The organism is Candidatus Methylomirabilota bacterium (assembly GCA_035315345.1).
GTDB lineage: Bacteria > Methylomirabilota > Methylomirabilia > Rokubacteriales > CSP1-6 > CAMLFJ01.
Map to the genome: position 1 here is coordinate 1 of DATFYA010000082.1, position 57,671 is coordinate 57,671.

Annotated in this window: 51 protein-coding genes and 1 pseudogene (1 of these 52 running past the window's edge); 29 read left to right on the top strand and 23 right to left on the bottom strand. The window is 66.8% G+C overall.

The genetic code is table 11. From position 1 onward, the window contains the following. From VKN16_09925 to VKN16_09960, 8 genes are all read left to right on the top strand, one after another. Positions 1–279 (top strand): hypothetical protein (locus VKN16_09925; protein HME94520.1); only part of this gene is annotated, 279 nt, incomplete at its 5' end. 7 nt (positions 280–286) lie between these two features. After that, positions 287–1,204: a sugar ABC transporter permease gene (locus tag VKN16_09930; GenBank protein HME94521.1), complete on the top strand. Its 918-nt coding sequence runs from the start codon at positions 287–289 to the stop codon at positions 1,202–1,204. Continuing rightward, positions 1,201–2,091 carry a carbohydrate ABC transporter permease gene (locus VKN16_09935; GenBank protein ID HME94522.1) on the top strand — a complete coding sequence of 297 codons (891 nt, stop codon included), beginning with the start codon at positions 1,201–1,203 and terminating at the stop codon, positions 2,089–2,091. The genes VKN16_09930 and VKN16_09935 overlap by 4 nt, the downstream gene beginning before the upstream one ends. A 2-nt stretch (positions 2,092–2,093) precedes the next feature. Continuing rightward, entirely contained in the window at positions 2,094–3,113 is a 1,020-nt protein-coding gene (locus VKN16_09940; GenBank protein ID HME94523.1) for a Gfo/Idh/MocA family oxidoreductase, read from the top strand. Between the two features lie 2 nt (positions 3,114–3,115). Beyond that, the gene (locus VKN16_09945) at positions 3,116–3,334 is read left to right on the top strand and encodes a hypothetical protein (GenBank protein HME94524.1); all 219 of its coding nucleotides are present in this window, start codon (positions 3,116–3,118) and stop codon (positions 3,332–3,334) included. Positions 3,335–3,429: 95 nt separating this feature from the next. After that, a complete protein-coding gene (locus VKN16_09950; protein HME94525.1) occupies positions 3,430–5,034 on the top strand; it encodes an ABC transporter substrate-binding protein in 1,605 nt (534 codons plus the stop codon). Positions 5,035–5,046: 12 nt separating this feature from the next. Continuing rightward, positions 5,047–5,994, top strand: coding sequence for an ABC transporter permease (locus VKN16_09955; GenBank protein ID HME94526.1), 948 nt, complete (start codon positions 5,047–5,049; stop codon positions 5,992–5,994). Next, positions 5,960–6,898, top strand: a complete 939-nt coding sequence (locus VKN16_09960) for an ABC transporter permease (protein HME94527.1) — start codon at positions 5,960–5,962, stop codon at positions 6,896–6,898. Before VKN16_09955 ends, VKN16_09960 begins: the two co-directional genes overlap by 35 nt. A gap of 64 nt (positions 6,899–6,962) precedes the next feature. Here the strand turns inward: VKN16_09960 and VKN16_09965 are convergent, their stop codons facing one another. The 6 genes from VKN16_09965 to VKN16_09990 all read right to left on the bottom strand — a co-directional run bounded on the left by VKN16_09965 (position 6,963) and on the right by VKN16_09990 (position 12,826). Then, positions 6,963–7,217 carry a type II toxin-antitoxin system VapC family toxin gene (locus tag VKN16_09965; protein ID HME94528.1) on the bottom strand — a complete coding sequence of 85 codons (255 nt, stop codon included), beginning with the start codon at positions 7,215–7,217 and terminating at the stop codon, positions 6,963–6,965. Beyond that, on the bottom strand, positions 7,214–7,465 hold the full coding sequence (locus tag VKN16_09970) for a type II toxin-antitoxin system VapB family antitoxin (protein HME94529.1): 252 nt from the start codon (positions 7,463–7,465) through the stop codon (positions 7,214–7,216). Before VKN16_09970 ends, VKN16_09965 begins: the two co-directional genes overlap by 4 nt. 174 nt (positions 7,466–7,639) lie before the next feature. Beyond that, entirely contained in the window at positions 7,640–8,323 is a 684-nt protein-coding gene (locus tag VKN16_09975; GenBank protein HME94530.1) for a HAMP domain-containing sensor histidine kinase, read from the bottom strand. 41 nt (positions 8,324–8,364) lie between these two features. Beyond that, on the bottom strand, positions 8,365–9,354 hold the full coding sequence (locus tag VKN16_09980) for an ABC transporter substrate-binding protein (GenBank protein HME94531.1): 990 nt from the start codon (positions 9,352–9,354) through the stop codon (positions 8,365–8,367). Then, on the bottom strand, positions 9,354–10,334 hold the full coding sequence (locus VKN16_09985) for an ABC transporter substrate-binding protein (GenBank protein ID HME94532.1): 981 nt from the start codon (positions 10,332–10,334) through the stop codon (positions 9,354–9,356). The genes VKN16_09980 and VKN16_09985 overlap by 1 nt, the downstream gene beginning before the upstream one ends. A 1,214-nt stretch (positions 10,335–11,548) precedes the next feature. Further along, positions 11,549–12,826, bottom strand: a complete 1,278-nt coding sequence (locus VKN16_09990) for a polysaccharide pyruvyl transferase family protein (GenBank protein ID HME94533.1) — start codon at positions 12,824–12,826, stop codon at positions 11,549–11,551. Between the two features lie 529 nt (positions 12,827–13,355). Here VKN16_09990 and VKN16_09995 point away from each other — a divergent pair. Next, entirely contained in the window at positions 13,356–16,400 is a 3,045-nt protein-coding gene (locus VKN16_09995) for an AAA family ATPase (GenBank protein HME94534.1), read from the top strand. On the opposite strand, the gene VKN16_10000 is transcribed toward VKN16_09995, so the two are convergent. After that, complete coding sequence (locus VKN16_10000) at positions 16,375–16,626, bottom strand: DUF4242 domain-containing protein (protein HME94535.1); 252 nt, start codon at positions 16,624–16,626, stop codon at positions 16,375–16,377. The two genes, VKN16_09995 and VKN16_10000, sit on opposite strands and share 26 nt — an antisense overlap. 114 nt (positions 16,627–16,740) lie before the next feature. On the opposite strand from VKN16_10000, the gene VKN16_10005 reads away from it, so the two are divergent. The 6 genes and pseudogenes from VKN16_10005 to VKN16_10030 all read left to right on the top strand — a co-directional run bounded on the left by VKN16_10005 (position 16,741) and on the right by VKN16_10030 (position 22,379). Further along, positions 16,741–17,682, top strand: a complete 942-nt coding sequence (locus VKN16_10005) for a hypothetical protein (GenBank protein HME94536.1) — start codon at positions 16,741–16,743, stop codon at positions 17,680–17,682. Positions 17,683–17,719: 37 nt separating this feature from the next. Continuing rightward, positions 17,720–18,625 carry a ferritin-like domain-containing protein gene (locus tag VKN16_10010; GenBank protein ID HME94537.1) on the top strand — a complete coding sequence of 302 codons (906 nt, stop codon included), beginning with the start codon at positions 17,720–17,722 and terminating at the stop codon, positions 18,623–18,625. 49 nt (positions 18,626–18,674) lie between these two features. After that, positions 18,675–19,093: pseudogene (locus VKN16_10015) on the top strand (FAD binding domain-containing protein). Between the two features lie 180 nt (positions 19,094–19,273). Further along, positions 19,274–19,543, top strand: coding sequence for a hypothetical protein (locus tag VKN16_10020; protein HME94538.1), 270 nt, complete (start codon positions 19,274–19,276; stop codon positions 19,541–19,543). Continuing rightward, positions 19,540–20,067: a (2Fe-2S)-binding protein gene (locus tag VKN16_10025; GenBank protein ID HME94539.1), complete on the top strand. Its 528-nt coding sequence runs from the start codon at positions 19,540–19,542 to the stop codon at positions 20,065–20,067. Before VKN16_10020 ends, VKN16_10025 begins: the two co-directional genes overlap by 4 nt. After that, entirely contained in the window at positions 20,064–22,379 is a 2,316-nt protein-coding gene (locus VKN16_10030; GenBank protein HME94540.1) for a xanthine dehydrogenase family protein molybdopterin-binding subunit, read from the top strand. The genes VKN16_10025 and VKN16_10030 overlap by 4 nt, the downstream gene beginning before the upstream one ends. Positions 22,380–22,438: 59 nt before the next feature. On the opposite strand, the gene VKN16_10035 is transcribed toward VKN16_10030, so the two are convergent. Both VKN16_10035 and VKN16_10040 read right to left on the bottom strand, forming a co-directional pair. Further along, positions 22,439–23,248, bottom strand: coding sequence for a response regulator transcription factor (locus VKN16_10035; GenBank protein ID HME94541.1), 810 nt, complete (start codon positions 23,246–23,248; stop codon positions 22,439–22,441). A gap of 211 nt (positions 23,249–23,459) precedes the next feature. Further along, on the bottom strand, positions 23,460–24,332 hold the full coding sequence (locus VKN16_10040; protein ID HME94542.1) for an SLBB domain-containing protein: 873 nt from the start codon (positions 24,330–24,332) through the stop codon (positions 23,460–23,462). 672 nt (positions 24,333–25,004) lie between these two features. On the opposite strand from VKN16_10040, the gene VKN16_10045 reads away from it, so the two are divergent. The 12 genes from VKN16_10045 to asnB (VKN16_10100) all read left to right on the top strand — a co-directional run bounded on the left by VKN16_10045 (position 25,005) and on the right by asnB (VKN16_10100) (position 42,580). Beyond that, positions 25,005–27,263: a polysaccharide biosynthesis tyrosine autokinase gene (locus VKN16_10045; GenBank protein HME94543.1), complete on the top strand. Its 2,259-nt coding sequence runs from the start codon at positions 25,005–25,007 to the stop codon at positions 27,261–27,263. 15 nt (positions 27,264–27,278) lie between these two features. Further along, positions 27,279–29,207 carry a nucleoside-diphosphate sugar epimerase/dehydratase gene (locus VKN16_10050; GenBank protein HME94544.1) on the top strand — a complete coding sequence of 643 codons (1,929 nt, stop codon included), beginning with the start codon at positions 27,279–27,281 and terminating at the stop codon, positions 29,205–29,207. Continuing rightward, a complete protein-coding gene (locus tag VKN16_10055) occupies positions 29,207–29,851 on the top strand; it encodes a sugar transferase (protein ID HME94545.1) in 645 nt (214 codons plus the stop codon). The genes VKN16_10050 and VKN16_10055 overlap by 1 nt, the downstream gene beginning before the upstream one ends. 119 nt (positions 29,852–29,970) lie before the next feature. Next, on the top strand, positions 29,971–31,170 hold the full coding sequence (locus VKN16_10060) for a lipopolysaccharide biosynthesis protein (protein ID HME94546.1): 1,200 nt from the start codon (positions 29,971–29,973) through the stop codon (positions 31,168–31,170). Continuing rightward, positions 31,167–32,279 carry a DegT/DnrJ/EryC1/StrS family aminotransferase gene (locus tag VKN16_10065; GenBank protein ID HME94547.1) on the top strand — a complete coding sequence of 371 codons (1,113 nt, stop codon included), beginning with the start codon at positions 31,167–31,169 and terminating at the stop codon, positions 32,277–32,279. Before VKN16_10060 ends, VKN16_10065 begins: the two co-directional genes overlap by 4 nt. Then, on the top strand, positions 32,276–33,772 hold the full coding sequence (locus tag VKN16_10070) for a hypothetical protein (GenBank protein ID HME94548.1): 1,497 nt from the start codon (positions 32,276–32,278) through the stop codon (positions 33,770–33,772). Before VKN16_10065 ends, VKN16_10070 begins: the two co-directional genes overlap by 4 nt. A 21-nt stretch (positions 33,773–33,793) precedes the next feature. After that, the gene (asnB, locus tag VKN16_10075; GenBank protein HME94549.1) at positions 33,794–35,689 is read left to right on the top strand and encodes an asparagine synthase (glutamine-hydrolyzing); all 1,896 of its coding nucleotides are present in this window, start codon (positions 33,794–33,796) and stop codon (positions 35,687–35,689) included. Continuing rightward, positions 35,686–36,900: a glycosyltransferase family 4 protein gene (locus VKN16_10080; GenBank protein ID HME94550.1), complete on the top strand. Its 1,215-nt coding sequence runs from the start codon at positions 35,686–35,688 to the stop codon at positions 36,898–36,900. Before asnB (VKN16_10075) ends, VKN16_10080 begins: the two co-directional genes overlap by 4 nt. Continuing rightward, entirely contained in the window at positions 36,897–38,078 is a 1,182-nt protein-coding gene (locus VKN16_10085; GenBank protein HME94551.1) for a glycosyltransferase family 4 protein, read from the top strand. The genes VKN16_10080 and VKN16_10085 overlap by 4 nt, the downstream gene beginning before the upstream one ends. A gap of 4 nt (positions 38,079–38,082) precedes the next feature. Continuing rightward, positions 38,083–39,459, top strand: coding sequence for a hypothetical protein (locus tag VKN16_10090; protein HME94552.1), 1,377 nt, complete (start codon positions 38,083–38,085; stop codon positions 39,457–39,459). Between the two features lie 20 nt (positions 39,460–39,479). Beyond that, complete coding sequence (locus VKN16_10095) at positions 39,480–40,679, top strand: glycosyltransferase family 4 protein (protein ID HME94553.1); 1,200 nt, start codon at positions 39,480–39,482, stop codon at positions 40,677–40,679. Between the two features lie 2 nt (positions 40,680–40,681). Then, positions 40,682–42,580 carry an asparagine synthase (glutamine-hydrolyzing) gene (gene asnB, locus VKN16_10100; protein HME94554.1) on the top strand — a complete coding sequence of 633 codons (1,899 nt, stop codon included), beginning with the start codon at positions 40,682–40,684 and terminating at the stop codon, positions 42,578–42,580. A 488-nt stretch (positions 42,581–43,068) separates the two neighbouring features. On the opposite strand, the gene VKN16_10105 is transcribed toward asnB (VKN16_10100), so the two are convergent. The 5 genes from VKN16_10105 to VKN16_10125 form a co-directional block, all read right to left on the bottom strand. Then, positions 43,069–43,323 carry an acyl carrier protein gene (locus VKN16_10105; GenBank protein HME94555.1) on the bottom strand — a complete coding sequence of 85 codons (255 nt, stop codon included), beginning with the start codon at positions 43,321–43,323 and terminating at the stop codon, positions 43,069–43,071. Between the two features lie 69 nt (positions 43,324–43,392). Next, the gene (locus VKN16_10110) at positions 43,393–44,199 is read right to left on the bottom strand and encodes a class I SAM-dependent methyltransferase (protein ID HME94556.1); all 807 of its coding nucleotides are present in this window, start codon (positions 44,197–44,199) and stop codon (positions 43,393–43,395) included. A gap of 72 nt (positions 44,200–44,271) precedes the next feature. Beyond that, positions 44,272–45,888: an amino acid adenylation domain-containing protein gene (locus VKN16_10115; protein ID HME94557.1), complete on the bottom strand. Its 1,617-nt coding sequence runs from the start codon at positions 45,886–45,888 to the stop codon at positions 44,272–44,274. Between the two features lie 84 nt (positions 45,889–45,972). After that, positions 45,973–47,001, bottom strand: a complete 1,029-nt coding sequence (locus VKN16_10120) for an LLM class flavin-dependent oxidoreductase (protein ID HME94558.1) — start codon at positions 46,999–47,001, stop codon at positions 45,973–45,975. Between the two features lie 167 nt (positions 47,002–47,168). Further along, the gene (locus VKN16_10125; GenBank protein HME94559.1) at positions 47,169–47,852 is read right to left on the bottom strand and encodes a NeuD/PglB/VioB family sugar acetyltransferase; all 684 of its coding nucleotides are present in this window, start codon (positions 47,850–47,852) and stop codon (positions 47,169–47,171) included. 407 nt (positions 47,853–48,259) lie between these two features. Here VKN16_10125 and VKN16_10130 point away from each other — a divergent pair, with 407 nt between their 5' ends. Both VKN16_10130 and VKN16_10135 read left to right on the top strand, forming a co-directional pair. Continuing rightward, a complete protein-coding gene (locus VKN16_10130; protein ID HME94560.1) occupies positions 48,260–49,291 on the top strand; it encodes a GNAT family N-acetyltransferase in 1,032 nt (343 codons plus the stop codon). 204 nt (positions 49,292–49,495) lie between these two features. After that, a complete protein-coding gene (locus VKN16_10135; GenBank protein ID HME94561.1) occupies positions 49,496–49,711 on the top strand; it encodes a hypothetical protein in 216 nt (71 codons plus the stop codon). A 90-nt stretch (positions 49,712–49,801) separates the two neighbouring features. On the opposite strand, the gene VKN16_10140 is transcribed toward VKN16_10135, so the two are convergent. From VKN16_10140 to VKN16_10180, 9 genes are all read right to left on the bottom strand, one after another. Further along, positions 49,802–50,110, bottom strand: a complete 309-nt coding sequence (locus tag VKN16_10140) for a hypothetical protein (GenBank protein ID HME94562.1) — start codon at positions 50,108–50,110, stop codon at positions 49,802–49,804. Positions 50,111–50,149: 39 nt separating this feature from the next. After that, positions 50,150–50,665: a hypothetical protein gene (locus tag VKN16_10145; protein ID HME94563.1), complete on the bottom strand. Its 516-nt coding sequence runs from the start codon at positions 50,663–50,665 to the stop codon at positions 50,150–50,152. Between the two features lie 822 nt (positions 50,666–51,487). Next, a complete protein-coding gene (locus VKN16_10150; GenBank protein ID HME94564.1) occupies positions 51,488–52,087 on the bottom strand; it encodes an alpha/beta hydrolase in 600 nt (199 codons plus the stop codon). A 288-nt stretch (positions 52,088–52,375) separates the two neighbouring features. Next, positions 52,376–52,969, bottom strand: a complete 594-nt coding sequence (locus tag VKN16_10155) for an ATP-dependent Clp protease proteolytic subunit (protein HME94565.1) — start codon at positions 52,967–52,969, stop codon at positions 52,376–52,378. 33 nt (positions 52,970–53,002) lie between these two features. Next, the gene (locus tag VKN16_10160) at positions 53,003–54,367 is read right to left on the bottom strand and encodes an adenylate/guanylate cyclase domain-containing protein (protein ID HME94566.1); all 1,365 of its coding nucleotides are present in this window, start codon (positions 54,365–54,367) and stop codon (positions 53,003–53,005) included. A 128-nt stretch (positions 54,368–54,495) separates the two neighbouring features. Continuing rightward, a complete protein-coding gene (locus tag VKN16_10165) occupies positions 54,496–55,656 on the bottom strand; it encodes a metallophosphoesterase (GenBank protein HME94567.1) in 1,161 nt (386 codons plus the stop codon). A 64-nt stretch (positions 55,657–55,720) separates the two neighbouring features. Further along, positions 55,721–55,975: a hypothetical protein gene (locus tag VKN16_10170; protein ID HME94568.1), complete on the bottom strand. Its 255-nt coding sequence runs from the start codon at positions 55,973–55,975 to the stop codon at positions 55,721–55,723. A gap of 61 nt (positions 55,976–56,036) precedes the next feature. Further along, positions 56,037–57,341, bottom strand: coding sequence for an LLM class flavin-dependent oxidoreductase (locus VKN16_10175; protein ID HME94569.1), 1,305 nt, complete (start codon positions 57,339–57,341; stop codon positions 56,037–56,039). Between the two features lie 17 nt (positions 57,342–57,358). Then, positions 57,359–57,671 carry the final stretch of an amidohydrolase family protein gene (locus VKN16_10180; protein ID HME94570.1) on the bottom strand. It continues 1,226 nt past the right edge of the window, so 313 of the gene's 1,539 nt are visible here — the last part of the coding sequence; its start codon lies off the right edge, out of view — the gene reads right to left on this strand; it ends in the stop codon at positions 57,359–57,361.

Consider the following 57,671-nt stretch of genomic DNA (forward strand, 5'->3'; position numbering starts at 1 on the left):
GCCACCGACGCCATGCTCGGCAGCGGCTACCAGTCGGTCATGGAGAGCGATCTCCTCAAGAAGGGCTGGGCGAAGTGGGGCGACGTGCCGACGATCCTCGACGTCTGGAAGCGCGCGTCCAACTTCTCCGACGTGGTGCCCGCGGTCTCCCAGAAGTGGTATCCGCGCTGGAGCGACGCCATGAACGTCGAGCTGACCGCGTGCCTGCAGGGCAAGATCACCGCCGACCAGGCGTGCGACAACATGGTCGCCGCCGTCGCGAAGGCCAAGAGCGCCTGACCTCGCGGTGAGCCCGGCAACCGCGCTCCGGCGCGGCGAGCTGTCGGCGGGACGGCTGGCGGCGCTGATGAACGCGCCGTCGATCCTGTGCCTGGCGCTGGTGCTGGCCTACCCGATCGGCTACGCGGGCTACCTGTCCCTGCACGAGGTGAGCCTGCGCCAGTTGCGCACGGGCGAGTTCCCGTTCGCCGGCCTGGCCAACTTCGCGCGGCTCGTCCGGGACGAGCTCTTCTGGCTCTCGCTCCGGCACACGCTGGTCTTCGTCGCCGCCTCGGTGGCCCTCGAGGTGGTGATCGCCCTCGTCATCGCGCTGATCGTGAACGAGGAGCGGGTGTGGCTCTCGCGGGTGACCCGCGTGCTGATCCTGGTCCCCTGGGCGGTGCCGCCGATCGTCAACGGACTGCTCTGGTCGTTCATCCTCAACGCCCAGTACGGCTATCTCAACCGCGTGCTGTCGGCGCTCGGGCTCATCGACGGCTACGTGAACTGGCTGGGCAACCCGACGCTCGCGATGGCCGCGGTGATCGCCGCGTACGTGTGGCGCACGACCCCGTTCAACATCCTCCTCTACCACGCGGCGCTCCAGGGCATCCCGCGCGAGCTGTACGAGGCGGCGGAGGTGGACGGCGCCTCGGGCTGGTCGGCGTTCTGGAGCCTCACCCTGCCCCTGCTGCGCCCGATCCTCGCGGTGACGCTGGTGCTGCGCACCACCTTCGCCTTCATGGTGTTCGACGAGATCCTGGCCATCACCCAGGGCGGCCCGGGCAACGACACGTGGGTGGCGGCCTGGTACACCTACAAGATGGCGTTCCAGCCGCCCTTCAACGTCGGCCTCGGGGCCGCCTCCGCGTGGGGGCTCACGCTGATCATCGGCGCCGTCGCGCTCCTGTACGTGCGCTTCGTCTACCGGCGGGTGGAGTGGTGAGCCGCCGTCTGCCGTGGCCGCGGCGCGCGGCGCTCTGGCTCGCGAACGTCCTGGCGATCGCGTTCCTGATCGCGCCGCTGGCGCCCCTCGTCCTGTCGGCCGTCCAGTCGGAGAAGACCCTGCAGGGCGACACGCGGGCGCTCCTGCCGCGCGAGTACACCGCGGCCAACTTCCGGCTCATCCTCTCCGCCGGCGCCGAGCGGGGGCCGATCTTCCAGCAGGTGTCGTACCTGCCCAAGTCGGTCGAGCGCTTCCCGACCGCGTTCCTCAACAGCCTCATCGTCGGCGTCGCGGTCACGCTCATCGCGCTCGTCCTGGCCAGCCTCTCGGCCTACACCATCGCCCGGCTCCGGGTGCGCTGGACGCGGGCGCTGCTCCAGATGAGCGCGCTGAGCCGGATGGTGCCGCTCATCGTCCTGATGGTCCCGCTGTACGTGCTGTTCCGGACCTACGGGCTCCTGAACTCGCTCGCCGGCGTGATCCTCGCCGAGGTCGGCTTCCTGATCCCGTACGCCATCATGATCCTGGTGCCGTACTTCGCGTCCTTCCCGGGGGAGCTGGAGGACGCGGCCCGGATCGATGGCTGCACGCGCTTCACCGCGTTCCTCCGGATGATCCTGCCGCTCTCGACCCCGGGCCTGGCCGCCTGCGCGGTGATCCTGTTCATCATCTCCTGGCACGAGCTGCTGATCCCCCTGATCGTGGTCAGCCGGCCGGAGGCCATGACCGTGCCGGTGATCCTGGCCGGGCTCGTCTCCGACTACTTCGTGTTCTTCACCCTCATGATGGCGATCTGCCTGCTCGGCCTCCTGCCCACGCTGGCGCTGGTGCTGCTCCTGCAGAAGTACGTGGTGCGCGGGCTGGTCTCGGGCGCGGTGAAAGGCTAAGCATGCGCTTCGGGCTGATCGGCTACGGGCTGTGGGGCCGGCACCACGCGACTGCCATCCGCAAGGCGCCCGGCGCGATCCTGGCCGCCATCGCCTGCCGGAGCGAGGCGACGGCCGCGCTGGCGCGGCGGGACTTCCCCGACGTGCCGGTGCACCTGGACTACCGCGAGCTGCTCGCGCGCCCCGACGTGGACGTGGCCGACCTGGTGGTGCCCAACCACCTGCACGAGGAGATCGGCGTCGCCGCCCTCGACCAGGGCAAGGACGTGCTGCTCGAGAAGCCGATGGCGGCCACCGCGGAGCAGTGCGATCGGCTCCTCACGGCGGCCCGCCGGTCCGGGCGGGTCCTCACGGTCGGCCACGAGCTGAGGCTCTCCACCCAGTGGGGCCGCGTGAAGGCCATCATCGACGCCGGTGACATCGGCGAGCCGGTGTACGCGCTCCACACCCTCTTCCGCTTTCCCTACCGGCCGGGCGCCGACGGCTGGCGTCACGATCGGTCGCGCGTGGGCTCGTGGATCCTCGAGGAGCCCGTCCACGCCTTCGATTCCCTCATGTGGTATCTCGAGCGCCACGGCGACCCGCTGTCGGTCCTGGCCCTCGGCAACGGCCGGCGCGCCGAGGAAGGCATGGAGGACAACTTCACCGCGCTCCTGCGCTTCCGCGGCGGCGCCTACGCCGTCGTCACCGAGACGCTCGCCGCCTTCGAGTACCACCACGTGACCGAGGTGGTCGGGCGCGAGGGCGCCATCCGCGCCTGGTGGTCCGGCACCCTCGACCGCACGCGCCAGCCCGCGTTCGAGCTGAAGGTCACGCGGCGCGGCGCGGCGGAGGCCGAGACCGTCACCCTGGCCGCGTCCGGCGAGCTGTTCGAGCTGGAGACCCAGCTCGCGCAGGCGGTGGTGGCCTTCCGCGCGCGACGTCCGCTGGTGTCGGGCGAAGAGGCGCGCAAGCGCGTGATCGTGTGCGTCGAGGCGGAGCGCTCTCTGCGCGAGCGGCGGGAGATCCCGCTCACCTTCTAGCCGTGATCACACGCCGGGAGCTCGAGCGATGGCTGCTGCGCGAGGGCGCCGTCCGGGTGAAGCGCGCCGACGGGCACAAGCACTTCAATCTTCGAGGCCATCACGTGGTGGTCCTTGGCCACGGGCCCCAGACACTCAGCGCTACCAGCCTGTCGCTCGTGCTGAAGCAGCTCGAGCAGGCCGGGTACAGCCGGGAGCAGCTCAGACGCGAGTGGGCCTGACCGAACCGCGGGCAGGCAGGCGGTTGACAAGGCGCCCGGCCTGTCCATAATGGGCGCACTTTCCGAGCCCCTCCACCCGACCGAGGGAGGCGACCATGATCCGATCCTTCGTCCTGGCCGCGTGCGCAGCGCTCGTGATCCTGACCCTGCCCCCGCCCGCGGACGCGCAGCAGCCCAAGCGGGGCGGCACCGTCCGGCTCGCCGACCGTGAGGCGCCCAACCTCGATCCGCACCTCTCGATCAGCTTCCTGACCCACTCGTGGGCGAGCATGGCCTACAGTCAGCTCGTTCGCTTCCCCCACGGTCCCGAGCAGAAGCACACCGCCGACTTCTCGATCCTCCCGGACCTCGCCGAGAAGTGGGAGTACCCGAGCCCGACCACGGTGGTCTTCACGCTCCGCAAGGGGGTGAAGTTCCACAACAAGCCGCCGGTGAACGGGCGCGAGGTCACCTCGGCCGACGTGAAGTACTCGCTCGAGCGCTTCATGGCGAAGTCCGGGTTCAAGTCGCGCCTCGACCAGGTCCAGTCGATCGAGACGCCGGACCGCTACACGGTCCGGATCACCCTCAAGGAGCCCTTCGCGCCGCTGCTCAACCACCTGGCCAGCCCGGCGTTCACCGCGATCCTGCCGAAGGAGGTCGAGGATCAGTTCGGCGACTTCAATCGCCCCGAGGCCATCATCGGCACCGGCCCCTTCATGCTGAAGTCGTACCAGAAGGGCGTGCGGATCGTCTGGGAGCGCAACCCCGACTACTACGTCAAGGGCCTGCCCTACGTGGATTCGGTGGAGCTCGAGATCACGCCGGACGGCAACACCCGGCTCTCGCTCCTCCGCGCGGGCAAGGTCGACTTCGGGCACATGTGGGGTTACGCGAGCGTCGAGGAAGGCAAGTCGCTCCAGAAGACCAACCCCGACCTCTCGATCACCCCGACGCAGATCATCGGCATGGGCATCATCTACATGCGCACCGATCAGCCCCCCTTCAACGACGTGCGCGTGCGGCGAGCAGTGGCGCTGGCCATCGACCGCAAGACCTGGAACGACGGGCTCTACGCGGGCGAGGCGTGCATCGACAGCGGCCCGGTGCCCTGCGCGATGAAGGAGTGGAAGATCGACCCCGCCAGGCTCGATCCCGCGAAGGCGAAGTACCTCACCGGCTACGATCCCGCCGAGGCCAGGAAGCTCCTGGCCGAGGCCGGGCACCGCGGCGGCTTCGCCACGCCCGCCTTCCACTGGCCGGGCTACGCGCCGCCCTGGCGCTCGATCTACGAGCTGGCCGCCGACAACCTGAGCAAGGTCGGCATCCAGGTCGAGCTGAAGCCCGAGGAGTACGGGAAGTACATCTCGACCACCTACCTGGGCAAGTTCGAGAAGATGGCCATCGGCCCCATCACGCCGTTCACCGAGATCGACGACTGGCTCTACGGCACCCACGCCCCCGAGCAGCCCAACAACCGCAGCCACGTGGCCGACGCCGAGCTGAACCGGATGCTGATCGCGCAGCGCCGCGAGCTCGACCCGAAGAAGCGCAAGGAGATGATCGACGAGATCCAGCGCTACCTGGCGGACAAGGCCTACTACGTCTACTTCCCCAACGGGCCCCAGTACATCTCCCACGCCCGGCACGTCAAGGGCTTCAAGCACCACGACGGCTACGGCATGGGGCTCAAGTACATGTACACCTGGATCGACCGCTGATCGGCGGCGGCCGTGCACCAGTACGTCCTGCGCCGATTCGCCCTCGCGGTGCCGACGCTGTTCCTGGTGAGCGTCATCGTGTTCGTCATGATGCGCCTCATGCCCGGCGACGTCGTCCTCCGCATGGTGGAGGGGCAGGCCTACGCCCCGACGATCGAGGCGATGCGCAAGGACCTCGGCCTGGACCGGCCCGCCTACGTGCAGTATGCGGAGTGGGTCGGAGGCATCCTCACCCGCGGTGACTTCGGCCGCTCCTACTGGACGCGCCAGCCCATCTGGGACGAGTTCGCCCGCCGCTTCCCGGTGACGCTCGAGCTGGCCGTCCTGACGATCCTGGTCTCGGTGGTGATCGGCGTCGCGATCGGCATCGTCTCCGCGGTGCGCCAGGACAGCGCCGCCGACTACGCCGGGCGCGTGCTGGCCATCCTGGCGCTCTCCGTGCCGTACTTCGGCCTGGCGGTGGTGGTGGTCGTCGTCCCGGCCATCCTGTTCAAGTGGACGCCGGTCTGGACCTACGTGCCGTTCACCGAGAATCCCCTCGCCAACCTCAAGATCATGCTGGTCCCCGCCCTCGTCTTCGGGATCACCCGGGCCGGGCCCATCATGCGCATCATGCGCTCGGCCCTGCTCGACGTCCTCCGCCAGGAGTACATCCGCACCGCGTGGTCCAAAGGCCTCCCGGAGCGCGGCATCGTGCTGCGGCACGCGCTCAAGAACGCGCTGATCCCGGTCATCAGCCTCATCGGGCTGCAGATGCCGCTCTACATCGGCGGCTCGGTGATCATGGAAACCATCTTCCGGCTGCCCGGCGTGGGGCTCTTCTTCTTCGAGGCGCTCACCCGCATGGACTATCCGGTCGTCCAGTCGGTCAACCTCATCGTGGCGACCATGGTGGTGGGCCTCAACCTGGCGATCGATCTCTCGTATGCCTTCCTCGACCCGCGCATCCGATACCGGTAGCGCGCTGGCGCTGCCCGGCGCGCCCCCGGCGGCGGCCGTCCGGGCGGCCCCGCGGCCGTGGTACCTCGACGTCTGGCCGCAGCTGCTCCGGCGCAAGCCGCTCGGCGTGGTCGGCGGCGTCATCGTGCTGGTCATGCTGGCCGCGGCCCTGGGCGCGGAGATGCTGTCGCCCTACGGCTTCGCGGAGACGAGCCTGCGCGAGCGCCTGCAGTCGGCGAGCGCCGCCCACTGGCTCGGCACCGACCACCTCGGGCGCGATCTGCTCACCCGCATCCTCTACGGCGCGCGCATCTCGCTCTACGTCGGGTTCGGGGCCATCGCGCTGGGCGCGGCGCTGGCCAGCCTCATCGGGGTCGGCTCGGCGTACTTCGGCGGCCGCGTGGATCTGTGGGCGCAGCGCGGCGTGGACGCCTGGATGGCCTTCCCCGGCCTCCTGCTCCTGATGACGATCCTCTCGCTCCTGGGCCCGAGCGTGCTCAACATCACGCTCGTGCTCGGCGTCGCCTTCGGCATCCAGAACTCCCGCGTCGTGCGGAGCGCGGCGCTCACCATCAAGGAGCTGACGTACGTGGAAGGCGCGCTCGCGCTCGGGTCCACCCACCTGCGCATCACCGCCGCCCACATCCTGCCCAACGTGCTGCCCACGATCATCGTGGTGGCGACAACCGGGCTGTCCACCGTCATCCTGACCGAGGCGAGCCTGTCCTTCCTCGGCCTCGGAGTGCCGCCGCCCTACCCGACCTGGGGCGGCATGCTGTCGCTGGCCGGGCTCGACCACATGTACCAGGCGCCCTGGCTCGCGATCTACCCGGCGGCGGCGCTGTCGCTGGCGGTCTTCGGGTTCAACATGCTGGGTGACGCGCTCCGGGATCTGCTCGACCCGCGCCTGCGCGGCGGGGGCTGACCCGCCGGCGCGACACGGCGCCGTAACGCTGTGGCCATTTTCTGCGGGGCGGTTGGCTCGGCTTCTACGGAAAGGGAAGCGCTGCGGTGACGTCGGTCTTGCTGAAATCCGGGCCCTTGACGATGCCGGCGCGGCGGATCAGCGTATCGAACTGGCCTCGGCCGCCAGCATTGGTCTGCGCCTCGACGACGACCGCGGCCTCGACGAAGTTGCCGGCGGAAACGCGCATCGTGTCGGCCTCGGCAAGGGCGCGAGCGTAACGTTCGGCGTCGGGCTCATCGAACAGGATGGCGAGCAGCGCCGAAGTGTCCACGATCATCGGGGAAGGCCCCTGTCGTCATAGAGCAGGTCGGCGTGATCGACTGGCTCGCCCTTGAGGGTTCCGGCGCAGCGGCGGCCAATCGCAAGCAACTCGGCGGCGGTAGCCTCGGGCCGCTTGCGGCGGCGGACGCGTTCGAGGCGCTCCCGCAGGGCCTCGGTCACCGCGCGGGTCATGGTTTCGCCGGTTTCCTTGGCAAGTGCCCGGGCTAGATGGTGGGCTTCGGCGTCTTTGATGTTCAGGGACATGGCGGCGTCACGAACTCCCCTGGTAGAACAGTTTCTACCTGTCCTCAGACTGCCAGATAAGCGCGTGTGATGCCAAGCGTATCCTCTTTTCCCGGGGTGAAGTCTGGGTGGTGCCTGCCGGGCGCAGCCCGGTGCTTTATCCGGACGCTGCTCGGCCCCTTCGCGTAGTCGAGCTCATTCGCCGCGGCGCGCCGGCACGGTGAACGTGAACGTCGAGCCCTGCCCGACCTGACTCTTGACCCAGATCTTGCCCCCGTGGAGCTCGATGAACTTCCGCGATAGCGCCAGGCCAAGCCCGGTGCCTTCCACCTTCTTGTCGGCCGGCCCCACCTGCCGAAACTCCTCGAACACCGCCTCCCGATCCTCCGGCGCGATGCCGACTCCTGTGTCGTTGACCGAGACCTCAACGGAGCCGTCCGCCGGCTTCACCCCGACTTCGATCCGGCCGCCCTCGGGGGTGAACTTGATCGCATTCGAGAGCAGGTTGAGGAGCACTTGGCGGATCTTTCGCTCGTCACCCTGGACCTCACCAAGCCGATCGTCGATGGTGGTGTGCAGTGCGATGCTCCTGCGCGCGGCCCGCTCGCGGACCAGGGTCAGCGCATTGTCGATGGCCATCGTCAGGTCGAAGTCCGTCACCTCGAGGTCCATGCGCCCCGCTTCGATCTTGGACAGGTCGAGGATGTCGTTGATGAGGGCGAGGAGGTGCTGCCCGGAGGCGTGGATGTCCTTCAGGTACTCGTCCTGCTTCTCGTTCAGCTCGCCGAACATTCGTGCGCTGAGCACCTCGGAGAACCCGATGATCGCAATGTCGGTATCCCCCGAAATCGACCTGTGCGTGCGTTCACGACTGTCCAAGGAACCGGGTGCGGTACAGATTGAGGAACTCGGGCATGTCGTTACTCGATCACCTGATCCGCCCGCTGTAGGAGCGACGGCGGGATCGTCAGCCCGAAGGCCTTGGCCGTCTTGAGGTTGATGACCAGGTCGAACTTGGTGGCCTGTTCGACCGGCAGGTCGGCCGGCTTGGCACCCCTGAGAATCTTGTCCACTAAATACGCTGCGCGGCGGTACATCTCGACGAGGTTCGGACCATAGGACATGAGGCCGCCTGCGGCCACGAACTCCTGCATTCCATACATTACCGGAAGGCCGTTAGTGGCAGCCAGGGCCAAGAGCCGTTCCTGGTTCGCGATAACCACGAGATCTCGTAACACAACGAGACCCTCTACGTGAGCGTCGCGGGCTGCTCGAACCGCACCCTCGAACTCTTCGCCACTCTGCACGTTGACGGGTATGAGCTGTAGGCCCAGTGCTCGGGCCGGTGCTTGGCTGGCGGTCAAAATTGGGCCATAGACGGGGTTCGCGGGATTCACCACCACTCCGACGTGAACAATCCTTGGGACTACTTGCTTGAGCAGCTCCAGCTGTTTGCCGATCGTCTCCTCTGTGATGAATGTGGATCCGGTCACATTCCCACCCGGCCGCGCGAGGCTTTGGACCAGGCCCACCCCGACCGCGTCGCCAACCCCGGCGAAAACGATTGGGATGGTGGTGGTTGCCTTTTTTGATGCTAAGGCCGCTGGGGTGCTCCAGGAGGCGAAGAGGACGTCCACTCGCTGTCTGACCAGGTCGGCCGTGAGCCCCGACAACCTATCGTATCGCCCCTCCGCCCAGCGATACGCGAACGCGACGTTGCGTCCCTCTACGTAGCCCAACTCACGCAACGTCTGCCGGAATGCCTCGAAGGATGGGCCCGCGCCGAATGCAGAGGCAAATGGTGACACCACGCCGACCCGCCGGATTCTTCCTACCGGCTGCGCCTCGGCCGCAAGCGGCGCGGCGAGGAGGCTGCCAGCCACGGTCCCAAGGAATGCCCGGCGGTTCATCACTCGATTACCTGGTCCGCCCGCTGCAGGAGCGACGGGGGGATCGTCAGGCCAAGCGCACCGGCGGCACCCTTGTTGATGGTCAGCTCGAAGCGAGTGGGCTGCTCCACGGGAAGCTCACTCGGTCGCGCACCCTTGAGGATCTTGCTCGCGTAGAACGCGGCCCGCTCGTACAGGTCCGGCATGTGAGGGCCATACGCGAGGAGGCCGCCTCCTTGCACGAAGAGCCGGTCCGGACCAGCCGTGGGGATCCGATGCTGCAGGGCGAACAGCATGATCTCTCTCCCCAGTGCCGCCGTGACGTTGTCGAAGAGGAGCAGGCCGTCGGGACGTGTGGCCGTCGAGCCAAAGGCCTGATCGAGGTCCCGAAATGTCGCGATACTGAAACCGGAAAGCTGGACGCCGAGCGAGTCGGCGACGCGTTGGAGGCGGGCGGTCCGGTCCAAATGCTGGTCGAGCGAGGAGTGCCACAGCGCGGCCACCCGGGTGAGCCTGGGGTTGATCTCCCTCAGAAACTCAATCCGCTTGGCGGCGATCTGGGCAAGGGGCACGCTCAGGCCGGTCACGTTGGCGCCTGGTCGACCGAGGCTCGCGATGAGTCCCTCGTCCACGGCGTCGGCGACATTGAGCATGACGATTGGCGTGCTCGTCGTGGCCTCGCGGGCAACCCGGGTCGCCTCGTTCCCGACCGTGAGAACGACGTCCACCTTGCGTTGAACGAGTTTCCTGGCCGCCTCGGGCAGCCGATTGTGGCCGACTCCGACGGCACTCACGTCGAGCGAGGCATTCCGGCCGAAGACGTATCCACCCCGCTCGAGGCCAGCGAGGAAGGCGCGGTCCACGTCAAAGACCAGATTTGGAAGACCCGAGCAGGCGCCCGGGCAGAGAAAGGCCACCTTCGGTATCGGCTGCGCCTCGGCGACGAGCGGCGCGGCGAGCACGCTGCCGGCCAAGGTCCCGAGGAACGCGCGTCGCTCCATGGCGACCTCTCGTCTGGCCGTACCTCGCTAGTAGGCGACAGGGACGGCCAGCGGGCCGACCTTACATCAGCACGGCGGCCTGTGGACTACTTTTCCCCCGTGGGCTCCCAGCCGCGCTCGCCCTCTCGGTAGTTCGGCTGTTTCACCTTCAACCAGGTTAACGTGCGCCCGCCCTTGTAGGGCGACGCTCCGTCCTTGGCGACGATGCCCCATACCCGGCCGCAACCGCCTGCGCCCACGCGTCAAGCCCATTCGCGGCCAGCCGCCGAGCCGGGAAGATCAGCGTATGGTCGCTCTCCACGACGGCTTCCAGTTCGGCTCGCCGCTCTCGAAGCGGGACCGGTCGCAAGTCTCGGCCTTCGAGATACAAGCAATCGAACGCCATGTAGATCGGCGGGGTAGAGGCGACGTCTTCGGGTCGTTTGCGGAACCACTCGAAGCGGGAGATGAGCTTGACATCGAAGATCGCCACCTCGCCGTCGGAGCAGGGCCCGATCGGCAACACGGGGGCAAGACTTAGGCTAGGTAAGCGAACTGTCAATCCAGAGGTCGCGGGTTCAAGTCCCGTCGAGCCCGCCAATCAAGCATTTCCAAGGTGGTGGCCGCCGATCTTTCCGCCACTTGGCGGACGCTCGATGTCCGCGGTTGGCTGAATCGTCACCGGAACTGTCACCGAGTGCCCCATCCCAGGGGGCGTGTCCTGGCACGGCGACGTCGGGTCAAAGAGCCGCGGATCGCTGGCGAATACGCCATCCTGGCGTCCAGGTCTGCTAGCGCTACAGGGCTCCCGGTCTCCGGCTGCGCCAGTGGCTGGTTCGAGGCGAGGCCGTGGGCATCAGCGCAGTGAGCTGGACCGAGTTCCTGTGTGGGTCGGTCCAGGGCCATGCGATCGAGCTCGCCGCTCGGGTCGTGGAGGAGCCGGTGGCTCTCCTCGCCGTGGACGCCGCCGCCGCCGCCAAGCTCTTCAACCTCGGCGGCCGCCGAGAACAGGGGACATCTGACTTCGGTGTTTTCTGGACAACGCACTTCGGTCTTGACACTGGCCACCATCATCGGGGTCGGCTCGGCCTACTTCAGCGGCCGCGTGGACCTCTGGGCGCAGCGCGGCGTGGACGCCTGGATGGCCTTCCCGGGCCTCCTCCTGATGACGATCCTCTCGCTCCTGGGCCCGAGCGTGCCCAACATCACCCCCGTGCTGGGGCCCGCGGCCTTCTTCACCTCCGCAAGAGCCGGGCGAGTCCGCGCTTCATCCGGGCGGCCCATCCGAGGGCTCGGTAGACCGGGCCGAGCCGATCCAGCTTCTCGTTGATCTCGCCGATGAACGCCCGGTTCACCGGCCGGGCTTCCGTCCGTCTCGGCTCGCTCGCGAAGAAGGCATTGTCCGGGTTGATGCGTTCCGCCAGCCCGTGCCGGACGAGGAACGCTTCATATCGGTCGTATCTCGCGGCGAAGCCACGGTTGAATGCGCGGTAGTCCGTCCGGGCATAGAGCTCGTACAGCCGCTCTCTGTCGTAGACGCCCTTCGCGACGAACGGGATCTCATGAAACTCCGCCAGCTCCCGCGTCCGCGAATCACGGGCGCAGACGACCGCGGGGATACCGGCCAGGATCGCCATGATGTTTCCATGGATCCGCGACCCGAAGGAGAAGCTGAACCGGTTCTCCATCAGGAAGCTCCGCCATTCCGGCACATCGTGGAAGAGCCGGACGCGGTCTGCGCCCATCATCCGGAACATGAACGCTCCATGGCGCTCGATCAGCCTGACCATGTCCCGCAGGCCCAGGTCGTGCTCTTCCCGAAACGCGGGGTCATCGAGAAAGCGCAAGAAATCTCCCTGATCGATGAACGGCACGTCGCGATGCTCCTGCAGCAGCGGCTCGACCAGCTCCAGCCGCCCGTTCACCACCGGCCGGAACGCGGCACGCGGCACTTTCTCCGCGGGGATGCGCAGGTCCCTGCCGCATTGATACAGGGACGGGCAGCCCGTCACCTCCGCGGTGTGGTAGCCCATGCGGTCGAAAAACGCCTTGGTGAAATATCCCCGCAGGGCGAACTCTCCGCCGGTCGCGTAGACGCTGTCCATGAACCGGCAGGCCGGGGTCCGGATGGTCTCCGCCAGCTCGTCCAGCGCGTCGTAGGAGTCTGCCTGCGCACCGCAGGCGACGATGTACATCGGGATCTTCAATCCCTTCCACGCGCGGACGTGATCCTCCATGATCCGCACGAACAGAAAGCCGAAGACGTTGGCGTGCGGCCGTATGACGGCATCGAAATGGTCGTTGATGTACTCCACGCTCATCTCGTCCGTCAGGAACTCGACGTGGTTGCCCGGGGTGAGCAGCGTGGAGACCAGTCCCTGGAACCACACGTTGTTGCCGGTGTTGAGGTGATCCAACTTCCGCGTCTTCCACGGGCTGCCGGTATCCTGCACCCCGTGCAGGTCGAATTCCCCCTCGGGCCCGATCGATCGCGCGATCAATATCCGTCGCATGTCTTTGCCTCGAACGGCCCGACTCTTCGACCCGATGGCGGCCGGACTCGCTGGGGTAGAACTTCGCGATCGCGCGGAGTCGAAGTAGACCGGCCCGGGCTCGGTTCCGCGGCCGGGGTGCTCACCGGTCGCGATTGTCGCTCACGACGTCCTCCACGGACGTGCCGCGTACCGGCTGATCGAGATGCAGCTCCCGGATCGAGATCTGCTTCATGTGTGACATGGTTACACATGAGTCGACGCCCTGGCGGTGGCATCGTAGCCCGCGATTGCGGGCGATCACAAGTATCTCCCTTCCCGGCTCCCGATGATTCGGTGGCAGGTGCCGAGCCCCTCACCGGGTCTCGGCCGCCCGACGTAGATTTGCCATCGTTGTGACAACGGTCGAGTGATCGGGGCGCACGGTGAGCTCGGAGCTCGAGCACTTCACCTTCCTTCGCGAACATACCGCGGATCCGGCAAGGCCGTTCAGCGGCTCGGCGTCCGTCCGGGGCAGGCCGCCGCCCCGTCCAGTGCTACGATCCTCGGCATGACGTGCCCGCGCTGCCAGCAGGACAATCCGGCCCACGCCCGCTTCTGCCTCGGGTGCGGCAGCCGCCTGGCGCTGGCCTGCGCGGCCTGCGGCGCCGAGCTGCCCGGCACCGCCCGCTTCTGTCTGCACTGCGGCCAGGCCGTCGACACGGTCACGGCTGCGAAGGGATCGGCCGCGCCCGAGGCATACATCCCCCGGCACCTGGCGGAGAAGATCCTCACCTCGAAGAGCGCGCTCGAGGGCGAGCGCAAGCAGGTCACGGTGCTCTTCGCGGACCTCAAGGGCTCGATGGAGCTGCTGGCCGACCGCGATCCGGAAGAAGCGCGGAAGATCATCGACCCGGTCCTCGAGCTGATGATGGAGGCCGTCCACCGCTACGAGGGGACCGTCAACCAGGTGATGGGCGACGGCATCATGGCGCTGTTCGGGGCGCCGCTGGCGCACGAGGACCACGCGACGCGGGCCTGCTACGCCGCGCTGCGGATGCAGAACGCGGTCGCGCGCTACGCCGAGGCCGTCCGCAAGCGACACGGGGCCGACGTGCAGATCCGGGTCGGACTCAACTCCGGCGACGTCGTGGTGCGGTCGATCGGCAGCGACCTGCACATGGACTACACCGCGGTGGGCCAGACGACGCACCTGGCCGCGCGGATGGAGCAGCTTGCCCGGCCCGGCACCACCCTCATCACCGAGGCCACGCTCCGGGGAGCCGAGGGGTTCGTCCAGGTGAAGGCACTCGGGCCCACGCCGATCAGAGGCCTGGCCGAGCCGGTGCCGGTCTACGAGGTCGTGGGCGCCGGCCCCGTCCGCACGCGCCTGCAGGCCTCGCTGGCGCGCGGGCTCACGCGTTTCGTCGGACGCGACGCGGAGGTCGATCAGCTCCGCCGGGCGCTCGAGCAGGCCGGCAGCGGCCGGGGGCAGATCGTGGCGGTGGTGGGCGAGCCCGGGGTCGGCAAGTCGCGCCTGTTCTTCGAGTTCATCCACTCGCACCGGACCGAGGGCTGGCTGGTGCTCGAGTCGAGCTCGGTGTCCTACGGCAAGGCGACGCCGTACCTGCCGATGATCGACCTGCTGAAGGGCTACTTCAAGATCGCGGAGCAGGACGACATGCGTGCAGTGCGAGCCAAGGTGACCGGCAACGTCCTCACCCTGGACGAGGGGTTGAAGGACAACGTGCCGCCGCTCCTCTGGGTGCTCGACGCGCTCCCGAAGGATCACGAGTTCATGGGGCTCGACGCGGCGGTGCGCCGCACGCGGACGCTCGAGGCAGTCAAGCGCGTGCTGCTCCGGGAGAGCCGCACCCAGCCCCTGCTCCTGGTCTTCGAGGATCTCCACTGGATCGACGCCGAGACCCAGGCACTGCTCGACTCGCTCGTCGAGAGCCTGCCGACCACGTCGATTCTGCTCGCGGTGAACTACCGGCCCGAATACCAGCAGCCCTGGGGCAACAAGAGCTACTACCGGCAGCTCCGGATCGACGCCCTGCCGCCCGACAGCGCCCGTGCCCTTCTGGACACGCTGCTGGGCGACCAGCCGGCGCTGCACCCGATCCGGCGCCTGCTCATCGAGCGGACGGAGGGCAACCCGCTCTTTCTCGAGGAGAGCGTGCGCGCCCTCGTCGAGCTGGAGGTGCTCGTCGGGGAGCGTGGCGCGTACCGGCTCGGCAAGGATCCCGGCGCGATCCAGATCCCGGCGACCGTCCAGGCAATCCTGGCCGCGCGCATCGACCGGCTGCCCGCCGACGACAAGCGCCTCCTCCAGGTCGCATCGGTCATCGGCAAGGACCTGCCGTGGAGCCTGCTCCTCGAGACCGCCGAGCAGGCCGAGGACGACCTGCGGAGCGGCCTCGCCCGTCTGCAGGCGGCCGAGTTCATGTACGAGGCAAAGCTCTTCCCCGATCTCGAATACACCTTCAAGCACGCGCTCACCCACGAGGTAGCCTACGGGAGCCTGCTGCACGACCGGCGCCGCGCGCTCCACGGCCAGATCGTCGCCGCGATCGAGCGCCTCTACGCGGATCGGCTGAGCGAGCATGGCGACCGCCTCGCCCACCACGCCTTCCGGGGCGAGATGTGGGAGAAGGCGCTGCACTATCTCCGGGAGATGGGCTCGTCCGAGTCCCAGCCGAGCATCGACGCCTTCATGGGCGGTGCGGAGAGTGCCGGTCACCGGTGGTTCCGTGGAGAGTACGAGCGCGCCCTGATGCTGGCCCTCCGCGAGCGTGGGTTCGCCGCCAGCTTCGCGAACTTCGGGTGGACGATCCTCTCCAACTACCGCCTCGGGCAGATCTACCACTCACTCGGCGACTATCCGAAGGCGACGGAGGCGCTCACCCGCACCGTGACGCTGCTCGAAGGCGACCTCAAGCGCCAGCGGTTCGAGATGGCCGGCCTACCGGCGGTGCTGGCCCGGGTCTGGCTGGCATTCTGCGCCGCCGAATGCGGGAACGCGAGCGAGGCGGCTGCGCTCAGCGAGGAGGCGACGGCCATCGCCGAGGGGGAAGATCACGCCTACAGCCTCGTCATCGCTCACGCGGGAACGGGCATGCTACGCAATCATGAAGGGAATCACGAGAGCGCGATCGGACCGCTGGAGCGAGGGCTCGTGACCGTCCGACTGTTTGACATCCCGTTCCTGTTCCCGCTCATCGCCGCCCCGCTCGGCCGGGCCTACGCGCTGACCGGGCGGATGGAGGAGGGACTCCGGCTGCTGGAGGATGCCGTCGAGCGGGCCGAGAACATGCAGTGGGTGGCCAACCACCCGCGCCGGCTCGTGTGGCTCGGCGAGACCTACGCGCTGGCTGGCGATGCAAGTGCCGGGCGGCGCATCGGAACCCGCGCGCTGGAGCTGGCTCGCCGGCTGGGCGAGCGCGGCCACGAGGCTTACGCCCTGCGGCTGCTGGGCCAGATCGCGGCGAGCGGTCCCGCGCCGGATCTCGAGCAGGCGAGCGCGTACTACGTGGAAGGGCTCGCGCTCGCGCAGACGCTCGGCATGCAGCCGCTGGCGGCGGCGCTCGCTAGCTCCCTTCCTTCACCTCGATGATCTCGTCGGCGATGGCACCGTGCGCCTCCCGGTGAACGGCCTCCGCGGCCGCCTTGCTGGGAGCCTGGACCAGGCAGAAGACCTTGCCGGTGCCCTCGTCGAACCAGTACTTCAAGTAGTTGACGCCGTGCTTGTGCTGGCACTCCAGGTCCTTGCGATGAGCGTCCGCGAGACCCTCCGTGGTCAGCCCGTCGATCTTGTAGTGCACGTCGAGGTAGAGCGGCATGTCATGGCCTCCCTTGTCCTCGATTAGTATCGGACCGTACCGAGAGTTGTCAACGAGCGGGCCGGACCGGCGTTAGCAAGGCGGAGTGGCGAGCCTGGAAAGGGCATCGACGGCATGTCAGAGACGAGCGACCAGCTGCTCCGCGGGTTCCAGGCGCAGGAGAAGCGCTTCCTGGAGCGACGCTTCCCGCTGCGCTTCGCGTCCGAGAACCCGACGCTGCGCGAGCTGTACCGCCAGGCCAAGCGGCTGCGCTGGAATCCCGAGACCGACATCGCGTGGAGCCGCTTCGATCCGGCGGCGTACCCGCCGGCCGTGCGCGAGGCCGCGCGGCTGGTGTGGAGCCGCCGCGCCTGGGGCACGTACCCGGGGCTGGGCGAGAACACCGCGCTGCTGATCCGCTTCTGCCTCGAGTCCGGCGCGGCCGGGATGGACGCCAAGCTGTTCCTGTCCTTCCGTCCCGCCGAGGAGGCCAAGCAGCTCGAGGCGTGCTTCCTCTTCGCGCGACGCCTGGGCGGCTACGAGTCGACGCCCGCCCCGGCGGTCGCGCGGGCGAGCAACCAGCCGTTCGCCCAGATGGCGCTCGATCCGGACGTGTCGGTGGAGTCGGTGGTGGCCGCGCTCGGCGCTCTGGACGACCAGCTCGATCTCGACCTGTGCCTGGGCCACCTCCAGCACACCCGCGACGAGACCGCGCGGCAGATCTTGCGGCTGATCGCCGGCGACAAGCAGCGCCACGTGCTGTTCGCGTGGACGCTGCTGGGCGACCGGCTGCCCGGCCTCGACCCGGCGGGACGCGCCGCCGTGGGCGCGACGGTTCGCGATATGCTCGAGCGCGTGATCCTGGCTGGCTACCGGAACACGTGGCTGCTGCCCGCGGAGGCCCGCGGGCCGCTGCTCGCCGCCGAGGCCCTCACCGCCCAGCACGGCCTCGGCGCCTCCACCGTCGCGCAGGAGCAGGCGGTGGTCCGCGCCACGCTCGCCCAGGTGCGGGAGCGGCTCGCCGGCTGGAACGTCACGCTGCCCCACGTCGATCATCCGGAGCTCGGACGCGCATGACGCGCCGTCCAGGCCCCGCGACCAGGAGGATCCCGTCATGAGCAGCTATCTCACCGAGACCCGCTATCCGCTCGAGCTCGCCTCCGCCATGCCCGACGTCTGGGAGCTGTGGCAGCGGGCCAAGACGCTCGAGTGGGATCCCGAGACGGACATCCCCTGGGAGGAGCTGCACCCGGAGCGCTATCCCGAGGCGCAGATCATGGCCGCGCGGCTGCACTGGAGCCGCCGGACCTGGGGCGAGTACGGCGCCATCTCGGAGAGCCCGGCCCTGCTGCTGCGCTTCTGCCTCGAGAACCGGCTGCCGGACCTGCGCTTCTTCTTCACCATGCGCACGCAGGAGGAGGGTCGGCACGCCGAGGCGTCGTGGCTCATGGCCGAGCGGCTTGGCGGCTACTTCCCCCAGCCGCAGAATCCGCCGACCGTGACCGCGGTGGGCACCCACGGCGTGCGGCGAATGGCCTTCGACCCGGACACGTCGCTGGAAGGCATCTTCGCGAGCCTGGTCTGCGCGGCGGAGGAGATCCTGATCGACGCTTTCAAGGCCACCGTGCACAAGGCCACGAACCCGGCGGTGCGCCGGCTGATGGAGCTGATCCTGCGCGACGAGGTGCGGCACATCGCGTTCGGGTGGCAGTGTCTCGACGCGTGGGCGCCCCACTTCACCCCGGATACCGTCAAGAACATCGAGCGCGCGGTGACTCAGATGATCCAGAACGTCGAGTTCAACGGCTACCGCAACCTCTGGCTGGCCATCGAGGGCGGCACCGCCACGCCGCTCGAGATCGACGCCGACCGCGTGGCCTGCGAGGCCGGCCTCGGCGGCACCACCCCCGAGGACGAGATGCGCATCGTCCCGCAGTTCATCCGGAAGATCCGCGCGCGGATGGCCCCGTGGGGCGTGAGCCTGCCGATGTTCGACCACCCGAAGCTCGGCAAGGTCTAGCGCAGGACGCGTGCGGCCCGCTCCGTTCGACTACGTCGCGCCGCGGACGGTGGACGAGGCCCTCGATCTCCTCGCGCGCCACGGGGACGAGGCCAAGGTCCTGGCCGGCGGCCAGAGCCTGGTGCCGATGATGAACATGCGCCTGGTGCGGCCCGCGGTCGTGGTGGATCTCAACCGCGTCGCCACGCTCGGCGCGCTGCGGGAGGACGCGGGCGGGCTGCGCCTCGGCGCGCTGGTGCGCCAGCACGCGCTCGAGCGCGACGGGCGCGTGGCCCGCGCGGCTCTGCTCCTCGCAGAAGCCGCGCCGCTGATCGGGCACCTCGGGACGCGGACCCGCGGCACCGTCGGGGCAGCCTGGTCCACGCCGATCCTGCCGCCGAGCTGCCGGCCTGCATGATCGCGCTGGACGCGGTCTTTCACCTGCAGAGCGCCCGGGGCGCGCGGGCGTGCCGCGCCGGCGACTTCTTCCGGGGGCTCCTGACCACTGCGCTCGAGCCCGATGAGCTGCTGGTGGAGATCGAGCTGCCCGGGCCCTCCGCCTCGCCCGGGCCCGCTGCGCCGCCCGGGTCCGCCGCGCGGCGCACCGGGCACGGCTTCGCCGAGGTGGCGCGGCGGCACGGGGACTTCGCGCTCGTCGGGGCGTGCGCGGTGGTCGCACTGGATGCCGGCGGCGTCTGCCGGCAGGCGCGGCTCGTGATGTTCGGCGCGGGGGATCGCCCGCATCTGGCGCGCGCGGCGGCGGCGCTGGTCGGCGAGCGACCCGGGGCGGCGCGGCTCGCCGAGGTGGGGCGCGCGGAAGCCGGCGAGATCGAGGCGCGGGACGATCTGCATGCCAGCGCGAGATACCGGCGTCACGTCGCGGCGGGGCTGGCGGCGCGGGCGCTCGGGCAGGCGGTCGCGCGGGCGGAGGCGGCGTGACGACACGCGGGGCCGTCGCGCACGACATCGCGGTGACGGTGAACGGCGTCGCGCGCCGGGCGCGCGTGATCCCGCGGATGCTGCTGGCGGATGTGCTGCGTGAGGAGTGGGGGCTCACGGGGACGCATCTCGGGTGCGAGCACGGGGCGTGCGGGGCGTGCACCGTGCTGGTGGATGGGGAGCCTGCGCGGGCTTGCCTCATGTTCGCGGTGCAGGCGGATGGATCGCGCGTGGAGACTGTCGAGGGGCTCGTTGACGGGGATGGCGGGTTGCACCCGCTGCAGGAGGCGTTCCGGAGCCGCCACGCGCTGCAGTGTGGGTTCTGTACGCCGGGGATCTTGATGACGCTGGTCGCGTATCTGCGGGTTCATCCTGCGCCGTCGGAAGCTGAGATTCGGGAGGCGCTGTCGGGGAATCTGTGTCGGTGTACGGGGTATCAGCACATTGTGCAGGCGGTGTTGGAGGTGGCGGGCGGGCCCCTCACCCCGCCCTCTCCCCGGAGGGGAGAGGGAGAGCGCGCGTGAAGTTCGTCGGAGATCGGTATTTGCGGAAGGAGGACCCGCGGCTGCTGACCGGGCGCGGGCGCTACGTGGGGGATATCGCGCTGCCCCGCATGCTCCACGCGGTGCTCCTGCGGAGCCCGCATGCTCACGCACGCATCGTGCGCGTGGATGCCGACCGCGCCCGGGCGCATCCGGGCGTGGTGGACGTCGTGACCTTTGCGGATCTGGGGGCGGCGGGGCGAGGGTTGCCGATCGTGCCCCCGCATGCGGACCTGCGGGGGCGGAACTTCGCGGCGCTCGCTGGAGACCGCGTGCGGTTCGTGGGGGAGCCGGTGGCCGCGATCGTGGCGGAGAACCGCTACGCGGCGGAGGACGCGCGCGAGCTGGTGGAGGTCGAGTACGAGCCGCTTGCGTCCGCCCAGACGCTCGAGGCGGGGGCGCCCGCGGTGCACGACGACATCGCCGACAATCTGGCCGGGCGCGTGACCTTGACGCGCGGCGATGTCGAGGCCGCGCTGCGGGCGGCGCCGCGGGTGGCGTCGCTCGAGCTGCGCATCGGGCGCGGCGGGGGCCAGCCGATGGAGACGCGCGGGCTCGTGGCGGACTGGAACCCCGCGCTCGAGCAGCTCACGGTATGGGCGTCATCCCAGGTGCCGCACCAGATCCGCCAGTTCGTCGGCGAGCTGCTCGACCTGGCGCCGCACCAGGTGCGCGTGATCGCGCCCGACGTGGGCGGCGGCTTCGGCGCCAAGCTCATCGTCTATCCCGAGGACGTGCTGATCCCCTTCCTCGCGCGAAGGCTGGCCCGGCCGGTGCGCTGGCTCGAGGACCGCCTCGAGCACATGCTGGCCGCCACGCAGGAGCGCGAGCAGCGGCACGAGGTGACGATCGGCTTCGACGACGCGGGCCGCCTCGTGGCCCTGCGCGATCACTTCGTGCACGACACGGGGGCGTACACGCCGCGCGGCCTCGTGGTGCCGCTGCTCACCGCCTCCATGCTGACCGGGCCGTACCGGATCCCCGCCGTCGAGTCGAGCTTCGACAGCCGCTACACCCACCGCGTGCCGGTCACGCCCTATCGCGGCGCCGGACAGCCGCAGGCGGTCTTCGTGATCGAGCGCGTGCTGGACCTGGTGGCGCGCGAGACCGGGCGCGACCGCGCGGAGGTGCGGCTGGCGAACCTGGTGCGCGCCGAGGACATGCCGTGGGACACGGGCCTGCCCAACTACCGCGGCAGCGGCCACGTGATCCTGGACAGCGGCGACCCGCCATCGGTGGTGCGCCGCGCGCTCGAGAGCGCCCGCTACGAGGCGCTCGGCGCCGAGGCCGCCGCCGCGCGCGCCCGGGGCCGGCTGGTCGGCGTGGGCGTCGCCGCCTACGTGGAGCTGACCGGCGTCGGCCCGTTCGAGAGCGCGCGCGTGCGGGTCGATCCGGCGGGGCGCATCACCGCGTTCAGTGGCGTGAGCACGCAGGGCCAGGGGCTCGAGACCACGCTGGCCCAGGTGGCGGCCGACGAGCTCGGCGTCACGCCGGCCGACGTGACCGTCGTCACCGGCGACACCGCGGGGGTCGAGCACGGCGTCGGCTCGTTCGCGAGCCGCGCCGCCGTCGTCGGCGGCAACGCGGTCGCGCTCGCGGCGCGCGAGGTGAGCGCGAAGGCTCGCCTCCTCGCGGCACGCGCCCTCGGATGCGCCGAGGCCGACCTCGAGCAGGCGGGCGCGGCCTTCGCCGACCGCCGGCGGCCCGAGCGCCGCGTGAGCTTCGCCGATCTGTCGCGCCTGGCCGGTGCCGCGACGGCCGCGCTCGGCGTGGAGCCCGGGCTCGAGAGCACGCGCGTCTTCCAGCCCACCGACATCACCTATTCGTTCGGCGCCCAGGTGGCCCTGGTCGAGCTGGATCCGCTCTCCGCGTGCGTGCGGATCCTCGGCTTCTGGATCGGCCACGACTCCGGACGGCTCATCAATCCGCTCGTGGTCGAGGGGCAGCTGCAGGGCGCGGTGGCCCTCGGCATCGGCAGCGCGCTGCTCGAGGAGATCCGCTACGACGAGAGCGGTCAGCTCCTGGCCGGCACCTACATGGACTACCTGCTGCCCACCGCCACCGACGTGCCGACGATGGTCATCGACCACCTCGAGACGCTCTCACCTCTAAACCCCCTGGGCCTCAAAGGCGTCGGCGAATCGGGGGCGCTCCCGGTTCCCGCCGTCCTCGCCTCGGCGATCGAGGATGCGGTCGGGCCCCGGGGCGGGCGCGTGACGCGCATGCCGCTCGGCCCCGCGCGCCTCCTGGAGCTGCTGCCGCCGTCGCTCGCAGAGGCGCTCGACCGCGGCTGATGTCATACCTCCGAGAATCCAGAAGCTGCCTTTGACCGGCGTAACCGCCGGCAGCGCGATCAGGATCGCGATCGCTCGGGTGAGCCGTTCCGATGATAGAAGGCAGCGAGCTGACCTCGGTCACGCAAAGCGAGCTTCTGGAAGATGTGCGTGAGATGGGCCTTGACAGTCGGCTCGGTGATGTTGAGATGGTATCCCACCTCGAGATTGCTCAATCCGGTCGCGACGAGCTGGACGATTTCGTGCTCGCGACAGCTAAGGCGACCCTTCAGAGACGCTTCGATCGGCTCGGCGTTGACCGAATGGGTCGCCAACTCCTCGACGCTGAGCGCGATCACGCGGTTGCTCGCCCAAATCTCGCCCTGGTGGACGACCCGGACCGCTTTGAGGAGATTCTCGACGCTCGCGCTCTTGGCCAGGATGCCGCGCGCTCCGGCCTTGAGTGCCCGCACCGCCCATGCTTCGCTGCCGTCGGCGCCGGCCAGGATCACCCGGGGCCGTGGGCCGGCGCGACGCAACTCGCCGCAGACCACCAGAGCCCCGTCGCTCTGCGCATCCACGATGAGGATATCAGGCGAACTGGTGCGGACGAGCTCTCGCACGGAGGACGCCGCTGCCTCCACCAGTACGACGAGGGCGCGCTCTTTGAGCAGGATGCTCCGGAGTCCGGAGCGAAACAGCGCGCTGTCGCTGAAGAGTCCGACACGTATCGTGGAGGACCCGCACGGACTCGCGCACGCCGGAGGCGGCGACGTAGTCGGTTGCCTGCCCGATCGTTGCGGTTGCCGATGGATCAAACCGCGATCCCCTGCAGAAGAATTCAGGTCCATTCGACTACGGTCCCTAGCCTTGTCAAGCGGAAGCCTCATCCGGCGGCCACGGCTGACACCGTTCCCTTCGTCGATTTGCGCCAGTCGAATCGGGAATGGAAAACACGGCGGTTAAATGGGCAAACAATTTCCTATTGGTTCGTCCCGCCGTCGTCACTTGAAGATTGTTCCGCGTAGGGACGAGATACCCGTTCGACCGCCACACCTGGCCGGTGTTCTCCGCCAGCGCGCGGTGAGGTTGGCAGAACGTTCATATCCCCTTCGCAACGCCGAGTGCGCCCTTGAAGAAATCGAGGAATCCGTACAAGAAGGCCTTGCCGAGGTGCTTGCCGACCACAATTACGTCGTTGCGTTGCAGCTCCGGCGACTGCTGGCCGCCTTCGAACGCTTGGAGATCGTACTTGGACACGCCCATCTGACCGGAGGCCGTCTTGCGATATAGCCGCACGTCACTCCAGTCGGCGACGTCCTTGAGGCCGCCCGCGGCAAGGATGGCCTGCTGAACCGTCGTCTTCCCTCGCAACAGGAAAGAGCCCGGGTGCTCGACGGAGCCTCCCACGTAGAAGGAGCCCGCGCGAGGCACATGAACGACGTCGCCGGATCGGAGCGGGATGTTCAAGTCCTCACGGCCGTCGGCGAGCGCCGATAGGTCGATCGGAGTTGTGACCTCTTCCGCCGCCTCCCCTGCCGGGGGCGCCCTGTCGGCCGAGGCGGTGACGGTGCCGGCCGTCTTGGCCACGGTGCCGGCCGGTAGCCGGCGAATGACATAGATGATGGGGTCGGCGTCCTCGGTGACGCCCTCGGCCAGGGCGAGTGCATCGGCCAGGCGGAGCTGCCGGTTGAGGGTGAAGACCCCTCCCCGTCGCACGGCCCCGATGACAGACACGCGCTGGCTATTGTGCTCGTGGATGAACACGGAGACTTGCGGGTCGTGCATGAACCGGCGCTCGAGTCGATCACGAATGTCGTCCTCGAGCTGGGCCGTCGTGCGTCCCGCGGCCTCGATTTGGCCGAGGAGGGGAAGGGAAACCCAACCGCGCAATGGAACTCGCAGACGGATCTTGGAAAGCTCCTCGACCTCGAAGACGGAGACCTCGATCAGGTCACCGGCGCCGATCGGCAAGTCGCCGTCTGTTTCCGAGTGCGCCACGTCCGCGGGCGAGCGTCCGGCGGAAGTCGCCAGGGAACGCCCACCCGCCGGACCCGGCCCCCGGTCACCGCCGTCCGGGCCCAAGATGGCGGATGGCAGCTGGGGCAGTACCGGTGGCTGCCCGGCAGCGCCGGCATGAGGCGAGGCCGCGCAACCAGTCAACACCAACGCGATTCCAGCGGTCACCAGGAAACGTAGCCTGCTCACAGGTCCTCGCGAGGCGAAGGGTCGATCTCGGGCCGTGCCCTGAGTGAATCGGATCTTCATGGCCGGTCGTTCATACGTCAATTAGACGAACGTCTACTTGATGGGCGGACCACGCTACGACTCGAGTAGTACGACCTGTCAGGTGAATCTGGTCGTACATCTTGAGTCGGGCACATTCACGATGCGATTGCCGCTCGCTAGACCTTCGTCTAATTGACGATCGACTCGCCGCGGCTAGAGGATGTGCGACGAGATCGGAGCGGAGCACTCGAGGCGCATCCATGAGAAGCCGGCGCAGTCGACAGCAGGCGGTCCAAGAGCAGTTCCTGCCTGACTCCGACTCTGAAGGGAGCGTGAGCGCGAGATGATCGACGACAAGGCGCTCGCGCTGGCCGTGTGCGGGGAAGGACACGTGGTCCTCCGACCAGACCCGGCACCATGACCGGCCCCTCCGGCTCTCCGTCGCTGGAGGTTCCAGACGTGCTCGGCGCATCGCGCCCACTACCCGTGCTCGAGCGGTCCGCGCATTACCCCCGCCCGACGTGGGCCGAGGCCCACCTCTGGGACTACTGGAAGGTCATCGCCCAGCACCCGTGGACGGTTGTCACGGTCTGCCTGGGCGCAGTACTCGCGACGAGCATCTGGATCGTTACCGCGCCACCGGTGTTCACGGCCACGGCCGTCTTGCGAATCGAGAGGGAGGAGCCGCGGGTCGTCAAGTTCGACCAAGTCGTTCGCGACGATACGCAGAGCGAATCTCCGCAGACGCAGCTCCAGACCTACCTCAAGATGCTCCAGAGTCGAACGCTCGCAAATCGGGTCATCGGGCTCCTGGACCTCGCCCGAGGCCCCGAGTTCCAGAAGCTCGGCCATCGGCCAGGTGAGTTGACCACTGCCTTCGCTGAACGCCTCCAGGTCGATGTGGTTCGGAACTCGCGCCTCATCAGGGTGTCCTTTCGCAGCCGCCAGCCTCAGCTCGCGGCGCTCGTCACAAATACCTTGATCGATGAATTCATGGCCCGGCACCTGGACGAAAAGGCGCAAACCACTCGCTACGCGACGCGCTTTCTCTCGACGCAGGTGGAGGACGCCCAACGAAGGCTGGAGGCCGCCGAGGCTCGCCTCAGCCAGTTCGTCCAGCAGAACGACATCCAGTTCGTAGCGGCGGATCCTCGGATCGGTGAGCGGCAGCCCCTAGTCGATGAGCAGCTCGTGACGCTCTCGGACGCCCTGCTGAAGGCGAGAGCGGAGCGGATCGCGAGAGAGAGCGTACTCGCCCAGGCCGTCCGTGGCGAAGCGGAGGCGGCCCCCGCGGTCCTCCAGAATCCCTTGATCTCTCACCTCAAAGAAGAAGCGGCCGCGATCGAGCGGAGGTACCGGGAGCTTGGTCAGGCCTTCAAGCCGGAGTATCCCCGGATGCAGCGCCTCGCCGAGAACATCGCCGAGGTTCGACAGCAGCTCCGCGAGGAGATCCGGCGGGTGGTCGAAGCGATCCGGACGGACTATCGCGTGGCGGCTCAGAACGAGACGGAGCTGGAGAAGGTGGTCGCGGAGCAACGGAGCCTCGCACGGAAGGTCGACCGGGAGATGGCAAAGTACAACCTCCTCCGGAGGGAGGCGGACACAAACCGGGAACTCTACGTCGCACTGTTCTCCCGCCTCAAAGAGACGCAGATCGCGGCCACGCTTCCGACGTCGAACATCTCGATCGTGGACCGTGCGGAGGTGCCGTTCGTTCTCTCGAGATCGGGACTCGTGCTGAAGCTGGTGATCGGCCCTTTGACCGGGCTGTTGGGGGGAGTCGCGCTCGCCTTTTTCTTCGAGTACCTCGACACGAGCATCCGAGATCCCCGCCAGGTCGAGGCGATGCTGCACGTGCCGACACTCGGCCTGGTCCCGGCCCGGCCGGTCCGGCCGGTCCGCAGCCTGAGCCGTGGCGTCAAGCGCGACGGCGACGCCGGATCGTTTGCTCTCGTGACCTACGAGGCGACGGGCTCGCCGCTCGCCGAGGCGTTCCGGGGCGTCCGCACCAGCGTCATGTACTCCGTGGTGGACCATCCGCCGAGGACGATGCTGGTGACGTCGCTCCGGCAGCAGGAGGGCAAGACCTCGGTCTCGACGAACTGCGCGATCAGCCTCGCCCAGCTCGGTACTGGTGACGTCCTCTTGATCGATGCCGACATGCGCCATCCCAACATGCACGAGATCTTGGAGGTGCCCCAGTCGCCCGGACTGTCGGGTTTCCTCACCGGCGGTATCGAGCTCTCGGGAGTCATCAAGCCCGCGCATATTCCCGGACTCTACGTGATCCCAGCGGGCGCGGTGCCCGCCAATCCCTCTGAGTTGCTGTCCTCACATCGGTTCGCGCAGGCCTTGACGGCACTACATGAGCGGTTCGTCCACATCGTGATCGATACACCTCCCATTCTCGGGGTCAGCGACACACTGGTCATCGCGCGCCACGTAGAGGGCGTCATACTGGTCCTTCGCCACGGTCGGTCGAGTCGAGATGCCGCTCAGCGTGCGGTGCAGATGCTCGCGTCCGTCCGCGCTCGCATCCTTGGCGTGGTGCTCAACTACGTGGACGCGAGGACCGCCCACGGTGACCGCGGCGACGCCTACTACCACTACGGATCCACCGCGACGGGACCGACATCTCAGGGACCGGAACCCGCACGCGGTGAGAACCAACTCTGAGGGGAGTCCGGGTCCTTGAGACGGCTCCTCTTGAGCAACCGGGGTGTCCGCGTCCTCGTCGCGCATTCGGCACTGATCGTCCTTGCAAACTACCTGGCGTTCTGGCTGCGGTTCGACGGCACCATCCCCGACGGGTACTGGGCACTGTGGCTCGATACGATCCCCTGGCTAGTCGTACTCCGCGGACTGACATTCGTTCCCTTCCACATCTACGAGGGCGTCTGGCGATACGTGGGGATTCGCGACCTCCGAGCGATCCTCGGCGGGGTCTTCTCAAGCACCGTGGTGTTCTACGTCCTGATCCACGGCCTGCTGGGCTTGTCCAACTACCCGCGATCGGTGTTCCTGGTGGACTCCGTGTTTCTCGTGTTTCTCGTGGGAGGCATCCGGGTGGGCTGGCGATTTTATCGGGAGTACCAGCCGGGTGGGAAGGGCACGCGGGTGTTGATCTTCGGCGCGGGCGATGCCGGCCAGGCCATCGCCAGGGAGATCCACGCCGGAGGACAGCATGGCTACCTTCCGGTCGGCTTCGTGGATGACGATCGAGCCAAGGCGGGCCAGCGCATTCACGGCGTTCCGGTGCTCGGAACCCGGAACGACCTCCCGCGGATCATCGCCGAAGCACGTCCGAGTGAGGTGCTGGTCGCGATTCCTCGGGCCACGCCGGGCGTCCTCCGCGCGGTGGTCAAGGCGCTGGAGCCGTACAAGCTGCCCATCAAGGCCCTTCCGCACCTCCGCGACATCCTCGACGGCCGCGTCACGCTGAACGACGTCCGTCGTCTGGAGGTGGCAGATCTTCTGGGGCGTGCGCCGGTCGGGCTCGACCCGCAGAACGTGAGTCATCTGGTCGAGGGGAAGAGGGTTCTGGTGACCGGAGCCGGCGGTTCGATCGGATCCGAGCTGAGCCGGCAGGTCGCCGCCCTGAGGCCGAGTAGCCTCGTTCTGCTCGAGCGCTACGAGAATGCGCTCTGGGCGCTCGAGCGATCCCTGGCCGGCGCGCAGGCGGGTGTCGACGTGTACCCGATCATCGGGGACGTGACCGACGAAGGGCGAATCGACGAAGTGCTGAGGGAGCGGCGTCCACAAGTGATCCTCCACGCGGCCGCCCACAAACACGTGCCCCTGATGGAGCTGAATCCGTGCGAGGCGATCAAGAACAACGTCAAGGGGACTCGAATCGTGGGTGAGGCCGCGGTCCGCCACGGCGTGGATCGCTTCGTCTTGATCTCGACCGACAAGGCGGTGAACCCTTCCAGCGTCATGGGTGCCACCAAGTGCGTGGCAGAGTTGCTGACCATGAGGCTCGCCGAGCGCGCTTCCACCTGCTTCATGGTCGTGCGATTCGGGAACGTCATGGGTAGCAACGGGAGCGTGATCCCGCTGTTCCTAGAGCAGATCAAGAACGGCGGCCCAGTGACGATCACGCACCCGGACATGCGGCGGTACTTCATGCTCATTCCCGAGGCGGTCCAGCTCGTGCTCCAGGCCGCCGCCCTCGGCGATAACGGTGCGGCTTATGTCCTGGACATGGGAGACGAGATCAGAGTCCTGGACATCGCCCGAAATCTGATTCGCCTGTCCGGATTCATCCCGGAACGGGAGATCCCGATCACCTTCATCGGTCCGAGGCCGGGTGAAAAGCTCTCGGAGGAACTCGTGGCTTCGGGCGAAACGGTGGAGCCATCCGGAATACAAGGGATCAGACGGGTGCGGGCCTCCGCGAATCCGACGTGCGCGACGCTAGAGCAAGACGTCGCCGAGCTCGAGCGGCTCGCAGAGCTGGGAGGCGCGGGGAGCGTGATCCAGCAGCTCTGCGCGCTGGTCCCGACGTTTCGGCCGTCAGTCGAACGGGATCTTGACATGGCACCGAGTCAGCCGGCCCTGCCGGCAAGCCCCACGGGAGCCGCGGCCACCCTCATCGGTGAGATACGAGGCTTCGCGTGATCGTCCATGGTCCGTGGTCTGGATGGCCGAAGCGATGCTTCGACTGCGTGGCGGCGGCCGTGGGATTGATCCTACTCGCTCCGGTACTTGCGCTGATCGCGGCGACCATCCGGCTCGCGATGGGGCCGCCCGTTGTCTTCCGGCAGCAACGACCCGGCCTGCACGGACGGCCGTTCACCCTCTACAAGTTCCGGACCATGACGGACACCTCCGACGTCGACGGAAGATTGCTCCCTGAGCGTGAGCGCGTCACGCAGCTTGGCCGCATTCTGCGCCGCACGAGTGTCGACGAGCTGCCGGAGCTTTTCAACGTCATCAAGGGCGATATGAGCCTCGTGGGCCCGCGGCCGCTCCTGATGCGGTACCTGGAGCGCTACACGAGAGAGCAGTTTCGACGCCACGAAGCCCGCCCCGGCATCACCGGTTTGGCCCAGTTGAACGGCAGAGACACGACTCCGTGGGAAAGGCGATTCGCCCTTGATGTCTGGTACGTGGACAACCAGTCGTTCTGGCTCGATCTCCGGATCCTCCTTCGGACCGTGTCGAAGACAATCGTGCAGGCGGACGTCAGTCAACCCGGCGAGGAAGGAATCGCGGAGTTCCAGGGAAGCGGCGGCCGAACAGATCCGGAAGCATCGTCATGAGTCAGAGCGTCGAGGCGCACTCCTGGGTTCACGAGCGACGGGCCCATGCACTTCCACTGGGTCAGGTCGCCTCTTGGGGACTCTTCGGGAGCTTCACCTACGCGGCCTGCCAATGGGCCATGCTGGTGGTGCTCGCCAAGCTCGGGAGCACCGAGATGTTGGGGCAGTTCGCGCTCGGGTTCGCGATTGCCGCCCCGGTGTTTCTGCTGACCAGTCTGTCCCTTCGAGAGGTGCTCTCGACGGACGCGAGAGATGCGCACGCCTTCGGAGACTACCTCGCGCTCCGGGTGATCGGCGTATTCGCGGGGCTTCTGGCCATCGGCGCAGTGACCTGCGTGGTCGGTTACCGCTGGGAGACCAAATTGGTCATCCTGCTGGTCGGCGGAGTAAAGGCGATCGAGGCGGTCAGTGACGTCCTCTACGGGCTGATGCAGAAGCACGAACGAATGGACCTGATCGCGGGATCGATCGTGCTGCGCGGGCTCCTCTCCGTCGTCGCCCTCGGCGCCGGCGTGTACCTTTCGGGGAGCCTCGTCTGGGGGCTCGTCCTGGTATCGGCGGCGTGGGCCGTGGTGCTGATCACCTACGACTTTCCACGCGGGGCGCGGCTGCTCGAAAGCAACGTGCGTCCCCGATGGACCCGGGCCGACCTGGCGCGGCTGGCGTGGCTCTCACTCCCGCTCGGCATCACCGCCATGATGATCTCCCTCAGGGCTACCATCCCTCGCTACTTTGTCGAGCGTTATCGCGGGGAGCAGGAGCTCGGAGTGTTCGTGGCCATGGCGTATCTGATGATCGTCGGGGGAACGGCGGTCAATGCGCTCGGACAATCGGCGAGCGCACGCTTGGCGACCTACTACGCGGAGGGCGACCGGGCCTCCGCGCGACATCTACTGAGCGGCCTCGTCGGCGTCGGGCTCGTGCTCGGTGCAGTGGGCGTCGCAGTCGCCTTCCTGTGGGGCGGCGAAGTGTTGACCGTGTTGTACCGCCCGGAGTACGCCGAGCATGTCGAGGCGTTTGTCCTGATCATGGGCGCGGCGGCGATCAGCTATGTGGCCTCCGCCCTGGGCTTCGCGGTGACCGCGGCGCGCTGTTTCCGCGCGCAGACCGTCCTCTTTGCCGGAGTGACCGCCGTCGCGCTGCTGGCGTGCGCAACGCTCATACCGGGCCGTGGCCTCGTCGGAGCGGGCCAGGCGAGCGTGGTGACCTGGATCGCCAACCTTCTCGGGATCGGCGCCCTCCATCTGTACGCGCTGCGGCACCCGACCAAGAGCGTCACGGGGGACAGACACCTCGACGCGCGAGAGGCCGAACAATGATGCCCATCATTCGCCCGACCCTTCCGGAGTTACGTGAAGTCGAGGAGCTTCTTCGCGCCAGCTGGGACACGGGTCTGGTCACCACCGGGCGCATCGTGCGGGCGTTCGAGGACGAGGTATGCCGGCAGACGGGAGCGACACACGCGATCGCGGTCGCGTCCTGCACCGCCGGCCTGATGCTGGTGGCCCAGGCAATGGAGTTCCCCGCCGGGTCCGAGGTCGTCGTGCCGTCATTCACGTTCGCGGCCACCGCTCAAGCGCTGGCCTGGAACGGCTTGGTGCCCGTCTTCTGCGACTGCCGACCGGGATCACTGACGCTCGATCCGGATGATGTCGAGCGAAACTTGACCCCGCGAACCGCCGCGATCTGCGGGGCATACATCTACGGGCTTCCGCCCGATATCGACGCCCTCATCGAAGTGGGAGAGCGCCACGGTCTCCCCGTGTACTTCGACAGTGCCCAGGGCCTCGGGGCGGAGTACCGCGGTCGGAAAGCCGGAGTCTTCGGGGTATGTGAGGTGTTCTCCCTGAGCCCCACGAAGGTCGTGACCGCGATCGAGGGTGGCGTGATCTGCACCGGCGATTCTCGGTTGGCCGAGCGGCTCCGATCGATGCGCGACTACGGCAAGGATCCGACGGCCGGAGAGGACATGGTGTATTTGGGACTCTCCGCGCGGCTGAGCGAGATGCACGCCGCCGTCGGACTGCTGTCCCTGAAACGCCTCGGCGAGCTGGTGAAGGCCCGGCTGCACTTGCTGGACGGCTACCGGGGGAGGCTCGGGCGGCTTCCCGGTTGCCGCGTCCAGGCCTATCCCGAGGACCGGACCACCAGTGGCAACTACTTCGTGTTGTTCATCAGCGAGCAATCACGAATGAGCCGCGACGAGGTGTACGCGCGTCTGAAATCACGCGGGATACAAACGAAGCGGTACTTCTGTCCGCCGGTACATCACCAGACCTTGTTCCGACGAATACCGTGTCGCGTGAGCGCTCGGATGGAGCGCACCGTCGAGGCGAGCCGAGAGGGGCTGGCACTGCCGCTCTACTCTCACATGAGCCAGGAGCAGTTCGAGAGGGTGTGTCAGGAGATCGAGCTGTTGCTGGCATGACGAGCCTCCTGATCTCCGTGCTACTCTGCACACTGACTGCCTGTGCCTTTCTCGTTGTCTCCCCTCAGATAGCGCACTGGTTCGTCATCCCGGTGCTGGCCTGTGGAATCTTGATCGGCTGCGACGCGGCGGACTGGGGCCGAGGACGCGTGAGCCTCTTCGATCCGGCGGGGATCATCGGCGTGATTGGTGTCCACTTCTTCTTTCTCGCGCCGCTCCTTCACGTGACGTGGGATTCGTGGATGACTTTCGTCGAGCCCCCTCGAGACTGGCGGGACTGGCTGGGTTGGATGGCGCTGGTGAACGTCGCGGGCCTCGTTCTCTACCGCGTGGCGAGAGAGCGAGCCGCCCAGAGCGGATGCGACACCCTACCGGACACCATCTGGCGGCTGGACAAGGCGCGGCTGCTCTTCGCGGCCGGATGCGGTCTGCTGGTCAGCGGAGCTCTCCAATGCTGGGTCTACGCCATCCATGGGGGAATTTCCGGCTACGTGGGCGTGGTCACGCGATCGATCGGGGCTCCATCACCGCAGGGCGCCTTCGTGGGCATGGGGTGGATCTTCACGGTGTCCGAGAGCTTTCCGATCCTGGCGATGATCGTCTTTGCCGTCTGGGCGGGACGCACGAAGGTCGGTCGAACCTGGATGGTCGTGATTCTCGTGCTGCTCGGATACTTCGTCTTGAAAGTATTCTTTGGTGGGTTGCGGGGCAGCCGCAGCCACATCATCTGGGGTATGTTCTGGGCAGTAGGGATCATTCACCTCTGGATTCGCCCTCTCAGCCGGAAGTTCGTCCTGGCTGGCATCGGTCTCCTCGTCGGCTTCATGTACCTCTACGGGTTTTACAAGGGCTTGGGCAGTGATGCCTTGGCCGTCTATCGAGCGGGCGAACTGGACGAGATAAGCCAGGGAATCGACCGTACCTTCGAAGGGGTGTTGTTGGAAGACCTGGCGCGGGCCGACGTGCAAGCCTTCTTGCTCCATCAGGTCTCGAGGCCCGACCGGGACTATGACTATGCGTGGGGGAGAACGTATCTCGGCAGTATCGCCTTGCTGATTCCACGCCAATTCTGGCCGGAGCGCCCGCCGCCCAAAGTCAAGGAAGGGACGGAGGCCCTCTTCGGGGCCGGGTCCTACGACGAGGCGGAGGACTTCGTCTCCTCCAAGCTGTACGGACTGGCCGGCGAAACGATGCTCAACTTCGGACCGGTCGCGGTTCCATTCGCGTACCTGCTCTTCGGCTTGCTCGTGGGTAGATTGCAGCGGTCTCTTTCTCGGTTGCGTGACGACGACGTCAGGGTCTTGCTGCTCCCGTTCATCGTCAATATGTGCTTTTCGGTGTTGCTAGTCGATTCCGACAACCTGCTGGTCAACTTCATCAAAGACGGACTCGTGCCCGTGACCGTGGTGTTGTGCGGCTCGCGCCTGCTGAGGGTGGTCGCACGCGGGGGAAGCCCCGAACCCAGGCGTGATGTTGCGGTGACACCTCTTTAGCCGCAGGAGACCATCCTAGTCGTGTGTGGGATATACGGCGAGGTCGCTCGATCCCCCATCGATCAGGCGCGGGCCAGATCGGCGACCGACCGGCTGCGCCATCGCGGTCCGGACTCGAGCGGGGCGTGGGCCGGTGATGGGGTGTTTCTGGGGATGCGTCGCCTGAGCATCATCGATCTCGCGGGAGGGCAGCAGCCGATCTGGAATGAGGACGAGAGCTGCTGCATCGTGTTCAACGGCGAGCTCTACAATTTCATCGACCTGCGGCGGGAGCTGCAGGGACACGGTCACGTGTTCCGCAGTCGCAGCGACACCGAGGTGGTCCTGCATGCCTACGAGGAATGGGGAACCGACTGCCTGCGCCGATTCAACGGAATGTTTGCGATCGCCATTTGGGACGGGCCACGGCGACGACTGTTCCTGGCCCGTGACCGGATCGGCGAGAAGCCTCTCTACTATTATCGCGACGGCCGACGCCTCGTCTTCGCGTCGGAGATCAAGGCGATCCTCGCCCACCCGAAGGTGCCGAGAGACCTGAACCCACGAGGGCTGGCGAATTTTCTCGCGTTCGGCCACGCGGTCGCTCCCGAGACGATCTATCGGGATATCCACAAGCTTCTGCCGGGACACTATCTGGTGGTGCGCGACGGGGACGTCCGCATCGTCGAATATTGGGACGTCGGGCAGGACGGGCAGGCACCGAGTGGAGAGAATTCGAGCGAAGAGGAACACGAGGCTCACATCCGGTCTCTGTTGGACGATTCCGTTCGCCTGCGGATGACCGCGGATGTCTCGGTCGGTGCATTCCTGAGCGGGGGCTTGGATTCGAGCGCCATCGTCGCGCTCATGACACGGCATGCGGCGGGCAGCGTGAAGACCTTCTCACTGGGATTCCCCGGCGGTGGTGCCTACGATGAGCTCGCCGACGCGCGCATGGTGGCCCAACACTTTGGAACGGAGCACCACGCGTTACGCGTCGAGCACGCCGATCTGGTCCATACGCTGCGGACGCTCGTATACCACTATGACGAGCCGTTCGGCGACCCCGCGGGCTTTCCCGTGTACATGCTCAGCCGGTTCGCTCGCGACCACGTCAAGGTCGTTCTCGCGGGTGACGGTGGCGACGAGCTCTTCGGAGGTTACCGCCGCTACGCGGTGGACCGGTTCGCGCCGCTCTACCAGAGATTGCCCGCGACCTTGACGGGGACGGTCATTCCGGCTCTGGTGGAGCGGTTCCCGCGCTTGCGCCGGACCAAGCGCAGTCTGCAAACACTGCCCATCCCCGACCCGGCGCGCCGATACCCGTCCTGGCTCATGCTCTTCTCGCCGGCGATGGAGGCGGAGCTGCTAGAGGGAGGCCGCTACGACGCGGTGGCCGGCTATGATCCAGCCGAGCACTATTCGCAGTACTACCACCGCATGAATGGCCAGACGGCATCCGATCATCTCAACCGGCTCATGTATGTCGACGTCAAGACCTGGCTGGCCGATGCCTACATGGAGAAAGTGGACAAGGCTACCATGGCCTGCGGGCTGGAAGCACGCCTGCCGCTGCTCGACCATCGTTTGGTAGAGCGCGCCTTCCAGATTCCCGGGCGCTATAAGATCCGCGGTCGGTCGATGAAGCGGATTTTCAAGCGAGCGGTCCGCGACCTCGTGCCCGCCCCGGTGCTTCGCAAACCAAAGCACGGTTTCAGCGTGCCGCTTGATCCCTGGTTTCGCGGCGAGCTGAAGAGCTTCAGCTTCGAGGTTCTGCTTGACGAGCGCACGCGTCGGCGCGGCTACTTCAATGCGGCCTTCGTCGAGCGCTTGTGGCGCGAGCACGTCGAAGGGCGCCAGATCTGGGACGCCCATTTGTGGCAGCTCTTGAACTTCGAGCTCTGGCACCGCATCTACCTCGACGGTGAAAGCGTATGAACCCGGTGAGAATCGCCCACGTTGCCACTGTCGACAGCTCGCTTCGATGGCTGTTGCTCAACCAGCTGACCAGTCTCCGCGCCGCGGGCTACGAGGTCGCCGGTATTTCCTCGCCCGGACCCGACGTGTCGGCGATTGAAACTGCCGGAATCCGCCATATCCCCGTGCCGATGGCGCGCGGCATGGCGCCTCTACTCGACCTCCGGACACTTCTGAAGCTACGGCGCGTGATGCGACGAGAGCGTTTCACCATCGTCCATACCCACACGCCCAAGGCCGGTCTACTGGGTCAACTTGCCGCGCGGCTCGCGGGTGTGCCCCTGGTAGTGAACACTCTTCACGGCTTCTACTTCCACGAGCACATGCCACCGCTGGCGCGGCGGTTCTACATCGCCATCGAAAAGATCGCGGCGTCCTGCTCTGATTCGGTCCTGTCCCAGAACCGTGAGGATATCCAGACCGGACTCGACGAGCGCATATTTTCCCCGCGGCGCATTCGTTACCTGGGCAACGGTATCGACCTCGCCGAGTTCGACCCGGCCAGGGTGAGCCCGACCGCGACGGCCGACCTGCGCGAGAGGCTAGGTGTCCCGCGCGGAGCACCGGTCGTCGGGTTCGTGGGCCGGCTGGCCGCGAAGCGCAAGGGATTCACGGATTTCCTCAAGATGGCCCGCCGGGTCCTCGAGGGATATCCGGCCGCGCGCTTCCTGATTATCGGCAACCCCGATCATGGCAAGCCCGACGCCGTTGAGCCCGCCGCGGCCGCCGAATACGGCATTTCGGCCGCGTGTCTTTTTCTCGGGCAGCGGCCCAATGCGGAGCTCCCTGCCCTCTATCGGAGCATGGACGTGCTGGTTCTGCCCTCGCTGTTCGAGGGCATCCCGCGGGTGATCATGGAGGCGGCGGCCATGGGTGTGCCATCCGTCGCCACACATGTCAAGGGCAACCGTGAGGCGGTCGTGCATGGCCGTACCGGGCTGCTGGTGCCATTGGGCGACGTGCGAGCCCTGGCCCAGGCGGTCCTCGACATCGTCGGCAACGCCGCCCGGGCGCGTGCGATGGGCGGCCAGGCTCGCGGGCTGGCCCTGGACCGCTTCGATGAGCGCGCGGTGTTCGCAAAGGTCAAAGCCGAGTATGCCCGCCTCCTGAGCGAGAAGGGGCTGTCCGATGCGGCGGGATCATCGCTCACACAGGAAAGACTTGGCGTATGAACTGGCGCATCCTGCACGTCAGCACCGCGGTCTCTCGCGGTGGTGCCCAGAATCATTTATTCGATCTCGTTCAGCACCAGCGCTCCGTGGGCATGAACGTGGCGGTCGCCTACTTGCGGGGCCCCCACCGAGACATGGGCGTGCGAACGCATGACCTGGCGCTGCGGTTCTATGGCGATTTGAGGCCGTTGGTCCGCCTCCGGCGCTTGACCGCGGAGTTTCAGCCGGATCTTGTGCACGCGCACATGCCACCGGGCGAGCTGTATTCGAGGCTCGCCCTCGTGGGAACCAGCGCACGCCGGCTACCCTTGCTCATCACCAAGCACAATGACGAGCGATTCTACGTCGGGCTCGGCGAGCGACCGATGGGCCGCTGGGTCGGACGGCGGGCGGCGAGGATAATTGCGATTTCCCAGGCGGTGAACCGCTACATGACCGGCCCCGCGCTCGGGCTCGATCCGCTGAAGATGCACACCATCTACTACGGCATCGACGCGCGGCCGTTCGTTGAGGCACCAGACGCGTCGGGTGCCTCGCTGCGCCGCCAATGGGGGATAGCTGATGGAGCCCTCGTTGTCGGCTTCGCCGGCCGGTTGGTGCCACAAAAGTCGATCGATACGTTGCTCCAGGCGTTCTCGCGGTTCCGCCGTCACGCCGGCGTCGATGCCTGGCTGGCAATCGTGGGGGCCGGTCCGCTCGAGGCCGAGCTTCGCCGGCGGGCGCGTGACCTGGGTGTCGGCGAGCGCGTCGTATGGGCCGGGTTCCACGAAGACATGCGGGGCGTGATGCGCGCCTTTGATGTGTTCGCGATCAGCTCGGTGTACGAGGGCTTTGGGCTGGTGCTCATCGAGGCGATGGCCTCGGGACGGCCTGTTGTCGCCACGCGTGCCGGAGCGATCCCCGAAGTGGTCGCCGATGGCGATACCGGCCTGCTCGTTCCCCCGGGCGATCCTCAGGCCTTTGCCGCGGCGCTGGCCAAGATGACCGATGCGGAGCTCCGGAGGAGTTTGGGTCAAGCTGGGCAGCGCCGAGCCCTCGCCGACTTCACCCTCGACAAGATGTTTGCGCGGACTGACGCACTCTACACCGACATTCTCGCTCCGCCGCCCGCGGACAGCTCATCGCAAGCTTCGCGGCCGCGCATCGGTGTACTCACCCACGAGAGTGGGCGGAGCTAGAGACTTGCGCAACCGGCTCAGGATGGGCTCGGCACTGCTTCTGGGTCTCGGCTTGGTCCTGCTCGCCGAAGCCGACGCACCCGGCCAGGCTGTACAACTCCAGCCGGGTGGTCGATTCGGCTTTGCCTGGCCCAATTTCACGGGCCGGCCGGGAGCAATGACACCGCAGCAGTTCGTCCAGTCGTTTGAGGCGGCAATGCACCATCCGAACACCTACCGGATGTGGATCAAGTCGGGCACAGATATTCGGCGCCTGAATCCCGCCGGGTACTATTTCAAGCATCTCAACATGACGACGATCGAAGCCGGAACGCCGGGCGACCATCCGGATTTTGACTACGTCATTCGAAACCGCCCCGAATGGGTCATCCGGGATCGGAACGGGAACCCGGCGTATCTCTTCGGTGGTGGCGTGATGGTGGATTTTGCCAACGATGAATATCTCGATTGGGTTCTTGGTTCGTGGCTCCCGAATCAGTACCTCGACTCCACGGACCGAGATCCGAGTGCGGTCACCTGGCATGTGCACGACAATGGCCATTTTTACGCCCGGTCGATCAATTGCGCCGCGGGCGATGCGGTCTGTGCTCGCTACACCACCGACGAGGGAGTGCAGACCGCGTGGATCCACATGCTCGACAGGTTCAAAGCCGCCTGGCCCAACAAGCGAATAGTCATCAGCAGCGGCCCGCTCACCTACAGGACCGTCGCCCATCAAATGGCGGTGTTTCGGCGAATCTACGCTCATGCCGACGGTTATTACAGTGAGTATCTGACGAACGATCATGCCTACTGGGGCAGCCGGCCCAACGATGAGAAACGAGCAGCGCTGCTCGTGACGATGCAGTTGGCGAGCTGGCTCGCGGCCAACGACAAGGTGTTCTTCCCGAACCTTGGGCTGGGGGACGGCATTGAGCCGACCCAGACTGAAGTCGACTACGCCTGGGCGTTCTTTGGCCTGATGCGAGAAGGCGATCGGCAGTTCTTTTCCAGAGTGATCAAAGACCCCCAAGCAATGTGGCAGCCGAGAAAGTATCCGGAGATGGATCTGGTCATGGGCCAACCCGTTGAGGCCGCGACGGAGATCTCACCCTCGGTATTCCGTCGGAGCTTCGAGCGGGCCATTGCCTACGTCAATATCTCGGACCGCCCCGTCTCCATCGCGCTCCCACCGGGCCCCACGTACAAGAACTCGCGGGGGCAGACAGTCGGCTCTCCGCTGATCCTCGAAAGCTTCAAGGGATTGACCCTCTACGAGAGGGCCGCTTCGACGTCCGCGCCCCTTCCCGAGAGACGAAGACCGCGGAGGCGGGATGCCCACGGGCGACGGAGGGACGGGACCCTTCCCGGGAAGGCCATCGAGCCGATCTACGCAGCGTAGAGGAGAACTCAGGACGCCCTATGCGCGTTCTCGTGACCGCCAGCGCCCACTTCACGATCACCCGCGACGGCGCTCTATGGACCCCGACCGCCTCCCTGGACTACGTCTTCTGGACGCGCTACCTCGAAGTGTTCGACGAGGTTTGCCTGCTGGTGCGCGCCCATCCACAGCCCGTGCCGCCAGAGGGGTGGAAGCGCGTCACCGGCCAACGAATCAAGGCAGTTCCATTACCCGACTCCGTGGGACCTTGGGAATTTGTGACCGACTTCGCGCGGATCACGACGACGATCCGCGCCGCCCTCGCCGATGCAGAGGCGGTTCAGCTGCGCATTCCGTGTCACATAGGCTTTGAGGTCTGGCGTCACTTGCCAAAGAACAGACCTTACGGCGTCGAGGTCGTCGCGGACCCGTATGACATGTTTGCGCCAGGATCGGTCCGCCATCCGTTGCGCCCCCTCTTCCGGTGGTGGTTTCCGCGACGGCTTCGCAAGCAATGCGCACGAGCCTGCGCGGCGGCCTATGTTACCGAGCATGCGCTTCAGCGCCGTTACAAGCCGGCGCCACGAGCGTTTTCCACTTACTTCTCCAGCGTCGACCTGCCCGGATCGGCCTTCATCTCTGGCCCTCGCCGGCCGAGTGTCCACGCCTCCAGGGCGACATTGATCTTCGTGGGCACTCTTGCCCAGCTCTACAAGGCTCCCGACGTGGTCGTGGAGGCCATGGCGGCCTGTGTGAGCCAGGGCCTCGACCTCGGGTTGACCGTCATCGGGGACGGTACATACCGGCCCGAGCTGGAGACGCGGGCCAGAACGCTCGGACTGGCTGATCGTGTCTGTTTCCGGGGTCAGGTCACCGCGGGTGACACCGTGCGCAAGCAGTTAGACCAGGCCGACGTGTTCGTCCTGCCTTCCCGCCAGGAAGGCTTGCCGCGCGCCATGCTCGAGGCGATGGCCCGCGCGCTCCCCTGCATCGGGTCCACCGTGGGCGGCATCCCGGAGCTTCTGTTGCCGGAGGACATGGTCCTACCCGGGAATGTGAACGCCCTCGCCCGGAAGATTCGCGAGGTCGTGACGGACCCCGAGCGTATGGCACGCATGTCAGCCCGCAACCTCGCCAAGGCCGGCGAATACAGCGACAAAGCCCTTGGCCCCCGTCGCACTTCGTTCTATCAGCACCTTCGAGCGGAAACCACCCGCTGGTTGCAGGCCCGAGGTAGGTAGCCATGTGCGGCATTCTGGGGTATGTGACCGCCGAAGTTCCCACCGATGTCTGCCGAGCTGCGCTGGCCAGGCTCAATCACCGCGGCCCCGACGAAGAGGGATTCTGGCAAGACGGGACCGTTTTTCTCGGCATGCGACGGCTGAGCATCATCGACCTGGCGGGTGGTCAGCAGCCTATCTGGAATGAAGACCGAACGATCTGCATCGTGTACAACGGTGAGCTGTACAACTTCCTCGATTTGCGTCCTGAGCTCGAAGCGCGCGGACACCGCTTCCGCACTCGCAGTGATACCGAAGTCGTTCTCCATGCCTATGAGCAATGGGGGCCGGATTGCCTTCACCGCTTCAACGGCATGTTTGCCTTCGCCATCTGGGACGGGCGACGGCGGGTGGTCTTTGTAGCCCGCGACCGAATGGGCGAGAAGCCCTTGTACTACTATCGCGACGGAACCCGCCTCATCTTCGCTTCCGAGATCAAGTCCATCTTGGCCGATCCCACCGTGCCGCGGCAGCTGAATCTACGCGGCTTGGCGAATTTCCTGGCCTACGCACATGCCGTCGCGCCTGAAACCATCTACAAGGATGTGTTCAAGCTTCTGCCGGGCCACTACCTCATCACCGAGCCCGGTTCGGTTCGGTTCCGGACGGTCGAATACTGGGATGTCGGAGCGGAGCCTCAATATTCAGGCGGGGCGGCCCTCACGGAAGAGGACGCCGGCGAGCGCCTACTCTCACTTCTGGACGACGCGGTGCGGCGGCGGCTGATCGCCGACGTGCCCGTGGGAGCTTTCCTGAGCGGTGGCATCGACTCCAGCGGGATCGTCGCCCTGATGAAACGTCACGCGACGGGCACCGTGAAGACGTTCTCCCTCGGCTTCAACATCGGAGGCAAGTACAGCGAACTTGCCGACGCGCGCAGAGTTGCCGAGCAGCTGGGTACGGAACACCACGAACTCCATGTCGCCCAGCTGGACCTCGTGCAGACCCTGCGCACGCTCGTGTACCACTACGACGAGCCTTTCGGCGACCCCGCAAGTATCCCCGTCTACCTTCTGAGCCGTTTCGCCCGGGAGCAAGTCAAGGTTGTTCTCACCGGCGATGGCGGGGACGAATTGTTCGGAGGTTACGTTCGCTACGCAGTGGACCAGATCGCGCCTTTCTACTCGCGGATGCCCGGCATCCTGACGCGAGCCGTCGTGCCGGCGCTCTCCGATCGCGTTCGTAGGCTCCGGAGCCTCGGTCGAATGGGACAGATCCTGTCCATCCCGGACGCGGCCGACCGCTACGCGGCCTGGCTCGTCCACTTCACTCCTGAGCTCCGGACGGAGTTGCTTCAGCCCGAGGTCTCCGCGGCCGTGGCCGGCTACGACCCGGGTTGGCCGTACCCCGGCTACTATTGGGGCCTCAACGGGACGACCTCCGCAGATCATCTCAATCGCCTGATGTACGTGGATCTCAAGACGTTGCTGGTCGATGCCTACCTGGAGAAGACCGACAAGGCCACGATGGCCTGCAGCCTGGAAGCACGGCTGCCCTTCCTCGACCACCGCCTGGTGGAGCTCGCCTTCCAGATCCCGAGTCGGTTCAAGATTCGCGGCAGATCGACCAAGCTGATCCTGAAGCGGGCCCTCAACCGTCTCCTTCCCTCTTCCGTTCTGCGGAAACCCAAGCAAGGCTTTGCGGTTCCGACCGGCCCGTGGCTCCGTGGAGATCTCAAGTCGTTTGCCTTCGAGGTATTGCTCGATGCCCGTACGCGCCGACGAGGCTATTTCAACATGGCCACGGTGGAGCGCCTTTGGGGCGAGCATGTCAATGGCCGGGGTGTGTGGGGCGGCCACCTCTGGCTGCTCCTGAACTTCGAGCTATGGCACCGAATCTATCTGGATGGGGACGCAGTGTGAACCGGAGGGACACCGGCTTGCATCATGTCCTGGACACCGTGAGCTTGACTCCGGCGCGAGCGCGGCGCCGGATGCGATCCCCGACCGAGACGAGGAGAAGCCCCAGGAGGAAGCTGGCCACGGCCAGGCGGACGGTCGCCGCGGTCCCGGCCAGCCGCACCCCCAGGACGTCCCCGCTCAGCTCGATACTGATTGGGTCGACGGGTGGCCACTTTGCCCCTGCCACAATCAAGGAGATGGCAGCCGCAATCGGCAGGGCGAGGACGCAGAGGCCAACGGCCACGGCGGCCTGGCCCCAGACCTGTCTCAGGGTGCGAGGCCTCGTGAGGCTGAGGCAGAGGCCACGGCCAAGCTTGTCGCGGCCCAGACGCTCAGCGCGAGTGGGATGGTCACCGTGCCGGGTCTTGCCACGTCGATGACGGTGCTGACCACGAGTACCCAGGCGGCCCCGCAGGTCGAGCCAGCAAGCGCGGCCACGAGAAGCGGGATCAACCAGTCGGTCGCTCGCGATTGGCGACGAATGCGGCGATGGTGTCGATGGAGCGGAAGAAGTCGATTTCGAGGTCATCCAGCGAGACGGTGAGCCCGAACTCGTTTTCCAGACGTAGCAGCAGCTCCACGAATTGAAGCGAGTCCAAGATGCCGGTGTTCAGCAGATCGGTGTCGAAGGACGCGATGTCCACGTTGAGATGTTCCACGAACAGTCTGGTAATGCGCTGATGTAGAGTGAGAGCGTCCTGCATCACACCGACTCGTGGTTGGTCTGAAGGTGCAGCCGTGTCATGACTAGTTCCGCTTTGAGTCCCGTGTATTCAGGCATTTCGCAATCTCGCGTGTAGTAAATGGACGGTGTAGGGTATGCCCGCCTCTGTCGCCAGCGTGGCGATTGCCGCTCGCACCGCCCGGTCACATTCCGCTCTCACCGCCTGGGGGATGTCCACCAACTGCCCTTCGATTCGAACCCACCAGCTCCAGTGCCCGTCTAGAGTATCGAAGTAGGTGAGATAGCTCTCGGTCACGCTGAGCTTGTGCGGTTCAAACGCCTTGCCGAAAAGGGTCACGGCCTGATCGAGTGTCAGTTGTTTGCGCAACGAGGCCGCCTTGACCATCATGGCTGGCGTCATATACTTGAAAAACACCGGCGTCGTCGTCCGAATGAACTCCCGCCCGTTCTGCCGCCCGATGAACGTCAGGTCCATCTCCCCGGTGGGCTTCAGCACCCGTGCGAGCTCAGCGACTGATTTATCCAGGTCAGTGGTCCAGTGAAAGGCCAGGATGCTATACAGGTAGTCAACCGAACGGCTCGCCAGTGGCAGGTTTTCAAAGCTTCCCTCGAGGACCTGCACATTGGAGTGCCTGGCGGTCCGCTCCGTCGCTATTTTGCGCATATTCGCAGCCGGCTCCACCCCGATGAACTGTACGTCGGCCGAGTGACGTGATGCGAACTGCGCCAACTCCCTGCCTACCCCGCATCCGACGTCAACAACAACCTTGTGCTTGGCCGCGAGTGTCACCAGACCCAAGGAGTGTCGCCCGACACATCCCCAGCAGGAACCTAGGTTCTCGGGGGCGTCGTATTCGCCGGCGAATCTCGAGTAGGTCTCGATTACGGAGTTCATTGCGCACCGTCTCCCCCCCGAACCTGCTCAGCGGCCCAAAGCGGTCCAAGGTGCTCGAGCAACGCCCGGCCGTCAATGGGCCTGATCGGGCTCAAGTCGGAAGCCCTCCATCAGTCGGCGCCGGTCGATCTTGCCGCTGGTATTCCTGGGCAGTGCGTCCATGGCTGTCCACCGAGATGGCAGCATGTATTGGGGCAGAGCCTTCCCCAGGTCTTTGCGCAAGGAGCTAGGAGTCACCTGGGCGCTCGATGCCGGTACGTAGGCACAGCAAATGACTGCCCCTTCGAAGCCTTCGGTCGGGATCGCGACGACCGCCGATTCCCTCACGCCTTCCACGGTGGCCAGGGCGACTTCGATCTCACCGAGTTCGATCCGATGTCCACGGCTCTTGATCTGGAAATCGGTCCTCCCGCGGAAATACACCAGACCGGCTTCACCGATCCGAGCCCGATCGCCGGTCTTGTAAATGCGATCGGATGGGTCGCCGCGAGCCGGGTCGGGCAGAAAGACGGATCGTGTCTTGTCCGGATCCCTCCAGTAGCCCGGGCTCAATCCGACGCCACGGATATAGAGATCGCCCTCCTCGCCGTTGGCCACCGGCTGCAACGCTTCATTGAGCACGAGCAGCCCTTCCCCGTCGCACGGAGTCCCGATCGGGATCTCGCGGGTCGGCTCGTGCGGGCATTCGGGCACCGTGTAGAAACTGCTCGCAACGGTCGCCTCGGTGGGGCCGTACAGATTCGTGAAGGTGACGTGCGGGAGGCGCTTCATCCAATAGATCAACGCGGGTGTCGGAAAGACCTCCCCGCACCAGAGCAGCCGCTTCAGGGTGGGGAGGTCGTTGAAGTCGAGGACATCGAACTTGCTTACATAGGCGAGCAAGGAGGGGACCGAGAACCATTGGGTGAGCTCAGCACGACGCATGAAGTCCATCAGCTTGCTCGGGAGCAGGTTCAGCTCGGGGGGAACGAGGTGGAGCTGGGCTCCGGACGCAAAGGTGCCGAAGAGATCGAAGACAGACAGGTCGAAGTGGAATGGGGAATGGCCCGATAGCCTGTCCGAGGGACCGATGCCGAAGTGCCTGGTGGCCCATTGGACGAAATGGAATACGTTGGAGTGAGTAATCACGACCCCCTTCGGAATCCCGGTAGAACCTGATGTGAACAAGATGTACGCCGGGTCACCCGCGGTGCTCCGGTAGTGTAGAGGCTCCGTCGAGTATCCGGCGAGATCGGAGACCGAGAATGCCGCGCGAACGGGAGACTTCGGGCGGCCCCCCGTAGGGTCCATCCATCCAATGGACGGTAACGCCCCCGTGGCGTGGTCGAGGATTCCGCACACGTCTTCCAGCAGGGGAGCGGTCGGCCCGGTGGCCAGGAGGCATCGGGGCTCGCAGCTGGCAATCATTCCTGCCAGCCGGGGAGCGGGGCTCGACGGGTCGAGGGGGACGTAGACGCAATCGGCCTTCAGGATTCCCAGGATGGTCTCGACCGCGACAGGCGACTTGGGCAGCAAGAAGCACACCCGATCGCCCTTCTTACATCCGGCGTCCCGGAGGAGTCTCCCCAGCCGAGTGCTGGATTGCTCCAGCTCGCCATACGTCAACCGTTTCTCGTTCATTGCCACGGCGACGGCCTCCCCGCGTTTCTCTGCCTGTTCGCTGACCGATTGGTGCAAGAGCCTGGTCATTGCGTTGCCCGCGGGGCGGAGGCGAGAGAGGTGCGGACCAGCGGCATCGCGGTCATCTCGGTGGAGAGAGGGTGGGGGCATCCTTCATCGGGGTGTCACCTCAGTTTGCAGGGCAAGTCGGAACGCAATATTGGTGTGGCGCAGCTCCGATTCATCGGCCGGGACATCCAGGATGAATGTGCCGTACCCGAGCTTCACGTATCGCGCAAGCTCCTCGCCAACGCACCGATAGCTGCCCACGAGATACGGACAGAAGGTCTTGTAGTGCTGAAAGGGGATCAGCCAGTAGGGATTGGTCCCGGATTGCTCGCCCAACTGCGTCAGCTGCTTGTGCCAGACGGAGTCCGAGACCTTCATCGCCAGCTGATGCGTGAGCTGGCCTTTTCGATCTTCGGGAAAGCGTGCCCGGGCGACACTCCACGCTTCCTCCTCATCCTCACGGGCAATGATCCCGATGCGCATCCCACGCTCGACGTCGGCGCCCGGCGGATCCCCTCCGTATTCCCCGGCCGGCTTCGGATATTCGACCGAAACAGCGCCGAGCGCTTTGACGGCCGCCAACCCGGCCTCCGAAGAGCCGGAGACGAAAACGCCCGGGACGAGATCCCGGGGCAGAGAAGGCGTCAGCTTGAGCCTCTCCACTCTGTAGAATTCGCCCGAGTAGGTCAGTGGAGACGCATCCGCGAGAAGTTGTTGAATGATGCCCGTGTATTCCCTCAATCGCTCGTATCGCTTGTCATGAGGTGTCGTGTCGTTGAGCGCCGCCAGGTCGTTCTTGAAGCCCCCGGCGACCATATTGAGATACACCCGTCGTCCATAGAGGTAGCCGAGGGAGGCGATCATCTTGGCGACCGTGTAGGGATGCATGTAGGTGGGCTGGACAGCCACGAGCGGACACAACGCCTTCGTGTGCTGGATGATGATGTGGGTGATAAGCCAGGGGTCGACGAGCGAATTGTCCGTATACACGAGAATGCCTTTGCACCCGTGCTGCTCGCTCCAGCGCGCGACGTCGGTAACCCGCTCGACGTAGGCTTCCCGGCTTACCGCGCTGGATGGCGGACAAGTCGCGAATACCTCGACGGATCGCTCTGGTGATTGAGACATCGTCATCCCAGTCTCCTTGTGGGCCCGGTGGGACCCGGCCCGACCAAGACATGGGTGGAGTACGGCCCTGGCCGGAGAGCGGAGCCGCCAGACCTGATGTAGATCTCGCGGAGACTGACCGGCGTATACCTCGCGGCAGAAGGCCTCATGCGCGCTATACAGAGAGGGAACGGCTATCGTTCCACCAGGTTGTCTGGCGCGCGCGGGTTTCCCCGGTCACGGCGTGCCGGCATGAACACGCGCGCCGGATTACCCAGCACCGTCGTTCCCGCCGAGACCTCCGTGAAGACTGCCGCCCCCATCGCCACCGTGGCCCAGCTCCCGACCGTTTTGCCGAGAAGAATTGAAGCCCCCGCTCCAACCAATGCTCCTTCTCCAACCCGGGCCCCGCCGGAAATGAGCGCGCCGGCACCAATGACGGCATACGGGCCGATGGACACCGCGTGCCCGATCACCGCGCCGATATTGATCGCGGTATGAGCACCGATCGAGGCATTGCTACTCACGACGGCCCTGGCGCCGATGATCACACCTTCCCCTACCGTCGCCGACGGACGAAGCAACGCCGTTTCATCGATCACGCTGATGACATGCTGGCCGTATCCTTCGGCAACCTCGGTCAGGGCGCGGCGCGCACGGGGATCACCAACCGCGATGCAGAAATCCACCGATCCGGGCCTCACGTCACGGAGGACGGATCGATCTCCGATGACTCTGACTCCGTGGACGAGCCGATTGGCCGGTACCGCATCATCGACGAATCCGATGTCCGCGTAGCACTCCGGCATGGACCCGCGAACCATATCCACGACCTCGCTCCCCAGTCCCCCGGCTCCCACGATGAGCAAGGTCTTCATGGCTACCGTTCTTGTCGGGAAGTATTCATGTTCACACCACAATGAATAGCAGCTGCTTCGTCTCTCTACATACCAAGACGCCGGACGAAATCAATCGAAATCGGGTCGTACGACTCAAGTCGTAATCACGAGACCACAGGGTCGACTGGGCACGAACCTTGGTCTAATTGACGATCGGACAATCGCGCCGGAGCATTTGAACGCCGGACCCCACAACACAGTTAAAGCGCGGCAGGACACAAGGAGACGCATCCAGGTCGTGCGCGACGACACGCTGAGCCCGTGCCTACCCTCGCGCGATATCCCCAGTTCCGCACCGCGGCGAGCGGCGGTCGCGATCGCGACCCGCAGTCGCAACGAGCTGGAGGCGGTTGGGTTGCCGCTCCCGAGAGGACGTAGGCACGGCCGTGCGTTGTGAATGGATTCCGCCGGAATCGAAGGAATGGCTCGACATTGTCGACGCGGTACCGCATGACTTCTATCACCTGCCAGCGTATGCGCGGCTGGCCGCGGGCGCGGAAGGCGGCACGGCGGGCGCCTTTGTGATCCACGGTCGTCGAGGCCGTCTCCTGATTCCTTTGATCCGGCGTGAGATCGGGGCATCGCTGTTCGACGCTACGTCTCCCTACGGCTATCCATCCCCGCTCTGGTCCTCACCGGAGGGTACCGAGCTGGAGCATGAGGCACTCTCTGCATTCATTGAGGGTCTGCGGCGCGCACGGGTGATCTCAGCATTCGTTCGTCTACACCCTCTGCTAACGACCGAGCTCAAGTGGTTCGAAGATCAAGGAGAGGTCGTGTGTGGAGGCGAAACCGTATACGTGGATCTTAGGAAGACCTTGGATGAGCTCTGGCGCGATACGAGACAGAACCATCGTCGGTCGATCCGCCGCGCGCTGACGTCCGGATTCGTCGCACTCGTGGACGAGACGTGGGCGCACCGAGTCGGGTTTCTGACTGCATACCGTGAAACCATGACGCGGGTAGATGCGGCGGACTACTACTTCTTCCCTGATCAGTACTTCACGGATTTGAGGGCAGCGCTCGGCGAGCGCCTGCACCTCTTCGTCGTCGAACACGAAGGCAGAGTTGCGGCGGCCGCGCTGTTCACCCAATGGTCCGGGATCGTTCAGTACCATCTCGGTGGTACCTGCGACGAGTTCCTTTCGGTAGCGCCCATGAAGTTGCTGTTCCATTTCGCCCGCACGTGGTTCAAAGAGCGTGGCTGCACCGTCATGCATCTCGGCGGGGGCGTCGGCTCTAGACATGAGTCGGTGTTTCATTTCAAGGCGGGATTTGCGAGCACACGCGGCCGCTTTCACTCGTGGCGTGTCGTCGCCGAGCCTAGGGCCTACGCAGAACTCGTGGAGCGCTGGTGCCGTGAGACCGGGCGCGAACCGAGCGGCGCCTACTTCCCCGCGTACCGGGAGCCTCGATGACGCATGGGCCGACTCTTGGGGATCCGCCTCCCGCTCGGCCGCGCATAGGCGCGAGTTGCTCGCTGCCCGTTGGCGCCTTCTTGCAAAGGGCATCCAAGAGCCGATACGCGGCCCCCGTCGGCTGAGCGGACTCAGCCGAGCCTCTGGCTGAACAGCTCTCTGCCGCTGAAAGAAGAACTATCGGCGGACGCAGGGGTATAGACGGTGCAGCGCGAATACAAAGGCGCGCAAATAGAAGTGAGTTCCTACCCCTTCGACCAAAAGTGGCGCCCAATAGTCATCGTCTCCAGGCAGACCGAAGGCTGCGTTCAGATCAAGAATCTCAGGACACCTTCCGATTGGCTGTTCGACACCGAGGAAACATCCGACGAGAAAGGCTATCAGCTTGGTGCGGATTGGATCGACCGGCAAGAGCAGTGAATGGCGGATGGCTGCGATGCATCCGAGCGCGCCTGGACACCGTCCAGCATGGCGCCGCCTCGCCAGGAGGCAGAGAACACGCCAGAGACGCTACTGGCCGCCGACGAAGCGGACGCGCTCCTTGCCCTTCAGCGCGTTTGGAGTAATGGCCCACGTCCCGCCACACGCCGTCGTCGCGACCTTCCCGGCCGTCGCGGTTCCGCCGAACGGCAGCGTGAATCCGCTGGTGATACCGCCGAGGATGCAGAAGCTGCCCTTCACCGGCGCATACAGCAGCGTCGAGAAGACGCTCCCGGTCCCATACGCGACGTCCTGCGCGGTGGAGTCCGCATGCGCCTGGGACACGCCCGCCGACAGGACGAGCCCGATCCCTCCCGCGAATGCCAGGATCCGTTTCATTTACACCTCCTGCGGAGCGGATGCCCGCCCGCCGTTCATCTACCCGGCATGCCCGCGTGCGTGCATGCACCTGGCATACGCGTCGCGATAGCGCTGGTCTTGCTTCTGGTTCTCGTTCAGGCCGTACAGCGACCCGACCCCCGCGCCCACGATGCCGCCGATCGCCGCTCCCTTGCCCGCGCCGCGCCCGCCGTCCGCGATGGCCCCGCCGGCGGCTCCGACCGCCGCGCCGCCGATCGCCCCGATGGCGCCGTCCTTGACGATCTCCACCGTCTTGTCGCGCTGGCTGGCCTGCTCGGCCTGCTGATGACAGGCCTCGACGCTGGCCCGCGGTGGGGTCGAGGAGACCGGCTGAGGCGTCCGGGCGACCGCCGGCTGTGGCGCCGGAGCAGTCGCAACCCGTGACGGCGGCGTCGCGACTGCCACCACGTCACGATCTTCTCGAGCTCCGAAACGGTGTGCGACGACGATCTCCGTTACGAGGGCAGTGACAACCACCACCGCCAGCCCGATCGTGGTGAGCTTCCAGGGATTGCCCCAATTCCCGTCGGCCATGTGTGATCCTCCTTTGATCACTCGCTCGTTCGGGATTGCTGCTGGGGCAACGCTCGTGCCATGGAAAAGATGCCGCAGTCGCGCACGAGACATCGACATTTGCCGACCGCCGCGAGCGGGTGAGTGTCAGCCCATCACCACATCAAGCGAATGCGTGTAAGAACTACACGACGCTCGAGCACCCATCCCGACGTCGGCCGCGAAGAAGGCTATCGCCACAGGCGGGCTGGCGAGCTCAGGGCAGAACCGGCCCCATCACCCGCGACGCCATCTCAGCCGGGGCGGCATCGGCCCACGTGAGCTCGTACGTACAGACATGCTCCCGTGTCCGTACGGAGACTCCCTCCAATATGCTCAAGAAGCTGACGAAGACCGGGAACAGCCTCGCACTCGTGCTAGACAAACGTCTTCTGGACCGGGTCCGCATCGACGCGGACACGCCGCTTGAAGTGTCCACCGATGGCGATTGATCGTGATATCCCCGGTGCGCGACCGCCGGAGGACGGCTCGTCGGAAGCGCATCGTTGCCGAGGCGCACCGTCAGTACGGAGGCGTCTTCAGGCAGCTCGCGGATTCGTGAAGGTTGTCTTCCTGACGCTCGATGAAGCGATCGCACTGCACGCAGACCAGATCGAGCGGTACGGAGGACGGCCGGGGATCCGAGACCTCAGCCGGCTACAGTCCGCCCTGGGAGTCCCATCGGCCACGTTTGAAGGCCCTGCCGTGTCTGTGCAGCGACACCTTCGGATCAGACGGGAAGGGTAGCGCCGGGACGCCAGCATACCTCACTGACTTCCGTGTCAGCGCTCCGCCGCCGCGCCGTCACGCCGCGTGCTTCCGCACGAATTCTCCGATGCGGTCGATCGCCTGCTGGCCCTCATCGAGCATGGACGCAAACAGGTGCCACACGTGGATCATGTCCTCGGACGGCTCGTAGCTCACCGCCACCCCGGCCTTCCGGGCACGCTCGGCCAGACGGGAGGCGTCGTCGAGCAGCGTCTCGGCCGTGCCGACTTGAATGAGAAGCGGCGGCAGCCCGGTGAGATCGGCGTAGAGCGGCGCGGCCAGCGGCGTGCGGGGGTCCTTGCCCCCCAGATAGGCCGCCGCCATCTGCTCGATCCCGGCCTTCTGCACGATGGGATCGACGTCCGCTTTTGTCGTCATCGACCCGCCGATCCCTTCGAGGTCCACCCACGGCGACAGGCACGCGCCCGCCGCCGGAAGGGGTAGCCTCGCATCGCGGATGGCGACCAGCGTCGCCACGGTCAGCCCGCCGCCCGCCGAGTCGCCGGCCACGGCGATTCGCGCCGGCTTCAAGCCCTGGGTGAGCATCCACCGGTAGGCGGCGACCGAGTCCTCGACCGCGGCGGGATGCGGGTGCTCTGGAGCGAGGCGATAGCGCGGCGAGGGAGCGATGCGTATTGATCGAGCCGATCACGTATCCGCCTCCGTGGAGATAGAGCACCGCCCGGCCCACGTCCGCATCCGGCGCGCTCAGCCATTCTGCCTTGACCCCGCCCGCGTCGACGGCTTCGCGCTTGATGTCGGCATCGACCGGGAACATGCTCGCGATCTGTTCGAATCCCGCGCGCGCCTCTTGCACGGTCGCATCGGGCTTGACCACCGGCTGAGACCTGAGCATTTGAACGATCGTCTGAAGCTGCTGTCGAGACATGGCCGTTGCCTCCTGTTGAGAGGATGACCCGAGGGTCACCGGGAGGGGCTGATCTCGTCGATGAGCCCGTAGTCGAGTGCTTCCGTGGCGTCGAGATAGCGGCCGCGCCGCATGTCCTCGGCGACCTCCTCGGCGGGCCGGCCCGTGCGCTGGGCGAGGCGAGCGTGGAGCCTCCAGAGCAGCTCCTGTTGCTGGCGACTGTGCTCGGCGATCTGGTCGGGCGTCCCCGAGAAGTGTGCCGTCGGCTGGAAGAGCCGAAACCGGGTGTGCGCGGCGGCCGACCGGTGGTCGGCGGCCGCCGCGACACCTACGGCGGGACCACCGACCTGTCCGCGGCAATGTATGCGCAGCGTCGCGTGGAGACGATCGAGCGTGTCGATGAGGACGAAGGCGGCCTCGAGCGTGCCGCCCGGGCTGTCCAGGTGGAGGTCGATGGGCTCAGCGCCGAGGGCGTCCAGGGTCATGACCGCCGCTACTGCTTCGGCCGCGAGATGATCATCGAGGCGGCCGGTGACCAGCACGATCCGGCGCTCGAACAGCTTCTCCTGAAGCCACGCGGAGAGACGGCGCCGACTGGAAGGTTCGTCGGGGATGCTGTCCCGCACGCGCATGCCCTCACCGTATATCACGGACCGCGCTAGTTTAACCGCGTGCATCACGGTTCACGGTTCGCGGCGGCCCTCGCGCTGCGTGCCCGCGACGGCGAAGAGCCGCCAGGCGTCCGGCACGCCCTTGAGGGCGTGGAGCCCTCGGTCCGTGAACTCGACGCCCGAGCCGGCCACCAGGTCCTTCACGGTGCTGGACACCAGGATCTCTCCCGCCGCGGCCAGAGCGGCGACGCGGGCGGCGATGTTGACCGCGATGCCGCCCACGCGATGTCCGCCCTCGCGCAGCTCGATCTCGCCGGCGTGCAGCCCGGCGCGGACCTCGATGCCGAGCGCGCGGATCGATTCCTGGATCGCCCCGGCGGCACGGATCGCGCGCCCGGGCCGATCGAACGTGGCGAGAATGCCGTCGCCGGTGGATTCGATGAAGCGCCCCTGGTGCCGGGCCACCTGCTCTCGCGTGATCTCGTCGTGGGTCTCGAGCACGGCCTTCCAGCGGCGGTCGCCCATGGAGGAGGCCCGGTCGGTCGAATTCACGATGTCCGTGAAGAGCACGGTGGCGAGGACGCGATCGGGCGTCGACCCGCCCGGGATGCGGCTCAGGAACTCCTCGGTCCGGTCCAGGATCTCGCCCGCATGCTCGGTCACGAGGACTCCGTCCGCGCCCGGCAGCTCCACGAGCCTCGCGTCGGGAATCCGCTCGACGAGATAGCGGGCGTGATCCATCGTCACGAGCCGGTATCCGCTCCGGTTGAGAACGAGCGTCGGGCACTGGATGAGCGGCAACACGTGTCGGACGTCGGCCGCGAGCAGGTTGCGGGTCTGGGCCGCCGCCTCACGCGGTCGCGCGGCGGCCCGCAAGTACCGCGCATAGCGTTGCCGGAACCCTTCATCGCCGCTGCGGCTCGGTGCGGCGATCGAGACGAATGCTTCCGTGCCCCACAGCTCCGCGACCATCCGGAGAAGCTGCTCGCCCACCTCGGGAGCGAAGCCGTGGGGGTAGTCGTCGGTACGCACGTACCGCGCCGCGGTCTGCGCGAGCACGAGCGCCGCGGTCCGCTCGGGATAGGTGGCGGCGAACAGCATGGCCATCGGCCCGCCGTCGAGCCACGCCATGATGGCCGCGCGCTCCGAGCCGACCGCGTCCAGGACCACCCGCATGTCGTCGGCCCACTCTTCCCACGTGGGCAGATGGTCGGACGGCACCGGGTCCGAGACGCCGGTCCCGCGCCGGTCGAACAGGATCAGGCGGCTGAACGAGGCCAGGCGGTGCAGGAAGTACTCGTTCAGCGGCTCTTCCCACCGCAGGTCGAGGTGGGAGGACATGCCGGTGAGGAAGACCAGGTCGACGGGCCCCTGCCCCAGGACCTGGTACCCGATCCGATCGTTCCCGAGCGTGGCGAAGTTCGTCGTCGGTCGCACTGACGCCTCTCGCGGCCTCGGCGTCCATAGTACCGACGAGGGACCGGCCGCGCGCGCGAGTCGTTTTACGGCCGCCCCCGACCCTCTCCCTCCCAGCAGGGAGAGGGAGATTGCGGGTCCCTCGCCCCTCAGGTGTGGGGGCAGGGTGAGGGTGCGGCCACGAGGCGCAGGAGGGTGAGCTCCGGCCGCGTGCCCAGGCGCACGGGAGGACCCCACGTCCCGGTGCCGGCGCTGACGTAGACCCACAAGCGGCCGCGGCGGGAGAGGCCGGCCGCATGCGGGCCGTGAACCCAGTGAATCACGAACGTCCACGGGAAGAACTGGCCGGCGTGCGTGTGTCCCGAGAGCTGCAGGTCGAACCCGGCCTGCTCGGCCAGCGGCGCGATCTTCGGATTGTGCGCCAGGAGCAGACGGAAGGCGGCGCTCACGTTGCCGTCGATCGCGAGGTCCGGACGCGGCCGCGCCTGCGGATCGTACAGTCGCGCGGCGAAATCGACGACGCCGCCCACCAGGAGGCGTGCCGCGCCCCGGGCGACGGTGACGTGGCCGTTGCGCAGCACGCGAAAGCCCATCCCCTCGAAGTGGGCCGTCCACGGCGCCGCCCCCGAGTAGTAGTCGTGGTTGCCGAGCACGAAGAACGCCCGCTGTCCGGACGCCAGCGCCGCGAGCGGCTCGACGCGGGACGCCAGCCGCGGCACCGGCCCGTCCACCATGTCACCGGTCAGCGCGATGAGATCCGGCGCGAGCTTCCTCGTCATGTCCACGACCCGCTGGACGTAGGCCCGCCGCATCGTCGGCCCGGTGTGCAGATCGCTGATCTGCACGATCCGGAACCCGTCGAGATCCGGCGCCAGCCCCTCCACGGGAATATCGACGTGACGGATGTGGGGGCCCCAGAGCGCGGCCAGCGCGCCGACCGCGACCGCGGCCAGCGCGGCCACGGCTACCCACGGAGCGCCCGACTCGTCGAGGCGCGTATACACCCCGGCCAGCGGCGGCAGCGCGGCCGTCGCCAGGAGGAGCACGTCGCGCCCCACCGTGAACACGAGAAGAAAGCTGAGCCATCCCATGCAGAGGTAGCTCAGGGCCTGCACCCACTCGTGGCCCCGGCCCGGGCGGTCCCGATCGCCGGTCCAGTAGACGGCCGGCAGGAGCCATACCATGACGAACGGCGCGGCCAGCGCCGCCCGGGCCGGGGCCGTCGATGTCAACCGCGTGGCGATGTACGCGTAGCCGAGCGCGAGAGTCACGTTCACCGCCAGCACGAACGGATGGAGCAGCCGCCTCACCAGCCGATGCTAACAGACGCCACGCACGCTCCGGCCGACGACGGACGTCGACGCGCTGTAATAACTACTCGGTAGGTCTTGCTCCGCTTGCCTCCTGCGCGCCCGCGCGGACCCGCTCCCGAGCGCTCTCGATCCGAGACGACAGCTCCTTCTTCGCCTGGTCGAGGAACGTCTCGGACGTCTGTTGTATCGTCCCGAGCAGCCCATCCACCTTTTCGCGGGCCGGTCCCGCGTTCCCGTTCACGTACTCCCGGATGGAATCGCGGTACTTCCACGCCACCAGCCCCGTGATGCCCAGTACCAGCAATCGTCCCATCATGTGCGTGCGTCCTCCTTGAAGTTTGGAATCCCTCCCGTTCAGCATCTCCTGTGCCAGCCGCTCAATCCTCCTGCATCAGATGCTCGCGCTGCGTCGTCCCCGCGTAGTCCTGCCGGTACCGGCCGCGCCGCTGCAGCTCGGGCACCACGAGATCCACGAACTCCTCGATCGCGCCGGGTGAATAGATCGGCGAGAGCATGAACCCGTCGCCGCCCACCTGGTCGAAGTAGTCCTCCATCTGGTCGGCCACCTGCGACGGGGTCCCCACCATCTGGACCAGCCCCACGCTCTGCCCGTGGCGCTGCGCGACCTCGCGCAGGGTGAGGAGCTCGCCGGTCAGGGTGCGGTACCGGGTCTGCATGCGCTGGAGCTGGGGCTCCGTGCGCCGGGCCATCACCTCGTCGAGCGACAGCGTCGCCAGGTCGAAGTCGAGGTGGCCCGAGAGGATCGCCAGGCCGCCCTCGAGCGGGACGAGGCGGTTGTGCAGCGCCTGCTTCTCGCGCGCCTCGTCTTCCGTCGCGCCGAGGATCGGCTGGATGCCGAAGAGGATCTTGCACGCCTCGGGCGCGCGGCCCTCGCTCACCGTGCCGCGCTTGATGTCGTCGTAGTACGCCCGGGCGCCCGCGATGTTCGGCTGGATCGCGAAGATGGCATCGGCGTACCGCGCCGCGAACGTCCGCCCCTTGGGCGACGTGCCGGCCTGCAGGATCGCCGGGCCGCCCTGGGGAGAGCGCACCACGTTGAGCGGCCCGCGCGATTTGAAGAAGGGGCCCTCGTGCTCGATGCGGTGCACCTTGGCCGGATCGGCGAAGACGCCCGCCGCGCGGTCCATCACCAGCGCGTCCGGCTCCCAGCTCTCCCAGAGCTTCCTGCAGACCTCGATGAACTCGTGGGCGCGGTCGTAGCGCTCGTCGGTCGGCCGGCGCTCCTCGCCGTAGTTCGCGGACTGGTTGTGGTTCAGCGACGTCACCACGTTCCAGGCGGCGCGACCGCGCGTCAGGTGATCCAGCGTCGCCCACAGGCGCGCGGCGTAGAACGGGTGCGCGTGGCTGATCGAGAACGTCGCCCCGAGGCCGATGCGCGTGGTGACCGCGGCCATGAACGACAGCAGCGGGATCGGGTCGTGCTCGGGCGCCTGGGTCGCGTGGCGGATCGCCGGGTCCATCGTCCCTCGATACGTGTCGGAGATGTAGTTGAGGTCGGCGAAGAAGACCATGTCGAACTTGCCGCGCTCGCACACCCGCGCGATGTGCTGGTACAGCTCCGGCCGCGCCCAGTCGAAGCCGGCCTCCGCGGTGCGGGGATGCCGCCACATGGCCAGGCTGTGATAGGTCGGGCCGTGGCAGAGGAACTGCGCCAGGTGCATCTTCCGCTTCGGGCGGCTCACCGGCGTCGGTTCAGCACGTAGAACGGCTCGCCGTCCTCCGGCGCGAGCCAGGCGTTGTACCACGCCTGGTAGTGCGGCTTGAGACGCTGGAGCATCTCGGCGTGGCGGCGCTGCCGGGGCGGGATGCCCCGCGCGCCCGCCTTGCGGATCTCGCGATAGAGCGCGTCGACGTCGAGCGTCGTCATCCGCCCGTCCTCCATCACCACCCGCCCGCCGACGATGGCGGTGCGCACGTCCTGGCCCATCGCCCGGTGGATGAACGCCTCCGCGATGGGCAGGTCCTCGTCGAGCCACGGGTCGCGCAGGACC

Bases quoted from the DNA above. Each gene is read 5' to 3' on its own strand.
- VKN16_09940 (HME94523.1), top strand. From the start codon at position 2,094: ATGCGCTTCGGGCTGATCGGCTACGGGCTGTGGGGCCGGCACCACGCG.
- VKN16_09950 (HME94525.1), top strand. From the start codon at position 3,430: ATGATCCGATCCTTCGTCCTGGCCGCGTGCGCAGCGCTCGTGATCCTG.
- VKN16_09960 (HME94527.1), top strand. From the start codon at position 5,960: ATGCCTTCCTCGACCCGCGCATCCGATACCGGTAGCGCGCTGGCGCTG.
- VKN16_09965 (HME94528.1), bottom strand. From the start codon at position 7,217: ATGATCGTGGACACTTCGGCGCTGCTCGCCATCCTGTTCGATGAGCCC.
- VKN16_09970 (HME94529.1), bottom strand. From the start codon at position 7,465: ATGTCCCTGAACATCAAAGACGCCGAAGCCCACCATCTAGCCCGGGCA.
- VKN16_09980 (HME94531.1), bottom strand. From the start codon at position 9,354: ATGAACCGCCGGGCATTCCTTGGGACCGTGGCTGGCAGCCTCCTCGCC.
- VKN16_09985 (HME94532.1), bottom strand. From the start codon at position 10,334: ATGGAGCGACGCGCGTTCCTCGGGACCTTGGCCGGCAGCGTGCTCGCC.
- VKN16_09990 (HME94533.1), bottom strand. From the start codon at position 12,826: ATGCGACGGATATTGATCGCGCGATCGATCGGGCCCGAGGGGGAATTC.
- VKN16_09995 (HME94534.1), top strand. From the start codon at position 13,356: ATGACGTGCCCGCGCTGCCAGCAGGACAATCCGGCCCACGCCCGCTTC.
- VKN16_10000 (HME94535.1), bottom strand. From the start codon at position 16,626: ATGCCGCTCTACCTCGACGTGCACTACAAGATCGACGGGCTGACCACG.
- VKN16_10005 (HME94536.1), top strand. From the start codon at position 16,741: ATGTCAGAGACGAGCGACCAGCTGCTCCGCGGGTTCCAGGCGCAGGAG.
- VKN16_10010 (HME94537.1), top strand. From the start codon at position 17,720: ATGAGCAGCTATCTCACCGAGACCCGCTATCCGCTCGAGCTCGCCTCC.
- VKN16_10035 (HME94541.1), bottom strand. From the start codon at position 23,248: ATGAGGCTTCCGCTTGACAAGGCTAGGGACCGTAGTCGAATGGACCTG.
- VKN16_10045 (HME94543.1), top strand. From the start codon at position 25,005: ATGACCGGCCCCTCCGGCTCTCCGTCGCTGGAGGTTCCAGACGTGCTC.
- VKN16_10060 (HME94546.1), top strand. From the start codon at position 29,971: ATGCTGGTGGTGCTCGCCAAGCTCGGGAGCACCGAGATGTTGGGGCAG.
- VKN16_10065 (HME94547.1), top strand. From the start codon at position 31,167: ATGATGCCCATCATTCGCCCGACCCTTCCGGAGTTACGTGAAGTCGAG.
- VKN16_10070 (HME94548.1), top strand. From the start codon at position 32,276: ATGACGAGCCTCCTGATCTCCGTGCTACTCTGCACACTGACTGCCTGT.
- VKN16_10080 (HME94550.1), top strand. From the start codon at position 35,686: ATGAACCCGGTGAGAATCGCCCACGTTGCCACTGTCGACAGCTCGCTT.
- VKN16_10085 (HME94551.1), top strand. From the start codon at position 36,897: ATGAACTGGCGCATCCTGCACGTCAGCACCGCGGTCTCTCGCGGTGGT.
- VKN16_10095 (HME94553.1), top strand. From the start codon at position 39,480: ATGCGCGTTCTCGTGACCGCCAGCGCCCACTTCACGATCACCCGCGAC.
- asnB (HME94554.1), top strand. From the start codon at position 40,682: ATGTGCGGCATTCTGGGGTATGTGACCGCCGAAGTTCCCACCGATGTC.
- VKN16_10105 (HME94555.1), bottom strand. From the start codon at position 43,323: ATGCAGGACGCTCTCACTCTACATCAGCGCATTACCAGACTGTTCGTG.
- VKN16_10110 (HME94556.1), bottom strand. From the start codon at position 44,199: ATGAACTCCGTAATCGAGACCTACTCGAGATTCGCCGGCGAATACGAC.
- VKN16_10115 (HME94557.1), bottom strand. From the start codon at position 45,888: ATGACCAGGCTCTTGCACCAATCGGTCAGCGAACAGGCAGAGAAACGC.
- VKN16_10120 (HME94558.1), bottom strand. From the start codon at position 47,001: ATGACGATGTCTCAATCACCAGAGCGATCCGTCGAGGTATTCGCGACT.
- VKN16_10125 (HME94559.1), bottom strand. From the start codon at position 47,852: ATGAAGACCTTGCTCATCGTGGGAGCCGGGGGACTGGGGAGCGAGGTC.
- VKN16_10140 (HME94562.1), bottom strand. From the start codon at position 50,110: ATGAAACGGATCCTGGCATTCGCGGGAGGGATCGGGCTCGTCCTGTCG.
- VKN16_10145 (HME94563.1), bottom strand. From the start codon at position 50,665: ATGGCCGACGGGAATTGGGGCAATCCCTGGAAGCTCACCACGATCGGG.
- VKN16_10170 (HME94568.1), bottom strand. From the start codon at position 55,975: ATGATGGGACGATTGCTGGTACTGGGCATCACGGGGCTGGTGGCGTGG.
- VKN16_10175 (HME94569.1), bottom strand. From the start codon at position 57,341: ATGCACCTGGCGCAGTTCCTCTGCCACGGCCCGACCTATCACAGCCTG.